This window comes from Flavobacterium sp., assembly GCF_017744675.1.
GTDB lineage: Bacteria > Bacteroidota > Bacteroidia > Flavobacteriales > Flavobacteriaceae > Flavobacterium.
In genome coordinates, this window is sequence record NZ_JAGIAV010000005.1 from 177992 (window position 1) to 235662 (window position 57671).

General features: G+C 33.9%; 47 protein-coding genes and 3 tRNA genes (1 of these 50 cut by a window edge). 33 read left to right on the top strand and 17 right to left on the bottom strand.

Annotated features, from left to right (window positions below; translation table 11 throughout):
* Nucleotides 1-33: 33 nt before the first annotated feature.
* Complete coding sequence (locus J7574_RS17805; RefSeq protein WP_290971677.1) at nucleotides 34-273, bottom strand: hypothetical protein; 240 nt, start codon at nucleotides 271-273, stop codon at nucleotides 34-36.
* Nucleotides 274-669: 396 nt separating this feature from the next.
* On the opposite strand from J7574_RS17805, the gene J7574_RS17810 reads away from it, so the two are divergent.
* The 3 genes from J7574_RS17810 to J7574_RS17820 all read left to right on the top strand — a co-directional run bounded on the left by J7574_RS17810 (nucleotide 670) and on the right by J7574_RS17820 (nucleotide 4113).
* The gene (locus tag J7574_RS17810) at nucleotides 670-2229 is read left to right on the top strand and encodes an NAD(P)/FAD-dependent oxidoreductase (RefSeq protein WP_290971680.1); all 1560 of its coding nucleotides are present in this window, start codon (nucleotides 670-672) and stop codon (nucleotides 2227-2229) included.
* 74 nt (nucleotides 2230-2303) lie between these two features.
* Nucleotides 2304-3005, top strand: coding sequence for an SMI1/KNR4 family protein (locus tag J7574_RS17815; protein WP_290971682.1), 702 nt, complete (start codon nucleotides 2304-2306; stop codon nucleotides 3003-3005).
* A gap of 22 nt (nucleotides 3006-3027) precedes the next feature.
* Nucleotides 3028-4113 carry a hypothetical protein gene (locus tag J7574_RS17820; RefSeq protein WP_290971685.1) on the top strand — a complete coding sequence of 362 codons (1086 nt, stop codon included), beginning with the start codon at nucleotides 3028-3030 and terminating at the stop codon, nucleotides 4111-4113.
* A 111-nt stretch (nucleotides 4114-4224) separates the two neighbouring features.
* Here the strand turns inward: J7574_RS17820 and J7574_RS17825 are convergent, their stop codons facing one another.
* From J7574_RS17825 to J7574_RS17835, 3 genes are all read right to left on the bottom strand, one after another.
* The gene (locus tag J7574_RS17825; RefSeq protein ID WP_290971687.1) at nucleotides 4225-5184 is read right to left on the bottom strand and encodes a quinone oxidoreductase; all 960 of its coding nucleotides are present in this window, start codon (nucleotides 5182-5184) and stop codon (nucleotides 4225-4227) included.
* A gap of 133 nt (nucleotides 5185-5317) precedes the next feature.
* Entirely contained in the window at nucleotides 5318-5701 is a 384-nt protein-coding gene (locus J7574_RS17830; protein WP_290971690.1) for a cupin domain-containing protein, read from the bottom strand.
* 543 nt (nucleotides 5702-6244) lie between these two features.
* Nucleotides 6245-7645 carry an aminopeptidase P N-terminal domain-containing protein gene (locus J7574_RS17835; RefSeq protein ID WP_290971692.1) on the bottom strand — a complete coding sequence of 467 codons (1401 nt, stop codon included), beginning with the start codon at nucleotides 7643-7645 and terminating at the stop codon, nucleotides 6245-6247.
* 261 nt (nucleotides 7646-7906) lie between these two features.
* Between J7574_RS17835 and J7574_RS17840 the strand changes: the two genes are divergently transcribed.
* Nucleotides 7907-8344, top strand: coding sequence for an META domain-containing protein (locus J7574_RS17840; protein WP_290971695.1), 438 nt, complete (start codon nucleotides 7907-7909; stop codon nucleotides 8342-8344).
* Between the two features lie 112 nt (nucleotides 8345-8456).
* Here J7574_RS17840 and J7574_RS17845 read toward each other — a convergent pair whose 3' ends face one another.
* The 5 genes from J7574_RS17845 to msrB all read right to left on the bottom strand — a co-directional run bounded on the left by J7574_RS17845 (nucleotide 8457) and on the right by msrB (nucleotide 12173).
* On the bottom strand, nucleotides 8457-9689 hold the full coding sequence (locus tag J7574_RS17845; RefSeq protein ID WP_290971698.1) for a DUF6596 domain-containing protein: 1233 nt from the start codon (nucleotides 9687-9689) through the stop codon (nucleotides 8457-8459).
* 63 nt (nucleotides 9690-9752) lie between these two features.
* On the bottom strand, nucleotides 9753-10088 hold the full coding sequence (locus J7574_RS17850; RefSeq protein ID WP_111364290.1) for a YciI family protein: 336 nt from the start codon (nucleotides 10086-10088) through the stop codon (nucleotides 9753-9755).
* 81 nt (nucleotides 10089-10169) lie between these two features.
* Nucleotides 10170-10622: a carboxymuconolactone decarboxylase family protein gene (locus tag J7574_RS17855; RefSeq protein ID WP_290971705.1), complete on the bottom strand. Its 453-nt coding sequence runs from the start codon at nucleotides 10620-10622 to the stop codon at nucleotides 10170-10172.
* A 383-nt stretch (nucleotides 10623-11005) separates the two neighbouring features.
* Nucleotides 11006-11611, bottom strand: coding sequence for a peptide-methionine (S)-S-oxide reductase MsrA (gene msrA, locus J7574_RS17860; protein ID WP_290971708.1), 606 nt, complete (start codon nucleotides 11609-11611; stop codon nucleotides 11006-11008).
* Nucleotides 11612-11618: 7 nt separating this feature from the next.
* Entirely contained in the window at nucleotides 11619-12173 is a 555-nt protein-coding gene (msrB, locus tag J7574_RS17865) for a peptide-methionine (R)-S-oxide reductase MsrB (protein ID WP_290971711.1), read from the bottom strand.
* 293 nt (nucleotides 12174-12466) lie between these two features.
* Between msrB and idi the strand changes: the two genes are divergently transcribed.
* From idi to J7574_RS17905, 8 genes are all read left to right on the top strand, one after another.
* Nucleotides 12467-12994, top strand: a complete 528-nt coding sequence (gene idi / locus J7574_RS17870; RefSeq protein WP_129749010.1) for an isopentenyl-diphosphate Delta-isomerase — start codon at nucleotides 12467-12469, stop codon at nucleotides 12992-12994.
* Between the two features lie 20 nt (nucleotides 12995-13014).
* Nucleotides 13015-13425 (top strand): 6-carboxytetrahydropterin synthase, encoded by a 411-nt coding sequence (locus J7574_RS17875; protein WP_248728184.1) that lies wholly within the window; start codon nucleotides 13015-13017, stop codon nucleotides 13423-13425.
* A 3-nt stretch (nucleotides 13426-13428) separates the two neighbouring features.
* Entirely contained in the window at nucleotides 13429-13887 is a 459-nt protein-coding gene (locus J7574_RS17880) for a peroxiredoxin (RefSeq protein ID WP_290971718.1), read from the top strand.
* Between the two features lie 57 nt (nucleotides 13888-13944).
* Nucleotides 13945-14913, top strand: a complete 969-nt coding sequence (locus J7574_RS17885; RefSeq protein WP_290971721.1) for a type I phosphomannose isomerase catalytic subunit — start codon at nucleotides 13945-13947, stop codon at nucleotides 14911-14913.
* A gap of 56 nt (nucleotides 14914-14969) precedes the next feature.
* A complete protein-coding gene (locus J7574_RS17890; RefSeq protein WP_111364281.1) occupies nucleotides 14970-15236 on the top strand; it encodes a hypothetical protein in 267 nt (88 codons plus the stop codon).
* A gap of 76 nt (nucleotides 15237-15312) precedes the next feature.
* Nucleotides 15313-15386, top strand: a tRNA-Thr gene (locus J7574_RS17895).
* A gap of 112 nt (nucleotides 15387-15498) precedes the next feature.
* Nucleotides 15499-15572, top strand: a tRNA-Thr gene (locus J7574_RS17900).
* A gap of 112 nt (nucleotides 15573-15684) precedes the next feature.
* Nucleotides 15685-15758, top strand: a tRNA-Thr gene (locus tag J7574_RS17905).
* A 357-nt stretch (nucleotides 15759-16115) separates the two neighbouring features.
* Here J7574_RS17905 and J7574_RS17910 read toward each other — a convergent pair.
* The 5 genes from J7574_RS17910 to htpG all read right to left on the bottom strand — a co-directional run bounded on the left by J7574_RS17910 (nucleotide 16116) and on the right by htpG (nucleotide 22981).
* Nucleotides 16116-17372 carry a hydroxymethylglutaryl-CoA reductase gene (locus J7574_RS17910; RefSeq protein ID WP_160782773.1) on the bottom strand — a complete coding sequence of 419 codons (1257 nt, stop codon included), beginning with the start codon at nucleotides 17370-17372 and terminating at the stop codon, nucleotides 16116-16118.
* Between the two features lie 416 nt (nucleotides 17373-17788).
* Nucleotides 17789-18553: a DUF4369 domain-containing protein gene (locus J7574_RS17915; protein WP_290971730.1), complete on the bottom strand. Its 765-nt coding sequence runs from the start codon at nucleotides 18551-18553 to the stop codon at nucleotides 17789-17791.
* 132 nt (nucleotides 18554-18685) lie between these two features.
* Entirely contained in the window at nucleotides 18686-19513 is an 828-nt protein-coding gene (locus J7574_RS17920; RefSeq protein WP_290971733.1) for a hypothetical protein, read from the bottom strand.
* Between the two features lie 148 nt (nucleotides 19514-19661).
* Nucleotides 19662-20927 (bottom strand): patatin-like phospholipase family protein, encoded by a 1266-nt coding sequence (locus J7574_RS17925; protein WP_290971736.1) that lies wholly within the window; start codon nucleotides 20925-20927, stop codon nucleotides 19662-19664.
* A gap of 170 nt (nucleotides 20928-21097) precedes the next feature.
* Nucleotides 21098-22981, bottom strand: a complete 1884-nt coding sequence (gene htpG, locus J7574_RS17930; RefSeq protein ID WP_290971740.1) for a molecular chaperone HtpG — start codon at nucleotides 22979-22981, stop codon at nucleotides 21098-21100.
* A gap of 204 nt (nucleotides 22982-23185) precedes the next feature.
* Here htpG and J7574_RS17935 point away from each other — a divergent pair, with 204 nt between their 5' ends.
* The 3 genes from J7574_RS17935 (at nucleotide 23186) to J7574_RS17945 (ending at nucleotide 25463) form a co-directional block, all read left to right on the top strand.
* Entirely contained in the window at nucleotides 23186-23692 is a 507-nt protein-coding gene (locus J7574_RS17935) for a lipocalin family protein (RefSeq protein WP_290971743.1), read from the top strand.
* Between the two features lie 19 nt (nucleotides 23693-23711).
* Nucleotides 23712-24407: an OmpA family protein gene (locus J7574_RS17940; protein ID WP_290971746.1), complete on the top strand. Its 696-nt coding sequence runs from the start codon at nucleotides 23712-23714 to the stop codon at nucleotides 24405-24407.
* 105 nt (nucleotides 24408-24512) lie between these two features.
* The gene (locus tag J7574_RS17945) at nucleotides 24513-25463 is read left to right on the top strand and encodes an ABC transporter ATP-binding protein (RefSeq protein WP_290971749.1); all 951 of its coding nucleotides are present in this window, start codon (nucleotides 24513-24515) and stop codon (nucleotides 25461-25463) included.
* Between the two features lie 113 nt (nucleotides 25464-25576).
* On the opposite strand, the gene J7574_RS17950 is transcribed toward J7574_RS17945, so the two are convergent.
* Nucleotides 25577-27988 carry a prolyl oligopeptidase family serine peptidase gene (locus tag J7574_RS17950; protein ID WP_290971752.1) on the bottom strand — a complete coding sequence of 804 codons (2412 nt, stop codon included), beginning with the start codon at nucleotides 27986-27988 and terminating at the stop codon, nucleotides 25577-25579.
* Nucleotides 27989-28251: 263 nt separating this feature from the next.
* On the opposite strand from J7574_RS17950, the gene J7574_RS17955 reads away from it, so the two are divergent.
* Together J7574_RS17955 and J7574_RS17960 are read left to right on the top strand one after the other, a co-directional pair.
* Complete coding sequence (locus J7574_RS17955) at nucleotides 28252-29259, top strand: 3-oxoacyl-ACP synthase III family protein (RefSeq protein ID WP_290971755.1); 1008 nt, start codon at nucleotides 28252-28254, stop codon at nucleotides 29257-29259.
* A 136-nt stretch (nucleotides 29260-29395) separates the two neighbouring features.
* Nucleotides 29396-30067, top strand: a complete 672-nt coding sequence (locus tag J7574_RS17960) for a copper homeostasis protein CutC (protein WP_290971758.1) — start codon at nucleotides 29396-29398, stop codon at nucleotides 30065-30067.
* 93 nt (nucleotides 30068-30160) lie between these two features.
* Here the strand turns inward: J7574_RS17960 and J7574_RS17965 are convergent, their stop codons facing one another.
* A complete protein-coding gene (locus J7574_RS17965) occupies nucleotides 30161-32578 on the bottom strand; it encodes a TonB-dependent receptor (protein ID WP_290971761.1) in 2418 nt (805 codons plus the stop codon).
* A gap of 334 nt (nucleotides 32579-32912) precedes the next feature.
* On the opposite strand from J7574_RS17965, the gene argS reads away from it, so the two are divergent.
* The 3 genes from argS to J7574_RS17980 all read left to right on the top strand — a co-directional run bounded on the left by argS (nucleotide 32913) and on the right by J7574_RS17980 (nucleotide 39763).
* A complete protein-coding gene (argS, locus tag J7574_RS17970; RefSeq protein ID WP_290971764.1) occupies nucleotides 32913-34691 on the top strand; it encodes an arginine--tRNA ligase in 1779 nt (592 codons plus the stop codon).
* 434 nt (nucleotides 34692-35125) lie between these two features.
* Nucleotides 35126-38317 (top strand): SusC/RagA family TonB-linked outer membrane protein, encoded by a 3192-nt coding sequence (locus J7574_RS17975; RefSeq protein ID WP_290971767.1) that lies wholly within the window; start codon nucleotides 35126-35128, stop codon nucleotides 38315-38317.
* A 75-nt stretch (nucleotides 38318-38392) separates the two neighbouring features.
* Nucleotides 38393-39763: a RagB/SusD family nutrient uptake outer membrane protein gene (locus J7574_RS17980; RefSeq protein WP_290971772.1), complete on the top strand. Its 1371-nt coding sequence runs from the start codon at nucleotides 38393-38395 to the stop codon at nucleotides 39761-39763.
* A gap of 70 nt (nucleotides 39764-39833) precedes the next feature.
* Here the strand turns inward: J7574_RS17980 and J7574_RS17985 are convergent, their stop codons facing one another.
* Nucleotides 39834-40736 (bottom strand): DUF6607 family protein, encoded by a 903-nt coding sequence (locus J7574_RS17985; protein WP_290971775.1) that lies wholly within the window; start codon nucleotides 40734-40736, stop codon nucleotides 39834-39836.
* Between the two features lie 104 nt (nucleotides 40737-40840).
* On the opposite strand from J7574_RS17985, the gene J7574_RS17990 reads away from it, so the two are divergent.
* From J7574_RS17990 to J7574_RS18050, 13 genes are all read left to right on the top strand, one after another.
* Entirely contained in the window at nucleotides 40841-42955 is a 2115-nt protein-coding gene (locus J7574_RS17990; RefSeq protein ID WP_290971778.1) for a TonB-dependent siderophore receptor, read from the top strand.
* 19 nt (nucleotides 42956-42974) lie between these two features.
* The gene (locus tag J7574_RS17995) at nucleotides 42975-44057 is read left to right on the top strand and encodes an HmuY family protein (RefSeq protein WP_290971781.1); all 1083 of its coding nucleotides are present in this window, start codon (nucleotides 42975-42977) and stop codon (nucleotides 44055-44057) included.
* Nucleotides 44058-44332: 275 nt separating this feature from the next.
* Nucleotides 44333-45811, top strand: coding sequence for an SGNH/GDSL hydrolase family protein (locus tag J7574_RS18000; protein ID WP_290971784.1), 1479 nt, complete (start codon nucleotides 44333-44335; stop codon nucleotides 45809-45811).
* Nucleotides 45808-47229, top strand: coding sequence for a GDSL-type esterase/lipase family protein (locus J7574_RS18005; RefSeq protein WP_290971787.1), 1422 nt, complete (start codon nucleotides 45808-45810; stop codon nucleotides 47227-47229). Before J7574_RS18000 ends, J7574_RS18005 begins: the two co-directional genes overlap by 4 nt.
* 1 nt (nucleotide 47230) lies before the next feature.
* Complete coding sequence (locus J7574_RS18010; protein ID WP_290971791.1) at nucleotides 47231-48913, top strand: MBOAT family protein; 1683 nt, start codon at nucleotides 47231-47233, stop codon at nucleotides 48911-48913.
* A gap of 294 nt (nucleotides 48914-49207) precedes the next feature.
* The gene (gene ffh / locus J7574_RS18015) at nucleotides 49208-50572 is read left to right on the top strand and encodes a signal recognition particle protein (protein WP_111363229.1); all 1365 of its coding nucleotides are present in this window, start codon (nucleotides 49208-49210) and stop codon (nucleotides 50570-50572) included.
* Nucleotides 50573-50716: 144 nt separating this feature from the next.
* A complete protein-coding gene (locus J7574_RS18020; RefSeq protein ID WP_290971798.1) occupies nucleotides 50717-51604 on the top strand; it encodes a bifunctional 5,10-methylenetetrahydrofolate dehydrogenase/5,10-methenyltetrahydrofolate cyclohydrolase in 888 nt (295 codons plus the stop codon).
* A gap of 406 nt (nucleotides 51605-52010) precedes the next feature.
* Nucleotides 52011-52937: a magnesium transporter CorA family protein gene (locus J7574_RS18025; RefSeq protein ID WP_290971801.1), complete on the top strand. Its 927-nt coding sequence runs from the start codon at nucleotides 52011-52013 to the stop codon at nucleotides 52935-52937.
* A 492-nt stretch (nucleotides 52938-53429) separates the two neighbouring features.
* Nucleotides 53430-54044 carry a hypothetical protein gene (locus tag J7574_RS18030; protein WP_290971806.1) on the top strand — a complete coding sequence of 205 codons (615 nt, stop codon included), beginning with the start codon at nucleotides 53430-53432 and terminating at the stop codon, nucleotides 54042-54044.
* A gap of 4 nt (nucleotides 54045-54048) precedes the next feature.
* Nucleotides 54049-54339 carry a transcriptional regulator gene (locus J7574_RS18035; RefSeq protein WP_290971809.1) on the top strand — a complete coding sequence of 97 codons (291 nt, stop codon included), beginning with the start codon at nucleotides 54049-54051 and terminating at the stop codon, nucleotides 54337-54339.
* Between the two features lie 59 nt (nucleotides 54340-54398).
* On the top strand, nucleotides 54399-55787 hold the full coding sequence (locus tag J7574_RS18040; RefSeq protein WP_290971811.1) for a DUF4173 domain-containing protein: 1389 nt from the start codon (nucleotides 54399-54401) through the stop codon (nucleotides 55785-55787).
* Between the two features lie 250 nt (nucleotides 55788-56037).
* A complete protein-coding gene (locus J7574_RS18045) occupies nucleotides 56038-56517 on the top strand; it encodes a hypothetical protein (RefSeq protein ID WP_290971814.1) in 480 nt (159 codons plus the stop codon).
* Nucleotides 56518-56598: 81 nt separating this feature from the next.
* Nucleotides 56599-57671, top strand: partial view of a tetratricopeptide repeat-containing sensor histidine kinase gene (locus J7574_RS18050; RefSeq protein WP_290971817.1) — the 5' portion only. 664 nt of this gene lie beyond the right edge of the window; the window shows 1073 of its 1737 coding nt (coding positions 1-1073); its start codon is at nucleotides 56599-56601; its stop codon lies off the right edge, out of view.

Genomic DNA, 57671 nt, shown 5'->3' on the forward strand with positions numbered 1-57671 from the left:
GTTTTGGAATTTGGAATTTAAAATATTGGAATTTTATTCAGCATAAATTTCCCCACGATGCGGTTTCAAAGCATCTCTTACTTGAATCATATTTTCGTCGGTTACAACCATAAAAGCGATGGCGTACATTTCGTCTATGATTTTGAATCCGGTAATATTTAAAGGCAATTTTTCGATTGCTATATATTCTTTTAAATGAATTTCGTGATGCTCAGCTGTTTTAGCTGAAGCTGGTCCGCGGAAATCCCAAATCAATTTTATTTTTCTAGACATTTTTTTTTAAAGTTTCAAAGTGACAGAGAGACAAAGGTACAAAGTCTTTCTTAAAGGTTCTGAGATTCTAAGATACTAAGGTTCTAAGTTTTTTCTGTAGAGGCGCACTGCAGTGCGTCTACGCAATGTGTTTCGCAATATATTAAACACATTGCAGGGCGTCTCTAATATGCTTTATGCTAAAAAAATCCCCGAAATCTCCAAAATCTGCGAGAGAAAAAACTTTGAGATTTTGTTTCATATCTTCTGTAGAGGCGCACCTGCAGTGCGCCTCTACGATATACTTTGCGCCAATCTGTGTGCAAATTTTGCAGGAAATATAAAATCTCATTTCAAAATAGTACTTTTGCATGTTCTTTTCATAGAAAGAAAAGCTAATAGAATAAAAACACAAAAATGCCTAAAGAACTTTTACTTCAAGTTACACCAGAAATTGCTGCAAACGAATCATTGCTAAAAGACCATTTGTCTAAGCAAATCAAAGTTTCTGCTCAAGAAATCCAGCATGTTTCGATTTTAAAACGCTCTATAGACGCGCGTCAGAAAGCGATTAAAATCAATTTGAAAGTTCTTATTTATTTGAAAGGCGAACCTTTTCAAGAAACTAAAATCGAGCTTCCTATATATAAAGATGTTTCCGATGCACAAGAAGTAATTGTGGTTGGAGCAGGCCCAGCGGGACTTTTTGCCGCTTTACAATTGATTGAATTAGGTTTAAAGCCAATCGTATTGGAACGGGGAAAAGATGTCCGAGGACGTCGTCGTGATTTAAAAGCAATCAACCGCGAACATATTGTAAACGAAGATTCGAATTATTGTTTTGGCGAAGGTGGAGCAGGAACGTACTCTGACGGAAAGTTGTACACGCGTTCTAAAAAACGTGGCGATGTAACTCGAATTTTAGAACTTTTAGTAGCTTTTGGAGCTTCAGAAGATATTTTGGTAGAAGCACATCCGCATATTGGAACCAATAAATTGCCTAAAATTATTGAAGATATTCGAAATAAAATTAGAGAATTTGGAGGTCAAGTTTTGTTCGAAACTCGAGTGAGCGATATTCTGGTAAAGAATAATGAAGTTGAAGGAATTGTAACTCAGAACGGAGATAAAATTCATGCCAATAAATTAATCTTGGCAACAGGACATTCAGCACGTGATATTTTTGAATTATTAGACAAAAAGAAAATTTTAATAGAAGCAAAACCTTTTGCTTTAGGAGTTCGTGCAGAACATTCGCAGGAATTAATAGATAGTATTCAGTACAGCTGTGATTTCCGTGGAGAGCATTTACCGCCAGCACCATATTCAATTGTAAAACAAGTTAACGGCCGAGGAATGTATTCGTTTTGTATGTGTCCGGGTGGTGTAATCGCGCCATGTGCGACAAGTCCGGGTGAAGTGGTTACAAACGGCTGGTCGCCATCTAAACGAGATCAGTCAACGGCAAATTCTGGAATTGTGGTCGAATTGAAATTGGAAGATTTTAAACCTTTTGCAAAATTTGGCGCTTTGGCTGGAATGGAATTTCAAAAAAGCATCGAACAAAAAGCTTGGCATTTGGCGGGAGAGACTCAAAAAGTTCCGGCTCAAAGAATGATAGATTTTACCAAAAGCAAAGTTTCAGCAGATATTCCGAAAACTTCTTATGTTCCTGGAACTACTTCGGTTGAATTGGGACAGGTTTTTCCAGGATTTTTGACTCAGATTATGCGTCAAGGTTTTCAAGATTTTGGAAAATCAATGCGTGGTTATTTAACTAACGGAGCCATTTTACATGCGCCAGAAAGCAGAACTTCATCACCAGTAAGAATTCCGAGAGATCCTATGACCTTAGAGCATTTGCAAATCAAAGGATTATACCCTTGCGGGGAAGGTGCAGGTTACGCTGGCGGAATTATTTCTGCAGCAATCGATGGTGAAAAATGTGCCTTAATGATTGCGGAATCCTTGAAATAATTGACTTCAGGTTTTTTGGTCTAGTAAAGATTGTTATCTTAGTATTCTGATTTTAATAGAATATTCCCCCAAAGATGACCATACAAGAAATCGAAAAAAAATACGGATTTGAATACCCTTTCTTATACAAACAACTAGATGCCGATGGTATGTTGGATGTTGGAGAATATGGTCCAAATTGGTATACAGATGTTTATCCTACTTTAAAAGACAATCCGCCTTTACTTTTGCATTCGTATGATTTTGAATCGCTGAATTTAAAATCTGTTGCCGAAGAAATAGAAGAACTTCAAGACCCAGAAGATTATCGTAACATTAATCCAGAATTTAAGTTTATTCCGTTTGCCAAAAGCGGCAGTGGCGATCATTATTGTTTTTTCTTAAACGAAGAAAATAATGGAGATGTGCCAATTGTCTACGTTTGGCACGACATGAATGAAGTGAATTATCTGGCAAAAAATCTACAGGATTTTATCTTCAAAGTTTTATTGATCGATATGTCGAAACAAGATACTTACAACGAACTCAGCGACCAAGAATTTAGAGACGATATCGAATTGGTTTTTAAATCGCACAAAAAATATTTGACCGATCGTCAAAATGCCATTCTTGAAGAGATTCTAAAACGAGAACTCATCGATTATGAAATAAACGTTTCACCAAAAATTGTAGAGTCGGCTAGAGGTTTGTTAACAGATTATGAGTTAGAATCTATTGTCAACGAAGTAATTCCTTTCGATAAAATGAATCAAAGTTTTAAATATTCAAACGATTAGTTTTTAATGCAAAATATTCTCTATGAACTTTTTCTCTAACTTGTTTGGGCGCAATAGTGATCCGAAATCCATAATTTCTTTTGATATCATAAATTCTATTTACTCCTATCTATATAGTGAGCAGTATAATCTTGAATTTAAAGTAAAAGGAATTCAGGAAGATGTTATTGTTAATTTATATAACTTTCCAACCTCTCTGGATCATGAAGAAGGAAATGCAGAAATAAAGAAAGCAGGTTTTAACAATCCTTATGAAGTTTTAAATGAGCTTTATAAAAAAATGGATATTGCCGCTCTTTCTGATGATGCGATTCAGGAAGGATTAGAATATGATTTTATTCACATTCAGTTTTATTCAGAACCGACTTCAGAGGAGAAGAAGTTCTTTAAGCGTTCTGTAAAAAACTTTGTCATCTTTTTTTGCTGTACTAATAGTTTAGAAACAAACGATTTTAAAATATTGTACTCCGGAAGACATTTCTTCGACTACACGCAAGGATTATTAGAAAGCGAGCTTTTAGATATAGACAATCCAAAGAATGAAAGCCAAGCAATAGGAATAAAAGATTTTAAATTGGTTTTGCAAGGCATCTGCCAGTATTTGGATATAGAAATTCCTGAAACGGTAGAACTTCCTTCGTCTGAAAATTTAGTAGAAACGGAAGAAGCTACTTTAGAAACTTTTGAAGAATTTGTAAAATTGGTTACTCGAGGCAATATTGAAGAGGAAGAACTCAAAAAGCAATCGAAAATTCTTCTCGAAAATTACCAAAAAGGAAGTACTGAATATCACGCCATTGTTTTTGGCCATTTTGATTTTTTCGAAAGTATTGATGCTTGGAACAGCGACTGGAAATTCGATCCTGAAGATGCAGAATATTTTATTTCTGAAATGATTGGTGAAGATTTGAATTTCGAATATCCCGAAGAAACCTATAGCCATGACTTGTTTCCGTACATACAAACAGCTTTAGAAAAACGAGGCTTTGAATTAATGAGCTACAATACAAATGGCGATAATTATTTGTTTTTTGTTGCCAATAAAGAAGATGTAGACAGAATTTTAGAATTATCAGAAATTACTAAAATTGAAATTGATCAATTGTAATATTTGCCACGAATTCACGAATTTATTTAAAAACTTTACGCATAGATTTTAAAAATAAAATTTGTGAATTGCTCCGCCTGTTCGCTATCGCTCGAGTCGTGGCGAAAAAAACTATGGGATCAAAATAATTTTTCCGGTGCTTTTTCTGCTTTCCAAGAAATCATGTGCCAGTTTTCCTTCTGATAATTTGAATGATGTTGGTTCAGAAAGTTTGATTTTTCCTTCAGTGATCCAGCTGAACAATTGAGTTGCTCTTTTAATTCTTTCTTCTTTAGAGTTTAAATAACTCCACAAATCTCCACCAGTCAAAGTTTTAGAGCCATCCATTAACATTCTTGGATCTACCGGTTCAGGATCGCCACCCGCCATTCCGAAGAAAACGACTTGACCGCATTCTTTAGTGACTTCAAAACTTTCTTTTAAAGTGCTTCCGATACTATCGTAAACAACATCAATACCATTTGGAAGAATTTTAAAAACTTGCGATTTCCAATCGTCATTATAAAGAAAAACATGATCAGCGCCTTGTTCAAATCCGATTTTTGCTTTTTCAGAAGATGAGGTTAAACCAATAACAGTTGCTCCCAAAAGTTTGCTAATTTGTGTTAGTATTTGTCCAACACCACCAGCGACTGCATGTATTAAAACAGTTTCTCCTTTTGCAGTTTTATGGCTGTCGGTGGCCAAATAATGAGCTGTTAAACCTTGCAATAAAACAGAAGCTGCGGTTTCAAAAGAAATGCTTTCAGACAACGGAATAATGTGATTGACATTTACGGCAACCAGTTCTGCATTGGCAAACGGAGCATCTGCAAAAGCCACGCGATCCCCAATTTTAAATTCTGGATGACTATTGGAATCAACCACAATTCCTGCGCCTTCATAACCGGCAATAAAAGGCGGATTTCCTTTTAAGTGATAATTCCCTTTACGTCGGTAAACATCGGCAAAATTTAGTCCAATGGCTTTCATCTCAACTAAAATCTCATCGTTTTTTAATTGTGGATTAGGGATTTCTATATATTCTAAAACATCTGATTCTCCAAAAGAAGAAAAGGTAAGTGCTTTCATTTTTAGTTTTTTTAATGTTTACAAAGAACGGAAAATATATTGGCTCCACTTTAAAGATAACCTCAAAAAAAAAGTAACAACTTGAGGTTGTTACTTTGAGTTAAATTAAAAGGTTGAGATACCTAATAATGGTTTATTTTTTAGTTGTAGGTTTTATTTCTGTTACAATCAAATTCACAGTTGTATCCCCTATATTTTTTGCCATATGTGTAACAGCAGGTATGTACATGGCATCTCCGGCTTTAATATCGATAGTAACGGGCGCTTTGCCTTTATCGGTTATTTCAATTTTTCCATCAGCCAATGCATAGATGGTGTGGTCAGGATGATGATGCCATGGAATTGTTTCTCCCGGAGTAATCTCAACTTGCATTATTCTTACCCTTTCATTCTCAAGAATTACTTTTTTATACGCGTTAGGCGCTGCTTTTAATGGGTCTTGTGCATAGATATTCATACTTAACATCAAAAGTAATAGTATGAATAGAGGCATTAAGTTGTTTTTAATTGTTTTCATTTCATTTCTTTTTTATTGGTTAAATTTTTCCAGAATTGTTTATTGCGTGTTCTTTTTGAGAACTTTGTCATAGTTGCGTTTTATGGAAAAGACAGAGTTCTCTTGTAGCGCATTTTTTTAATTAGTGCTAAGAGGCAGATTTCCTGACTCGAAAAATTACGGTTAGGATATTTAACTAGAAAAATTGGATTTCATTTTGCAGATGAGGTCCCTGGATTTAGGTACTGAAGATTCCCATGAAGCCTGCTTGAATCCGTCGTTTTTTTCGGCTTATCTTCACTAGTTTGGGAAATTGAAGTGCGATAAATAGCGTCTATTTTGGGACATCTAATTTACAAAAAAAAGAGATGTGAAATGTTTTAAAATTAAATTATTAGACCTGTTATTGTTTGAAGCGCATTTGTTTTTAATTATTTGTATTTGTGTTAATCCGAATATTCATGAAATTACATAATAAAACCATTAGTAAATACTTGTAATTACCAATGGTTTTATAACTGTTTTAGATTTTATTTTTAGGGTGCTTTTAAAACTTTTAAGGTTTTATATTTTCGGCAATTTCATATCGTTAAAAGTGCTTTTTTGTTTGGCTAAAGCTTCGATGTCCTGCCATTTTCTAGGAGAATCTGCCGAAAGGTTTTCGTATGAATCTTTTAGCATTAAAATATCATCTTCGATACGAACGCCAATATTCCACCACTTTTTATCGCATTTACTGTTTGGCGGAATGTAAATTCCAGGTTCAACTGTAAGAATCATGTTTTCTTTTAAAGTTCCCATGTAATTTCCTTTGTCGTGAACATCTAAACCAAGAAAATGCGAACAGCCATGCGGATAATAAATTCTGGAATCTTTAGGATCGGTAATAATTCCTAGTTTGAGCAATCCAGCAGTTATGACTTCTTTTGCTTTTTTGTTTAAATCCTGAATAGGAGTTCCTTCCTTACAGATTTTAAAAACTTCTTCCTGCGCCTCATAAACGATTTGATAAATCGCTTTCTGCTCTTCAGTAAATTTCCCGTTTGCAGGAACTGTTCTTGTAACGTCTGCAGAATAACCGTGGTATTCAGAACCAACATCCATCAGCAGTAACTGATTGTCGATTTTTGTAGCATTATTATCTCCATAGTGCAAAATACATCCGTTTGCTCCAGCTCCAACAATTGGAGGATAGCCTTCGTCCTCTGCACCATAATGTCTGTGAACGTAAGCATGAATTCCGTCAGCTTCATTTTCGCTCATATCAGGTCCAACTGCTTTCATCACTTCATTGTGAGCAACGCAAGAAAGTTTTACCGTTTTACGCATCAGAACGAGTTCTTCTGGGGTTTTTATTTCGCGAAGAGAATTGGTTATTTTGTCAAATAAAGTTGTGGAAGCTTCATTTGCTGTTGTAATTCCAGCTTTTGATTTAAACGATTTCAATAAAGCATATAAGTTATCCGGATTATTGCTTTCGGCAACATCTGTTGGAAATTTGTCGTAAATGACTTTTTCAAATTTTGAAAAATCAATATCAAATGCATTAAAATCTTTTCCATTATAAGCAGTTGTAAAACCTAATTTCGATTTAGCGCCTTCAATTCCTAAGCGTCTTCCTGTCCAAGTTTCGCGAGCTGCGTTTCTTTCTCTTACAAAAAGAACTTCGTTATATTTTTCTGCTCCTTGCGGTTCTTTAAAAAGCAATAAAATAGCATCTGGTTCTTTGTATCCTGCTAAATAATACATGTCGGGATTTGCGTGGTAATTGTAATTAATGTCTTTTGAAAAAACTTTTTCTGGATAAGAAAAAACAACGGCAACCGAGTTTGCAGGCATTAAAGCCCTAAAAGCCTCGCGTCGTCCTTTATGAAATTCTTTTCTGAGATAATCTGTTGGTAGGTTTTCTTGCGAATGAACAAAGGTTGCGGTCAATGCAAGGGCAAAAAATAGAAATTTTTTCATTTTTCGGGTTTTTTATTGATGATTTTTTGGCTTTTTGATTGATGCAAATTACAAAAAAAATAAAGCGATTGAATTGAAATTAAAATATTGAAAGATAAAACTTTAAATAAAATGCAGTAACTTAGATAAAGAAAATAATGATTTTTACTAAAATCTAAATTTTAAAAAACCGCTAACTGGGCATGAATATTGAGTAAAGAATTTTTAGAGAGTGATTTTAATCTTCAAAAAACAAATTATAAATCTTTAAAATACATTTTTATGAAAAAATACACATTTGCAGTCCTTTCCGTTTTAACGTTATTATTTGCATCATGCTCGGCATCAAAAACAGATAAAAGCGCTGGCGATCTATTTGGCACCACTTGGGAATTAGAATACATTTCGGGACCAAGAATTGCTTTTGAGGGATTATATCCGAATAAAAAACCACAAATTACCTTTGATCAGAAAGAGACAAAAGTTTTTGGAAATAATGGATGCAATGGTTACAGCGCACCCTATACTTTGAGTGGTAAAAAGTTGACTTTTGGAGAACCTGGTCCAACAACAATGATGTTTTGTGAAGGTGGAGGAGAACAGCAGTTTGTAAAACAAATGTCAAAAATTACAAGCTATAGCATCGATACAGATGGAAAGTTGATTTTGAATGAAGGCGATGTCGCAATGATGCGATTTAAAAAAGTAGCAAAACAATAATGTAAGCTAGTTCAACTTTGTCAAAGTTTTAAACTTTGACAAAGTGTACTCATAACAAAAGGGGAAATGAATAGTCATTTCCCCTTTTTGTTTTTTATGCTGAAGCAGCTATTTAATTTAACAGTTCGATATTTTTACTGATGATGTTTTTGTCGGCAGCAGTTTTGGCTAAACGAAGAGCCGTTTCAAAATGTTGTAAGGCTTTTTTGGAATCAATTTCAGAGTATAGATTCCCGAGCAGAGAATAATAAAAATGATTATCGGTTAAATTCAGTTTTTCGGCTTCTTTGATTGCTTCTTGCTTGCCTTTTACTTTAGATAGTGCATACGTTCTGTTTAAAGCCACAATGGAAGAATATTCTAAAATGATCAGGTTGTTGTAAAGCTCTAAAATGTTATCCCATTTCTCGATGGTTTCTTTTTTGATGGTGTGCCAATAGGCAATTCCAGCTTCAAGATGATATTTTGAAAGTATATTTCCAGTTGAGGATTGGCTTAAAAAATAAGTTCCTCGGTCTATTAATTCTTGATTCCAAAGCGACTGATCTTGATCTTCATATAAAATAATTTCGCCGTTTAAACCCGTTCGGGCATCAAATCTTGAAGAATGAAAACACATTAAGGCCATCAAAGCATTAGTCTGAGGCAGATTGGTGCTTTCGTTTTGAATTAATAAATAAGTAAGACGCATGGCTTCTGTGCAAAGATCTCTTCGTAAAGTGGTATTTTGCGAAATAGAGTAGTAGCCTTCAGAATAAAGCAGGTAAATGGTTTTAAGAACGGTTTGTATTCGGTCTTTTATTTCAGAATTGCTCGGATTTTGGATTTTGATATTCTCTTCTTTGAGTTTTTCTTTGGCACGATTAATTCTTTTATAAATGACTTCTTTATTAGATAAAAAAGCATCCGAAATCTCATTTATTCCAAAACCGCACAATAAATTTAAAGCAAGGGCGATTTGAGCTTCTTCAGAATTGCACGGATTGCAAACCGTAAATATCATCGCAAGCTGACTATCGGCAATATTCTGATCAGATAAATCAATATCGATTTCAGAATTGTTTAAAGGTGTATTATGTTTTATTTCGGCAACTATTTTGGTGTCAAAAATGTTGTTTCTTTTCAAGTAGTTTTTGGTTTTGTTTTTCGCTGCAGTATACAGCCAAGCAGTTGGGTTTTCTGGAATCCCTTTAATTGCCCAAGTTTCTGAAGCGGCCAAAAAAGTGTCGCTTACAATATCTTCGGCAATTTCGATATGCTGAATTCCAAATAAGCTGCAGAGAACTGAAACGATTTTTTGATATTCGGTTCTGAATAAATTAGGTAAAAGTTCTTTGTGCTCCATATTTTAAGAGAAAAATGCCTTCATAAAGATACAAAGGCATTTTTATTTCAGTTGGTTTATTATTTAAACGCCCATTCTAATTTCGACATTACCGCCAAAATTTAGAACCGGACATCCTTGTGCGATTTCGGCAGCTTCATCATAATCTTTGGCTTTAATGATTATTAAGCCGCCGATTGATTCTTTAATTTCAACAAATGGACCATCTGTAACTCCTTTAGAATTGACTAGTTTTCCTTGTCCGTCCCAACGCTGTAAAGGTCTCGCCAGTTTATCTTGAGCGGCGAGGCTGCCAAACCAGTTTTGCCATTGCTGCAGGTGCTGTTGGTATTCTTCTGGAGAAGGCTGTGCTTCTTTTGTTTTAAAATCTCTTCTGAAAATCAATAAAAACTCATTCATTTTTTAATGTTTTATAATTGAATAATTTTACTTGGAGTGGTATAAAGTTAATTGTTTTTACAAAATAAAATCAATTGCGATTTATCCAAATTGTCCAACTCGATAAGTTCCTGGAGTATTAGCAAAAGTAATATTAAGACGATTCCAAGCATTAATTGCGGCAACTGCAAGCGTAAGATCTATTAGTTCTTGTTGTGTAAATTCAGCTTTTGCAATTTCATAAATTTCGTCTGGAACATCGCAAGCATTTACGGCTTCTGCCAGAGCAAGAGCAACTCTTTCTCTTTTTGTATAATAAGGAGTTTCTTTCCACACGCTTAATCCAAATAAACGCTGTGGTGTTTCTCCAGCTGCTAAAGCTTCTTTTGAGTGCATGTCTAAACAATAACCGCAGTTGTTGATTTGAGATACTCTGAAATTTATTAATTCCATAAGAGATGGTTCGATTGTTCCTTTTTTCAAATAGCCACTGATTCCAAATAATGTACTGATTGCTTTTTGACCTTGTTCGAATAAATTTAATCTAGTTTCCATGATGTATATTTTTTAATTGTTTATACCCTAATAACAATCGAACTTTCAGAATTGGACAAAAAATGGAAAAAAAATTAAAATATTTTTCAAATTAGAAGAAAACGCCAGTGTTTATAAGGGTTTATGAAATAAAAAAAAAGCCATCTTTTTGAAGACAGCCTTCTTTGGTTGATAGAATATTTGTAAAATTGTCCTATTGGCAAACCCCAGCGGGGTAAAATATTTATAGAATTTCAATAAGACAAATAGAAAAAGCTCCAGAGGAGCGACATATTTTTTAAATTCTAATATATGTCGCTCCTCTGGAGCTTTGTATGGTAAAAAAATATTGTTGCTATAAATATTTCGCTTCTCCGAAGCTTACAATATTCAATTATTACTATTTATTTCTTTTTCAATTTATCTTTAAAAACCTTTTCAAATTTTTCTAGTTTAGGCTGAATCACCATTTTGCAATACGGCTGATTTTTGTTGTTGGCATAATAATTTTGATGATAATCTTCGGCTTTATAGAAAGCTTTAAATGGTTCGACTTTGGTCACAATCGGACTGTTGTAAACTTTAGCTTTGTTTAATTCTGCAATAATGCTTTGAGCCGCTTTTTTCTGTTCTTCATTTCTATAAAAAATAACAGAGCGATATTGCGTTCCAACATCAGCTCCCTGACGGTTTAAGGTCGTTGGATCATGAACGGTAAAAAACACTTTGAAGATTTCGTTAATGTCAGTAACCGTTTTATCGTATGTAATTTGAACTACTTCTGCGTGACCTGTTTCTCCCGTGCAAACTTCTTCGTAAGTTGGGTTGGCAACATTTCCGCCTGAAAATCCTGAAACCACAGATTTTACTCCATCCAGATTTTCGTAAACGGCTTCTACACACCAGTAGCATCCTCCGCCAAGCGTAATGGTTTCGAGATTAGATTTTTTATTTTGAGAAATGCCATGTAGCGAAAGTGCCAAAAGACATATTAAAAGTATATTTTTCATTTGTATATTATTTGTGATCTGGAATAAAATCAAGAGCAATCGAATTCATGCAATAGCGTTTTCCTGTAGGAGGAGGACCATCATCAAAAATATGGCCTAAATGTCCGCCGCAACGTCCGCAAAGCGCTTCCGTTCTTTCCATTCCTAGCGAATTATCTTCTTTAAAAACGATGCTTTTTTTATTTTCCTGTTCAAAGAAACTTGGCCACCCACAGCTGCTGGAGAACTTTGCAGTAGATCTAAAAAGGAAATTGCCGCAAGAGGCGCAGTAATACGTTCCTTTTTCGTCAGTATTCCAGTATTTTCCGGTAAAAGGTCTTTCGGTGTCTGCCTCACGCATTACAGCATAAACATCTTCGGGTAAAACCTTTTTCCATTCGGCATTGCTGACATTTAGTTTAGTTGTGTCGGTGTTGGAATAATAAGGATTTCCGGGTTTACTGATTTTATTTTCCATAACAGCAGTTTTGGCAGATTGTTTTTTATTGTTTTGTCCGCAGGCTTGTAAAATAAAAAGCGGCAGTAAAAAACAAAGGCTGAAAATTAGGTTTTTAGATTTCATAAGTTCTTGGATGCTTTAATCTGTATTTCAAAGATACGTCGAGATTTAGCTTCAAATTACAGGCAGAGTTATTATTGAGATTTTTTTAAGTGTGTTTTAACTTTTTATTAGTTACGTAAAATGAGACAATGTAGTTTTTATGTCTTAATTTTAACAGCTTTTAAATTTTAGCATAATTATTGGGTTGTAAATCAGAAAAATAGAAATTAGGTTGTGTGCCGAGCTTTTGACAATTTTAATTAGCATTTTTAAGCCATTTCTTTTTTCGTATTTTTGTTTGCTTAAGAAGCCTTATGACAGAAGAAAACGTAATACTAGTTAATCAAAACGATGAACAGATTGGCTTAATGCCAAAATTAGAAGCACATGAAAAAGCGCTTTTGCACCGTGCCTTTTCGGTTTTTATTTTAAATAGTAAAAACGAAATTATGCTCCAGCAGCGTGCTCATCATAAATACCATTCGCCTTTACTGTGGACCAATACTTGCTGTAGTCACCAGAGAGAAGGCGAGAGCAATATCGAAGCAGGAAGCCGAAGATTGTTTGAAGAAATGGGGTTTAAGGCTGAATTGAAAGAACTATTTCATTTTATCTATAAAGCACCTTTTGATAATGGTTTGACAGAGCATGAGCTAGACCATGTTATGATTGGTTATTATAATGAAGAACCAAACATAAACCCAGACGAAGTAGAAGACTGGAAATGGATGAGTATTGAAGATGTGAAAGCAGATATTGAAAAACAGCCCGAAATTTATACCGTATGGTTTAAGATAATTTTTGATGAATTTGATCATTATCTCGAAGACCATAAATTATAGCCAACTAACCAGAAGCATAAATGAGAGTAACCATATCAAGAAAAGCGCATTTTAATGCTGCACATCGACTGCATCGAAAGGATTGGTCATTTGAAAAAAACGATGCTGTTTTTGGAAAATGCAACAACCCGAACTTTCATGGTCATAATTATGGTTTAACAGTAAGTGTTACAGGAAAAATTGACCCCGAAACTGGTTTTGTTTTAGATGTGAAAGTATTAGCGGATATTATACGAGAAGAAGTAGAAATTCCGTTTGATCACAAGAATCTCAATCTGGACGTTCCAGAATTTGCAGATTTAAATCCAACTGCAGAAAATATTGCAGTTGTGATATGGAATAAAATTAGACAACGTATTCATACCGACTTCGATCTGGAAGTGGTATTGAACGAGACGGAACGAAATTTTGTAACTTATAAAGGAGAATAAAAAATGTCATTGAAAATAGGAGATATAGTTCCGAATTTTACTGCGAAAGACAACAATGGAGAACTTTTTGAAAGCCAAAGCGTTTTAGGAAGAAAGCCACTGGTAATTTATTTTTACCCAAAAGATAATACACCTGGCTGTACAACCGAAGCGTGCACCTTTCGGGATCAATATCAAGATTTTAAAGATTTGGGAGCTGAGGTAATTGGTATTAGCAGCGATAGTGTAAAGTCACATCATAAATTTGCTGCTAAACATAAATTACCTTTTATTTTGCTTTCAGATCAAGATAAGAGATTAAGAAAACTTTTTGGGGTGCGTAATAATCTGTTCGGACTTCTGCCAGGACGCGTTACCTATATAATAGATAGAAATGGTTTGCTGATTTCGATATTTGACAGCGCCAATGCGGCCAAACATATACCGAAAGCCTTAGAAATCGTACAAGAATTAGTATTATAAATGATCAAAATAGTATCAAACAAGAATTAATTAAACAAATATATTAGCCTAAAAAACATGAGCCAAAACTTATACCCTTTGCAATTTGAACCGATTTTAAAAGAAAGAATCTGGGGAGGAGAAAAACTGAAAACAATTCTAAACAAACCAATCGTTTCTAAAATTACTGGCGAAAGCTGGGAATTGTCTACTGTACCAGGCGATGTAAGTGTGGTTGCAAATGGCGTTTTAAAAGGAAAATCGTTAATGGATTTGATTGACGAAACACCAGATGCTATTTTAGGAACTAAAGTTTACGAAAGATTCGGGAAACAATTTCCGCTACTTTTTAAATACTTAGATGCGAGAGAAGATCTTTCGATTCAGGTTCACCCAAATGATAAATTAGCAAAAGAACGTCACAACTCATTCGGAAAGACTGAAATGTGGTACGTAATGCAAGCAGATCAAGACGCTAGAATTATTGTAGGGTTTAAAGAAGATTCTAGTAAAGAAGAATATTTAAAACATTTGCATGATAATACTCTAGTTTCTATTCTAGATGATGTGAAAGCAAAATCGGGAGATGTTTTCTTCTTAGAAACAGGAACAGTTCATGCAATTGGCGCGGGATTGGTAGTTGCAGAAATTCAACAAACTTCTGATATTACCTATAGATTATATGATTTTGATCGTGTTGATGCGCAAGGAAACAAAAGAGAATTGCACGTAGATCTTGCATTGGATGCCATTAACTATAATAAAGTTGATACCCAGAAAAAATACGAGACAAAAACAAATACTTCAAATACGGTTGTAGACTGTCCTTATTTTACAACTAATTTTCTTCCGTTAGAAGATAAATTAGAAGTTGCTAAAACAGGAGAAACTTTTACAGTTTATATGTGTATCGAAGGAGATTTTGAAATTGAGTATAACGGATTCAAACAAGCTTATAAAAAAGGAGACACTGTTTTGGTTCCAGCTGCAATAAATGCATTTAATTTGAACGGAAAAGCTTCAATTTTAGAAATTTACATTTCTTAGCATTAAATTTAAAGATTATATGTATTTTTGCAAACGCAAATTAAAATAAAAAGAAAATGGCAAACGTTAAGAATTTAAAGAAAGACATCAACTTCGTATTAGGAGATATTATTGAGGCAGTTTACTTGTTTGAGATGTCAACAACAGGAAATCCTACTCCAGAAACGAATGCTTTGGTCGATGAAGCTATTGCTGCATTCGATACTTTGATTACAAAAGTGAACGCAAAGAACGTTGAAAATAAAAAAGCACACTTCAAGCAAATTAATGTTGAATTAGAACAAGCTGCTAATCAATTGATTGAAAAAATCAACGCATTATAAGCAAAAAAAAGTGTAAAAAAGTGCAAATTTATTTTGGGAAAACGAAAAACCGCTTTATATTTGCACCCGTAATGACGCCGATGTAGCTCAGCTGGCTAGAGCAGCTGATTTGTAATCAGCAGGTCGTGGGTTCGAGTCCCTCTATCGGCTCAAAAAACGGAAACCATCACAGAAATGTGGTGGTTTTTTTAATTATAGAGAGAGGTGCGAAATTTTTTTTGGATTATTAAAAAACATTTCTATCTTTGCACTCGCAAAATAGGCCGATGTAGCTCAGCTGGCTAGAGCAGCTGATTTGTAATCAGCAGGTCGTGGGTTCGAGTCCCTCTATCGGCTCAAAAAACGGAAACCATCACAGAAATGTGGTGGTTTTTTTAATTATAGAGAGAGGTGCGAAATTTTTTTTGGATTATTAAAAAACATTTCTATCTTTGCACTCGCAAAATAGGCCGATGTAGCTCAGCTGGCTAGAGCAGCTGATTTGTAATCAGCAGGTCGTGGGTTCGAGTCCCTCTATCGGCTCAAAAACCATCACAGAAATGTGGTGGTTTTTTTTTTGTTCCAAAAATAAATAAATTCCAATTTTTGAAATTCCAAATTCCAAATCTTGAGAAATTCCAATATTTAAAATTCCAAATTCCAATTTTTTTCGCCCACTCGCTATCGCTCGGGTACAAATTCCAAATCTAAAATTCCAAATCTAAAATTCCAAATTCCAAATTGCTTCGCCGTTAGCTATCGCTGGGCTGCAAGTTCTAAACTCAAACCTTTGTCAAAGTTTAAAACTTTGACAAAGGTTTGAGAGGTAATAAAAATTCCAAATTCCAGTTCGTGTTAAGAATTGGAATTTGGATTTTAAATAATTGGAATTTAAAAAAATTATCTTCCCCATTTTTGGTGTGCTGATGTAAATTGTCCTGAAGACATTGCTGCCAAAATAGAGAGTTCGCCTGTTAGACATAATGCAATTGCTATTTCGGCAAATTTACCGCTCTTTCCTACTCCGTAACAGCCTAAAAGCTCAAGACATTCTCTTTGGGTTGGAAAAGACGTTCCTCCGCCAACAGTCCCCACGATCATGTTGGGCATTGTGATGGCATAATAAATATCACCGTCTTCTGTAATTTCCATTCTGGTAAATGAAAGAGCAGCTTCACCCGTACAGGCTACATCTTGTCCGCAAGCAATAAATAAAGCAGCAAGCGCATTCGATGGATGCATTCCGCTGCCTACTACGCCTGCTTTTTGGGCTCCTGTAACACATGCTTTCCATTGTTCGAACAATAACTCCGGAGTGGTCTTTAAAACCGATTTAACGACCTCTTTTTTTATTTCGATTTCTGCAGTAAGTTTTTTTCCGCGAACTCGAGTGTTCAAGGGGCTTATTTTTTTATCTCCAGAAAAATTACCTTCAATAGTCCAAAACACAGGTTTTATGGGGCAGTTTTCTATAATGTACTGACATATTCTATCTGAGCAAATAGTAACCATATTTTGTCCTGACGCATCACCAGTAGAAAATTCAAATTTTAAGATCAGAATATTTCCTTCTATGTTGATGCCGATATCATTTAAAATAGCGTAATTGCTGCTTTGTCGTGTTAGTATAGAAAAGGTTTCGGTATGGTCTAAAACCCATGAGACAAATTTGCCTAATTCGATTACGGTTTTAAATTTAAAAGTTGGGGTTCTTTGTACGCCTTCTTGAAGCGTAATTACAGTTATTGGTCCAGATTCTCTACAGGCTTTTGCGCCTCTATTGTAAGAGGCAAGCAATGCGCCTTCGGTTGTAGCGAGAGGAACATAGAAAGGTCCTTGGGCAACGCTTCCGTTTATTACCAATGGGCCAATAATTCCGGTAGGAATCTGGCTCATTCCGATGTAATTTTCGATATTGCCTTTTAAGCTTTCATTGTTGGTGAAAACTTTTTCTCCAGACAGAAAATCTAAATCTAAATTTAATTGGCTGCGAATAAAATTGAGACGCAATTTTTGACCATTTAATGTATAAGGATCTTGATCAGGAATTTTTTCTGCTTGAGAGTGTTTTGGATTATAAGATTCTAATTTGTGAAAAACGGACGAATCTATGTAATCATACTTAGGTCGACTGATGTTGCTGGTTAAATTTTCCATAAATGTAGTTTTTTAATTTGAAGCTAAGTTATTACAAATTAAATTTATATTTATGTAAATTCTGACAATTTAACTTTTAATTATTTGATTGTCAATTATTTATGATAATAAAAATGGATGCCAAAAAAAAAGGCATAAAAAAATCCTGTTCTTTTAAAAAACAGGATTTTTGAGAAGATCAAAAAGTGTTAATTTTAGTGTGTAACTTGTTGATTTTTATTTTATTAAGGTGTTGTGTCTGTCATTTTTATAATTTCGGCAGTGCGTTTTTTTGTAGGCGATGTTTTTTTTGGAGTCATTGATTTTGAATTGCCTCAAGAATTGCATTTTGAATTTTAAAGTAAGTAAACCTACTGTATTTGATAAACAAAAAATGCCCTGAAAAATTCAGGGCATTTTTGTTGTTATACAACGAATTACTTTTGTGTTTCGGTTGCTGCAGCTTCAGTGTTAGCGGCTGGAGTTTTTTGTTCTTCTTTTTTAATATCAGCTACATATTTTGTCAGTTTCTTTCCATAAAGCGATTGGGCAACTTTTGGAGTCATCGATTTTTGAATCGTATCAAGAAACTTTAAGTTGATGTCGTAAATCTCTGCTAAAGCAATGTAAGGCGCTACCTCGTGGTCTTTATTGTTGATGGCAAAGTTTGTAGCGTATAGATATTTTCTTTTGATGTTTGACTGTTGTTTTGCATCAATACTGTCAATTGCTTTTTGATCTTTTCTTTTTAGCGCTTTAAATTTTGATTCTACCATTGAAAGGTTTTCATCTCTAAAACGAGAGTTTATTTTTTGATATTCTTCGTATAATTCCTGATTTTTAGATCCAGTGATTTTTGCGCCAGCGATGAAGTTGTCTAAATTGGTGTCAATATTAATATTTCCTGGTTCGGCAAAGAATAAAATATTATTGTCTAAAGAGTTTGTTACGCCTCGATCTAAATATAGGTATAGCATTTCTGGAGATTCTAATTTAATGTCTCTTTCAAAAGCCGAATTTCCGTCAATTTTAATGCTGTCAATGGCAACAAGAGAAGTGTCAACAATTCTTTGGATATATAAAGTTCCGGTTTTTAACCCTTTAATGTTTCCTGTGATGTGTAGGTTGTCAGCAGCTGTTTCTTTTTTGCTGCAAGATGCTAATACTGCAAGTGTAACAAAAGCAATTAATGTTTTTTTCATTGGTTTTTGAGATTTTGGTGCAAAATAAAGAAAATAGTTTAAATGTAAAGAGACAGGCGTTTTATTTTTAGAAAAAAAATAAATCCCAATCTATTTCTAAATTGGGATTTTAAAGCAGTGTAGAAAAAGGTGTTACATTGATAAATTGAATGAAGTCCCGTTTTCGTGAGTATAAGTATAAAGTGCGTCACAGTCATTGTTTCCGTAATCGATAACGCCGTTTAAAATGCCTCCTTGTACTTTTAATTGTCCTTTAGAGATAAATAAACAAGAATATTTTTTAATTAAGGATTGTTGTACAGTCAAAGTAAGTGTTACGCCATTTGACGATGTTACGGTATGTGTGCCTTCTGTAATTTCGTAAACATTGTCAGATAGAACTAAAGGCGTATCTACACCTGCAGTTTGTTTGGTAGTATAAGTTCCAGAATTGGTGTAAACAGCTCCTTGTAAATCTGTCAATTTACCATTAGTAACTTTTCTAGTCCATTGTGGTACGGTAGGAGTAGTTGTAGTATTGACATATTCAATAGTTCCTTCTAATTTGATTCCGCTTATAGAATAATCAATTCTTTCAATGGTCATTTTGCTTCCAGTTTCAGTGATTGGTCCAGAAAGCGTTATTTTTAGTTTTCCTTTTCTTGTAAGGTTTCCGTCTTGGCACCCAGTTGTTCCGAAATCAGCTAAAAAAACTTTAGGATAATTTCCTGCATTTGTTGTAACTGTAATTGTTGCGCAAACTCCAGGAGCGGTTTCGGCAGTTTTTCCAGTAGTTGAGGTGTTGGTGCCAATTGAAAGACCAGTGTTAAGATCCATTTCGTTTGAAGTGTCTACTGCAACTGAAGCTCCAATGCTGGTTAGATTTGTTGATGCTGTTTCATCGTGATTGTCGCTTGAACAAGAAACATAAATAAGTGCTGTTGCACAAAGAGTTGTTAATAAAACGATAGTTTTTTTCATAGTGGTATTTGTTTTGGATTAGATTAATAAGGCAATCAAATGTAATAAAAAAACGAATTACAATTAAAAAATCCTGTAATGGTTAATTTACAGGATCAATAACGCTTTTTAGAAGAAAAAATTATCATAAGTAATTTTAGAAATAACTTTAAACAGATTTGTAATAATCGCTTTTTGCCTTTCTAATTTTTTTGTATTCTTCCCAATTGAAACGATTTAGAAAATCGGCTGCATTTTGAGCGCCTCTTATAAAAAGGTCGATTTTTGCATCGTCGGTAAGGTTGAAGTTTAACCAGTTATGGCTTCCAGTATCAATATATCCGATTAGGTTTTTAAAATCTGGATTCTTTTGCAAAAATTCAGAGTCATAACCGTATCGGGCAGTGTCGAACATCGAGCTTATTAGGTTGGAGAATTTTTCATTCTTGTTAATTTCGTTTTTATCATAACCCAGTTTAATTCCGAAAGTTGGAGAAGCAGGCACATTAAGGTTTTCGTGAAAAATATCGATTGGAAAATTGGAAATAATACCGCCATCCATAAACATAACTTCAGATGGCACTGATGTTCGGAGGCATGTTGCATCATTCCATTTATTCCAAGCCTCAATTCCGCTTGGGATATTTTTTATTTTAAAAGGGGTGAAAAATAACGGAATCGACATCGAAGCGCGCACAAAATCGGCTGGATTCTGTACATCTGGATTAGAATAAAATAAATCAATCATTTTCGGAAATATGATTTTGCTTTCTGTGGTAATATCTGCCGTAATTATTGCCATTTGACTCCAATGATCTACTCTTGTATATTCTGCTTTGTCTCCTTGATTTGGTAGATTTATTCGATATAATTTGTTTTCGTCTGAGACTCCTTTTGCTCTTAATGCTTTCAAATCGGCATAATTTTTTATTCCTTTTTGCGAAAGCAGATTGGTCATCCATTGATGAAAATTGTTTCCCGGATTTAATCCCAAATCATCTTTAAAGTTATCCACCACCTGACAGCCTTTCATTATTAATTTCAAATTTCCAGCATCACTTAATAAGGCATCGATAAATTCACGTGCGTCATGATCGCCATCAACAAAATCATATAAGTTTTTATTGCATAAACAATCTAGAATCCATTCTGACTTTTCCATATCGCAAGTTCCTGCAGCTGCCATAAGCATTGTGTTAATGCTTCCTGCTGAGGTTCCTGCCAGGCTTAAAAAACGAATTCCCATTTTTTCTAAAACATATACATAACCGACTAGAGCGATTCCGAGAACGCCGCCTCCTTCTTGTACGAGATCAACATACTGGCAATTATTATTGTCTATAATGTCAGAGTATTTTTTGTCTTTAATCTGTTCTTTTAAATCTTTTATAATTGCTAGAACTGCTCCATTTTCGGTAAATTTCTTTTTATCCATGATTTCTAGAATTTTAGATTTGTTTTTGTAATTTATTGGTTTTTAAAGTTATAGAATCATGTTTTGCGAGAAAAGGGGAGATTAGCCCTTTTTTGAAGGGTAATTTTTAGGACAAAAAAAATCCTGCAAACTTAATTTGCAGGATTTCTAAATATTTATTTTGAAATGAATTATTTAATCATTTCGAAACTTCTCTTAACAAACGCAGTAAGCGCTTCACCTTTTAATAGGTTTTGAGATAATTTAGCTAAATCTAAAGCTTGTTTAACTAAGTGTTCTTGGTGCGTTTTGTCTTCTGTATTTAAAATGCTTGAAGCCAAATCAGAATTGGTATTTACAACCAAATTGTACATTTCTGGCATATTACCCATTCCGAACATTCCTCCGCCACCAGTTTGGCTCATTTCCTTCATTCTACGCATAAATTCTGGCTGCGTGATAATGAAAGGAGCTGCTTGAGAATCCATCGCTTCCAATTGAACGCTATACGCTTTTGGAATATAAGCTTCTAAAGAAGTTTTAAGGGCTGCTTTTTCGTCATCAGATAACTTAGAAATAGCATTTTCTTCTTTTTTGATTAAGTTGTCAATGTGATCAGAGTCAACACGTACAAAAGTTAATCCGCTGTTATCGTTTTCAATTTTCTGAATTAAGTGTGAAATAATCGGAGAATCTAAAAGCAATACTTCGTATCCTTTATCTTTTGCAGCTTGAATATAAGAGTGTTGAGCATCTTTGTTTCCGGCATAAAGAACTACCAATTTACCATCTTTATCCGTCTGGTTTTCTTTTAGTTTTTCTTTTAATTCGTCTAAAGTAAAGTACGTGTCGTCTACCGTTGGGTATAAAACAAATGCACCTGCTTTTTCGTAGAATTTCTCTTCAGAAAGCATTCCGTATTCTAAAACGATTTTGATATCGTTCCATTTTGCTTCAAAATCAGCACGGTTTTCGTTAAATAAAGCTTTTAATTTATCAGCTACTTTACGAGTAATGTAGTTTGAAATTTTCTTAACCGCTCCGTCAGCCTGTAAACCAGAACGAGAAACGTTTAACGGAATATCTGGCGAATCGATCACTCCTTTTAGCATAGTTAAGAATTCAGGAACAATTCCTTCTACGTTGTCAGTAACGTAAACTTGGTTTTGGTACAACTGAATTTTATCTTTCTGGATCTGCATGTCTGTACCCAATTTAGGGAAATACAAAATACCAGTTAAGTTAAACGGATAATCTACATTTAAATGAATGTTGAATAACGGCTCTTCAAATTGCATTGGATACAATTCTCTGTAGAAGTTTTTGTAATCCTCATCAGATAATTCAGAAGGCTGTTTTGTCCAAGCTGGATTTGGATTGTTAATGATATTGTCAGTTTCAACAGTTTCATTTACATAATCTTCTGGAGCATCTTCTGGTTTAGGAAGTGTTTCAGTTCTTGTTCCGAATTTAATCGGAATAGGCATGAATTTGTTGTATTTGTTTAATAAGCCAGCAATTTTAGAATCTTCTAAGAACTCAAGAGAATCTTCTGCAATGTGAAGAATAATTTCAGTTCCGCGTGAAGTTTTGTCAGCAGGCTCTAAAGTAAACTCAGGACTTCCGTCGCATGTCCAATGTGCTGCAGGCTCATCTTTGTACGATTTTGTAATAATTTCAACTTTTTCAGCTACCATAAATGCAGAGTAGAAACCAAGACCAAAATGTCCGATGATTCCAGAATCTTTTGCAGAATCTTTGTATTTGTCCAAAAATTCCTCAGCACCAGAAAAAGCTACCTGATTGATGTATTTTTCAACTTCATCAGCCGTCATACCCAAACCTTGATCGATAATGTGGATTTTTTTGCCTTCTTTGTCCACTTTAACTTCAATAATTGGGTTTCCGTATTCTACTTTAGCTTCACCAATGCTAATTAGATGTTTTAATTTTAAAGTAGCATCAGTACCGTTAGAAACAAGCTCACGCAAGAAAATTTCGTGGTCACTGTACAAGAACTTTTTAATTAATGGAAAAATGTTTTCTACCGAAACATTAATTTTACCTGTTGCCATATTTTTTAATTTTTTGATTTAATTTGATGATTTTCATTCATTCAAATAGAATACCAATTGTTTTTTGGGTGACAAAATGTCGGAAATGTTAATTTTGAAAGAAAATAAATAGATTCTAAAACGAAAAATATCTTAATGAATCGTATATTTGTGGTACAATAATTGTTAAAAAGGCAAGTTATTAATCTAAAAAAATTGTACAAAATGAAGAAGAGTATTTTTATATGCTTGATTGCCGCTATGTTTTTTGCATGCAAATCAGCTTCGTCAACAACAGCTTCATCATCTGAAGCAACAACGCTTTCAACAAAACTTGACAAATCGACTCAAGTAGCGTTAAAAGGAAATTGGGTGCTTACCAATGTGTCTTATCCGGGGTCGGATTACATCAAAGTAAATTCATTTGATTTAGCCGATTCTAAATGTTTTATTGGAAGTACTTGGAGCTTTATTTCAAATAATAATAAAGGAAATATGGCTTTAACTTCTCCAAGTTGTACTGGATTTTCTTCGCCAATTGTATGGAGTATCAATAGCCAAGGTTTGTTTGTGTTAAAAATTCTTAACGCAGGAGAAAAAGCAAAAAAAGTAAGAGATGGTTATTTGCTTAAAGTTGCTGGCGTAACTGAAAGCTCGTTTCAGTTAATTGATAACATCAACGTTGGGGGTCAGGTAAAAGATGTAGTTTACCAATTCCAAAGAGCTAATTAATTATTTAAAGATATAGAAAATGAGAAAGATAACAGTTTTAGGTCTAAGCAGTTTAATGGTTATAGCAAGTTTTTTTACGAGCTGTGATTCTGTAAAAAACGCAAATAATACACAAAAAGGAGCCGGAATTGGAGCAGTTGCAGGTGGTGTAATTGGTGGTATTTTAGGAAATAATATTGGTCGAGGCGGAAACGCTGCTTTAGGGGCTGCAATTGGTGCTGCCGTAGGTGGTGGAACTGGAGCTTTGATCGGAAATAAAATGGACAAACAAGCTCGTGAAATTGATCAGGCTTTACCAGGTGCTTCTGTTGAAAGAGTTGGAGAGGGAATTCACTTGACATTAAACGAAAATGCAGTGCGTTTTGATACGAACAAATCTACTTTAACAACTCAAGCAAAAGCGAACCTAGATAAATTAGTTCCAGTATTTACTGAGTACGGAGATACAGATATTCAAATTTTTGGTTACACAGATAATACAGGAAAACCAGAATATAACTTAACGCTTTCTGGACAAAGAGCGGCTTCTGTGCAAGCTTATTTAGTTTCAAAAGGATTAAAATCTAGCCGTTTCAAAACTTCAGGTTTAGGAATTGCAGATCCAATTGCAACAAATGACACTCCAGAAGGAAGAGCTCAAAACCGTCGTGTTGAATTTTCAATTACAGCAAACGACAAAATGGTTAACGATGCTAAAAAGGAAGCTGGAAAATAATTTCTTATAAAATAAAAGGTAGAAAAAGCTGTTTCATAATTGAAGCAGCTTTTTTTTGACTTTAGAAATTAAACATTGTAAATTTGACGTCTCATATTACAACTCATGCTCGACATACAAAATATATCTTTTTCATACACCGAAAGCCCCGTTATAAAAAACATCTCTTTTTCTATTGAAAAAGGTCAGAATATTGCCATAATTGGTGAGAGTGGCTGCGGAAAAAGTACGCTGCTCAAGCTTATATACGGACTATACGATCTGGACGAGGGAAGCATTTTTTATGGTGACAAGCCAGTATTAGGACCAAAGTTTAATTTGATTCCTGGAATGCCTTATATGAAATATCTGGCGCAGGATTTTGATTTATCGCCTTATGAAACTGTTGCTGAAAACGTGGGGAAGTTTCTATCAAATGGTTTTGCAAACATGAAGAAACTTCGTGTTCAGGAATTGTTGGAAATGGTAGAAATGGATCAGTTTGCTCATGTTAAGACCAAATTCTTGAGTGGTGGACAACAGCAGAGAGTGGCTTTAGTAAGAGTTTTAGCTCTAGAACCAGAAGTAATTCTGTTAGATGAACCATTTAGCCAAATTGATGCTTTTAGAAAAAATGCGTTGCGTCGTAATTTGTTCCGCTATCTTAAACAAAAAGGAATTACCTGTATTATTGCAACACATGATAGTACAGATGCTTTGTCTTTTGCAGATCAGGCAATCGTGATGAGAAATGGCGAAGTATTGGTAAAAGATGATCCTGCAAAAATATACGAAGACCCAAAAGTTAAATACGTGGCTTCTTTGTTTGGAGAAGTAAATGAAATTCCGACTCATTTATTATTGTCTTATCCAGACGAAACACACAAAACGCTAGTTTATCCGCATCAGTTTAAAATGGTTTCAGAATCACGGCTGATGGTGAAAATTAGGAGAACTTATTTCAGAGGAAGCCATTATCTAATTGAAACCGTTTATAAGAGGCAATTGATTTTCTTTGAAAGCGAAATAGATTTACCGCTTGAACAAGAAGTGTTTTTGGCTTTAAATTATTTATAAATTAGTTAATGTGTCAGTTAGATAATTAGATAATTTTTTTCTTTAACCATGATAAAATAAACCCGACAGGTTTCAAAAACCTGTCGGGTTTTATCTTTAAAATCAAGAGGAATTTAATTCTTTAAATATTTCTCTAAAAACTGATCTTGTTCCCAAAGCAAATGAAGAATGTTTTCTTTAGCGACATAACTATGTGATTCTTTTGGTAGAATAACCATTCTTGCTGGTGCTCCTAAACCTTTTAAGGCTTGAAAATAACGCTCTGTCTGCAAAGTGAAAGTTCCAGGATTGTTATCGGCTTCTCCGTGAACTAATAAAATCGGAGTTTTCATTTTTTCCGCATTCATAAATGGTGACATTGCATTGTAAACTTCCGGTGCTTCCCAGTAATTTCTTTGCTCAGATTGGAATCCGAAAGGAGTTAAAGTTCTGTTGTAAGCGCCGCTTCTAGCAATTCCGCACGCAAAAAGATCTGAATGCGTTAATAAATTTGCTGTCATAAATGCTCCATACGAGTGTCCTCCAACGGCCACTTTTTTACGATTAATATATCCTAAAGCGTCAACGGCATCAATTGCCGCTGCTGCATTATCAACTAACTGCGAAATAAAGTTGTCGTTTGGTTCTGTTGTTCCTTCGCCAATAATTGGAAAAGCGGCATCGTCTAAAACCACATATCCTTTTGTAACCCAATAGACAAATGATCCATAGTAAGGAAATGTAAATTCGTTTGAGTTTTGGGTTGATTGAGAAGCGCTATTTCTATCTTTATATTCTGCTGGATAAGCCCAGATCAATAGCGGCAATTTTTCTTTTTTAGTTTTATCATAACCTGCAGGAAGATATAAAGTTCCTGAAAGTTCCAATCCGTCTTTGCGTTTGTATTTGATAACTTCTTTGCTTACATTTTTAATGCTCTCAAAAGGATTTTTGAAGTCAGTAACTTGTGTTAAGCTGTTTTGTTTTTTGATATTTCTGAAATAGTAATTTGGGTATTCTGATTTAGACTGGATTTGAACCAGAATTTTTCCGTTTTTAAAATCTTCGATTTCTAAAATATCTTCTTTTTTATCCTTATAAGGAGAAGTATAAATGCGTTTAGATTTTAAAGTTTCCAAATTGAATTCATCTACAAAAGGAAATTGCCCTTCTTTTGTATAACCTTCTCCAATTCTGAAAAGATTATTTTTTTCGATGGCTAAAACATATTTATTATAGGCATTTTTTTTGGTTTCAAAAACTCCAGGATCCGAATACACATCTTGCGAATTTCTATCAGTAATCAGTTTTGGCTGTTGGCTTGGGTTAGATGGATTGATCAAAAATGTTTTGGTATTCCTAGTATCGTACCATTCTTCTGAAAGAACCGCTAAATTTTCATTTCCCCAAGTAATATCACTAAAACGCTGTGCTGTTTTTGCCAATGATGTAGCTTCTTTATCAAAAGGCGCGTCCCAAAGAAAAACTTCATCTCTAAAATCTACTTTTTTAGCAGGATCTCCTTCGTCTAAAGCCACTACATAAGATAATGTTGCAGGTTTATCGTTTCTCCAAGCCATTTCTCTTTTTCCTTTTCGAACAGCCATGAAACCTTTTGGCATAATTTCGTTCAAAGGAACCTCGTTTACAGTTTTAATTTCTCTTCCGCTTAAATCATAAACAATGGTTTTAGAAGGAAATCTGTTTAAAGGAACGACATAAGAAAACGGTTTTTGAATGGTAGTCAGCATAATGTAATTACCGTCTGGCGAGATTTTTTCTCCAGCAAACATCGCTCCGTCTTTGTATAAGACCGCATCACCATTTAGTTTTACTTTGTATAATTCAGAAGTTATGCAGTTTTCAAAATTAGCTTCGTCGTTTTTGTTTTTCAGCATATCAGGATAAGTTCTGTTTTGAGATTTTTCTCCTGAAGTGTTTGAAATAATTGGACCAGTAGGCAGATCTTTTTTAGAGTCTAAAAGAGCAGGTCTGTTTTTAGGGAGCATTTTAACTAAGATAGTTTCACTGTCCAAAAACCAGTTAAACGGATTTCCAAGATTCGCATTTACTCTAGCCTCTGTAAGTTTTGTTGCCTGTGCTGTTGCCACATCCAAAACCCAAAGTTCTACACCAGAATTTGTGGTGTGAGAGAATAGGATTTTTTTATCGTTTGGCGACCATAGAATGTTTGTTATTTTTGGATTATCAGGCAGGCCCTTAACTTGAATTTCTTCCTTTCCGCTTATTTTTCTCAGTTTAAGATTGGTAAGATAGGTTACAGTGCTCGAAATATTAGTAACAGGATTAATTCGTAAACCTGCCAAACGAACCTCGTCTTGATTGAGATCATCCAGTGTTTTATAAGTGTTGCGATACATCAAGAGCATGTTTTCTTTTTTGGTATCCATAGATACTGTAGGAGCTCTTTGGTAATCTGCCAAATCTAAAATAGATTTTGAAGGTTTTTGATAAGTCAGATTCTCTTGGGCAAAAGAGAAAAAGCTTACGTTTAAAAATAAAAACAGCGTAACCTTTAATTTCATAATTTGAATTTTATGGGTTTGTAAATTGGTATTCAAAATGTTTGTCTAAGATACTTTTGTCTTGTTACATTTTGTAGCTGATTTTTAATTTTTTTCAATGTTTATGTCCGAAAACTGCCTTTTCGGGAAGTAAATGATGATAAGTTGCTTTAGAATTAAACTATATTAAATTGCTAATAACGAAAAAAATAGTATTTTGTGTACGTATATTTTAAAGTATGCGTAAATTTGCAATCCAATTTTTTAATAAATAATAATAGATTATGTATCATTCAAAAATAGCTGGTTTAGGATATTATGTTCCTTCAAATGTGGTGACTAACGATGATTTGTCTAAGATAATGGACACCAATGATGAATGGATTCAGGAAAGAACCGGAATTCAGGAAAGAAGACACATTATCCGTGGAGAAGACACTACGACTTCAATGGGGGTGAAAGCAGCTAAAATTGCAATCGAGCGTTCTGGTATAGCCAAAGAAGATATTGATTTTGTAGTTTTTGCTACATTAAGTCCAGATTATTATTTTCCAGGTCCAGGAGTTTTGGTTCAAAGAGATTTAGGATTAAGAACAGTTGGTGCACTAGATGTTAGAAATCAATGTTCAGGATTTGTTTATGCACTTTCTGTTGCAGATCAATATATTAAAACTGGAATGTATAAAAATATTTTGGTTATTGGTTCTGAGGTTCACTCGACTGGATTGGATATGACCACTCGCGGGCGTGGAGTTTCTGTAATCTTTGGAGATGGAGCAGGAGCAGCAGTTTTAAGCCGTGAAGAAGATTTGGCAAAAGGAATTTTATCTACTCATTTGCATTCTGAAGGCGAACATGCAGAAGAATTGGCTTTGCAAGCACCAGGAATGGGAGCGCGTTGGGTAACCGATATTATTGCAGATAATGACCCTAACGACGAGAGCTATTATCCTTATATGAACGGACAGTTTGTGTTTAAAAATGCGGTAGTGCGTTTTGCCGAGGTTATCAATGAAGGATTGGAAGCAAATGGTCTTCAGGTTTCAGATATTGATATGTTAATTCCGCATCAAGCAAACTTGAGAATCTCGCAATTCATTCAGAATAAATTCAAATTAACAGACGATCAAGTTCATAACAATATTCAAAAATACGGAAACACGACAGCAGCGTCTATTCCGATTGCTTTGACTGAAGCTTGGGAGCAAGGAAAAATCAAATCTGGAGATACTGTAGTTTTAGCAGCCTTCGGTAGCGGATTTACTTGGGCAAGTGCTATTATTAAATGGTAAAATAATCATCTTACATTATATTTTTTTTAACCTGCTTTCTTTACTGGGAGCAGGTTTTTTTTATAAATTGCGGCGTAGGACTGACAGGTTTTAAAAAACTGTCAGGTCTCGGTGAATAAAATTTATTTCAATCAAAATGAAAAAAAATCAACTCGAAATAGCTTGTTTTAATTATGAATCGGCATTAATTGCTCAGGCAAACGGTGCAGACAGGATTGAATTATGCGAAAACATGACATTAGGAGGAACTACGCCAAACTCCATTCTAGTAGTAAAAGTTCGTGAAAGTCTTGATATAAAAATGCATGTCATCATTAGACCTCGCGGTGGCGATTTTGTCTATTCTGATGAAGAGCTTACAGAAATGAAACAAGATATTAAGCAGTATAAAAAATTGGGTGTAGACGGTTTTGTGTTTGGAATCTTAAAGGAAAACGGAAAAATAAGTAAAAAACAAAATAAAGAATTAGTCCATCTAGCGCATCCGCTGCCGTGTACATTTCATCGTGCCTTCGATGTGGTTAAAAATCCTGAAAAGTCTTTGGAATCTGTAATTGATTGCGGTTTCAAAACCATTCTAACTTCTGGTCAGGGAATAAATGTAGAAGAAGGAATTCACGCTTTAGCAAGACTTCAAGAATTGGCTGGAGATAGAATAGAAATTATGCCAGGAGGCGGTTTGCGATCTTCGAACATTAAATTGCTTCAAGAAAAATTAGATTTAACTTTCTATCATTCCTCAGCAATAACAGATAATTCTGAAACGGCAAATCCTGAAGAAGTAAAAGAATTAAAAAACTTTTTATAATTCATTAAGAGAAAATAAAAAAAGCCTGGAGTTGGCATACTCCAGGCTTTTCTTTTCTACAAGAACTATTAAAATCTACTAACTAAAGTGGGATTAAAACATTCCGCCACCACCTTTATTAGTGTTATCTTCTCTTTGTTTACGCTGTAGGTTTTTGATTTTTCCACCTCCAAAGCTGTAAGTTAAGCCTAAGTAAACTGTTCTGCTTTCCCAAGAAAACTGACCTGTTTGTGGGTAAGGATAAATTCCATCAAAAGCATATTTCATTGTTTTGAAAACGTCATTAAAACGTACGCTAATATTCATTTTGTTATCTAGCAAAGTATAGCGAGAACCAATATCTATTTTATACATTTCATGTCTGTTTTGCTGAACGTCTTCAACAGGGCCTCTGTAAAAACCAAACAATAAGAAACTTAAACGTTTTGTAGGTTTAAAGTTTGAATTCATACGAGCATTAAATGCTGTAGTGGTTACACTGCGGTCGTGAGGTACACTTGTGCTTGTTGCAGGGTCAAATTCAAATACAACACCTTGTTGTTTAATGCTTGAAAAGTCAATAGAGGGTTGGATATCCCACCATTTTGTAAGCTTGTAATTCAACGAAACATCAAAACCATACGCGCTGTTGTGATCGTAGTTTGTATAACTCAAAATTTGTTTGTATCCAGAAGGATCATTTGGATCTGGACTTAAAGTTCTGCTTATTTGATCGTTAATGCTTCTTACATAAACACCAGCAGTAACACTTCCTTTTTCAAGAGTTTTAGTATAATTTACTTCAACAGAGTTGGTAAACTGAGGTCTTAGTTCAGGATTTCCGTATGAAGTTACCAATGGAGTTGAGAACTCACGAATAGGTTTTGTCTGCTCAATACTCGGACGGTCAACACGACGGCTGTAACTAAACTGCAATGTGTTTTTCTCATTTAAATTATAGGTGAAATAAGCAGATGGGTATAAAGTGATATAATCATCATTAAACTTATCCTGACCATGGTTTAAATTAGCCTCAACTTTATAGCTCTCAAAACGAGTTCCTAATTGGTAGCTGAATTTTTTGAACTTTTGTCCAAAAGTTACATAAGCTGAATAAATATCAGTATCGTAAGTATAATTTGAAATTCTTTCATCAACAGGAACTAGAGGATTACCTGTGTTGTAATCGTTGTTTGTTCTTGTAATTCTAGCCTCGGCACCAGCTTCTAGCGTTGTTTTATCGTTTAACGGATTTACATAATCAACGTTTAGAGTCGTTAATTTTCTTTTATCGCCAATTTGATCATTGTAAATTACACTATTTGAAGTATTGGTTGGGCTTGTTGTTTTGGTGTCAAAACTTGCGTCTTGATTTGCCTTAGTGTCACTATAGTTACCTTCAAAATCTAAAGTATGTCCTTCTTTTTCGAAAATGTGCTTGTAAGCCAAATTGTAAGTTCCAGTTTTTGTTGGTCCTTTGTAAAGAGAATTTTGGTAAATGTTTAAAATATTTGGATCACCATTATTGTAATCAATATTGGTAATTACATTTCCGTTTCCAGTTGATTTGTTCTGATTGGTGTAGAATGACAAAGTGTTTTTGTCATTAATTAAATAGTCCATTCCTAACTTATACAAGTAGTTATCATTTTCGTTAGAAATTTTCAAATTCTGTTCTACGTCTTGATCCAATCTTAGAATTCTACCTTTGTTGTAATACGTTCCAAAATTTTGTCCTCCGTTTCCAAAGAAGTTTACTTTTCCAGTTTTATAATTCAAATCAAGTGACTGATTGTATTTTGCAGTTTCTCCAAAAGTAATACCTCCACTATAGCTTCCGTTGAAACCAGTGTTTGCACTTTTATGCAATACAATATTGATGATTCCAGACATTCCTTCTGGATTGTATTTTGCACTTGGGTTTGTAATCAACTCAATTTTTTTGATCGAAGTTGATGGGATTTGTTTCAATAATTGAGCTGGGTCAATGTTAGATGGACGTCCGTCGATTAATACACGAACATTGTCATTTCCGCGAAGCGAAAGTTTTCCGTCTTGATCTACATTTACAGATGGAATATTGCTCATAATATCAGATGCAGAAGCTCCAGCAGTTGTTAAATCTTTACCAACAGTAATTACTTTACGGTCAATTTTTTGTTCAATTGTTGAACGTTCAGCAACAATATTTACACCTTTTAACTGAGTTGCTTCTTCTTCAAGAGCAACATTTACAGTTGCTGTTTTTCTGTTTTCGCTTAAAAGTGCAGAACCAATATATTTTTTGAATCCGATATATTGAATTTCGATTGTATAGCTTTTTAAAGCGATGTTTTTAAATGAAAAGTCTCCGTTGTCATCTGTATTTACGCCAGAAACTACTTTTCCATTTTCTTTAAGCGAAACTGTAGCATAAGAAATCGGTGCATTGTTTGACTTTTCTGTAATTTTTCCAGAAATACTTCCAGTATTCTGGGCCTGTGCAGTTGCGATTATACCTAATAACGCAAACAGAAAGAATTTTAATTTCATGATTTTTTTACTGATTATTTTTGATTTGATTGATGATGATTTTTGTTTTTGTTAGTTTTTCTTTTTTTTGTTTTTCTTTGCTTTAAAAAAATTTAAAGTCACTAAGTAAGACTCTTTTGCATTGGATATGTTACAAGAAATTGCAGAAAAAAACATATTTTTTTTCTCGTTGTCTGTCTTGTAAGAGTTTACACTTTTGATTTTTTGATAATTTTAACATTTGAAAACGCATCTTTTTTATCAAATTGAAACTCTTTTCTTGAATTTAATATGTTTTTGATTTTCTCTAATTGATGAATAAGCAGTATCTTTGCTCACTTTAAAATAAGTTTACATGTCATTACCACAAATTCTTACACCTTCTATACAAAAAGCAATACAAGCATTATTTGATGTTACTGTTGATAAAATCGAGTTTCAAACTACTAGAAAAGAGTTTGAAGGCGATATTACAATGGTGATATTCCCTTTATTGAAAGTGATTAAAAGTAATCCAGCCGAATTGGGAAATAAAATCGGAAATTATCTAGTAGAAAATGTTTCTGAAGTGGCTCGCTTTAATGTAGTATCTGGTTTCTTGAATATTGTTATTTCAGACAGTTATTATGTAAATTTCTTTAACGGAATAAAAGACCAAAAACAATTCGGATTTGTAGTTGCAAATCCAGATGAAAAAGCCGTAATGGTAGAATATTCTTCTCCAAACACTAATAAACCTCTACACTTAGGACACGTTCGTAACAACTTGTTAGGATATTCTGTTGCAGAGATTTTAAAGGCGTCAGGCAAAAAAGTATACAAAACCCAAATTATCAACGATCGTGGAATTCACATCTGCAAGTCGATGCTGGCTTGGGAGAAATTCGGAAATGGAGAAACTCCAGAAACTTCGGGATTAAAAGGAGATAAACTAGTTGGTAAATATTATGTAGAGTTTGATAAAGCATACAAAAATGAAATTAACGGTTTAATCGAAACAGGTAAAACAGAAGAAGAAGCAAAAAAGCAAGCGCCAATTATTGTAGAAGCGCAAGATATGCTTAAGAAATGGGAAGCAGGCGATGAAAAAGTGATTGCACTTTGGAAGAAAATGAACGAATGGGTTTATGAAGGTTTTGCGACAACTTATACCAATCTTGGAGTTGATTTTGATAAATATTACTACGAAAGCAACACCTATCTATTAGGTAAAGATGTTGTTCAAGTAGGTTTAGATAAAGGCGTTTTCGAAAAAGATCCAGACGGTTCTGTTTGGATTGATTTGACAGACGAGGGCCTAGACCGTAAAATTGTTTTGCGTTCTGATGGTACAGCGGTTTATATGACACAAGATATCGGAACTGCAATTCAGCGTGTAAAAGATATGCCAGATGTTGGCGGAATGGTTTACACCGTTGGAAATGAGCAAGACTACCACTTTAAAGTGTTGTTCCTAATTTTGCAAAAATTAGGTTTCGATTGGGCTTCAAGTCTATATCACTTATCATACGGAATGGTAGATTTGCCTTCTGGTAAAATGAAAAGCCGTGAAGGAACTGTTGTAGATGCTGATGATTTGATGCAAGATATGACCGATACAGCAAAACAGATTTCGGAAGATTTAGGAAAATTGGACAGCTATTCTGACGAAGAAAAGGCGAAACTTTACAAAACAATCGGTTTAGGAGCTTTGAAATATTACATTTTAAAAGTAGATCCTAAAAAACGTATTTTATTTAATCCAGAAGAATCTGTAGATTTTGCTGGAAATACAGGTCCGTTTATTCAGTATACTTATGCGAGAATTCAATCCATAATCCGTAAAGCCGATTTTGATTTTTCTGCTAAAATTGAAATTGAAGAGATGCACGAAAAAGAAAAAGAATTGGTAAAGCAAATCGAACTTTTTCCAGAAGTAATTCAGAATGCGGCTCAAAATCATAGCCCAGCTTTAATTGCCAATTATACTTACGATTTAGTAAAAGAATACAACTCATTTTATCAGTCAGTACATATATTAGGAGAAGTAGATTTGACTAAAAAAATATTTAGAGTGCAACTATCTCAAAAGGTTGCCGAAGTTATTAAATCTGCATTCCACTTATTAGGAATTGAAGTTCCAGAGAGAATGTAAAATTTAGTTAAATACAAAATACGCAAAAGCCAGTAGTTTAAACTATTGGCTTTTTTTATTGCTTTTTTGGCTTAGTGGGCACGATTTGTAATTTAATTCTTGGTTAATTTGCTTTGCGAATTCGAAATAACATCAGTTTTTAAAATACTTCCTTATATTCATTTTTAACTATTTTGAATTAGTACCCATTTAGTGAAAATGATAAAAGGATAAAAAACCGTCTTCAATAAGACGGTTTCTTTTTTAACTCCATTTCTGCTATACTTTTCTCAAAAGGCATTCGAAATTTATTCCTAGCATAATATATTATTCTTATAGCACAATGAAAATTGTAGTATTAATATTATATTTAACTGTGTTAAAAGTAGTTTAGTTCTTGTTAAAATTATTTAAATTTTTTAAGTTCGCGCTCTCTAATTAAAAAACAAAAAATAATGAAACAAAAATTAAAAGGATTTATGATGCTTTTTTTTGTTCTGATTTTGCAATCGACGATTGCTCAGGAGAAAAAAATTACAGGAGTAGTTTCAGACGCAAATGGGCCAATTCCTGGAGTAAATGTAATGGTAAAGGATACTAAAAATGGTGTACAATCAGATGTTGATGGAAAGTATACAATAAAGGCTAAAACAGGAGATATTTTGATATTTTCCTATATGGGGTTTAAAGATGTTAATTTAACTGTTGGATCAAGTTCTGTTCTGAATGTAAAAATGCAGGAAGGTGGAAAAGAATTGGACGAAGTTGTGGTTGTAGCTTATGGAACACAAAAGAAACAAGAAATAACAGGAGCTGTTTCTAAAATTGATTCTAAAATGTTAGAAACTTCTCAGGCATCTAATGCGGTACAATCATTAACAGGGAAAGTTGCCGGAGTACAAATCAGTGCAAATTCGGGGCAGCCTGGAGATGCTCCTCAAGTAAGATTTAGGGGTATTGGTTCTATTTCATCTTCAAATGCTCCTCTTTATGTAGTTGATGGAATAACATTTAACGGGGATATAAACTCTATATCAACGCAAGATATTGAATCAATTAGTTTTTTAAAGGATGCATCTTCTAATGCGTTATATGGAAGTAGGGGAGCAAACGGGGTAATTATTATTACTACTAAAAAAGGAAAGAAAGGACAATTAACAATTACTTATGAAACTAAGCTTGGAGTTAATTCAAGAGCTGTTCCTGAATATAATATGATTACTGATCCAGGCGAATATTATAAAGCAGCATATAATAGAATTAAAAACGGATTAATTTATCAAGGTCAGACATCGATAAATGCTTCAAATATTGCTGCCCAAAATTTGATAAAAGGGGATACTTATTCTCTAGGTTATAATAATTATAATGTAGCTGACAATCAGGTTGTAAATCCAAAAACAGGAGAAATTAATGCTGATGCAAAACTATTGTATCACGACGATTGGTCGAAGGCATTATTTAGACCTGCTTTTAGACAAGAGCAATATTTGAGTATATCAAACGCTACAGATAACCTTAGTTCTTATTTGTCTATTGGTTATTTATCAGATGGTGGCTATACTATTAATTCAAATTTTGAGCGTGTAACATTAAGAGCTAATTTAGATTACAATGTTTCTAGTAAAGTGAAAATAGGAACAAACCTAAATTATGCGCATTCAAATCAAAATGCTCCAATTTCTAAAACCTCATCTTCAACTTATAGTAATTTATTTAGTTGGGCTCGCAATATAGCTCCAATCTACACTATTTGGCAAAGAGATCGAAATGGTAATATGATTTATAATGAAGATGGTACTAAATCTTATGATTTTAATCAAGAAGGAGATAGACCATATGGATCAAATTTGAACCCATATGCAACAACATTATTGAATACAAAATTAAATGAAGAGAATAAGTTTGGAGCCAGAGCATATGTTTCTGTTGATTTCTTAAAAGATTTTAATTTTAGATATAATATTGGGTATGATTTACTATCTGGTTATTATTTAACAAGTACAACTGGTGAGGGGGGTGATGATATGGGAGTAAATGGTAGAATAGGAACAGCTACTAAAAATGAATACACATTAACTAATCAGCAATTAGTATCTTGGAAGAAGACTTTTGGTGAGCACGCAATTGATTTGCTGGTTGGACATGAATCATCTGACTTCACTTCAAAAATGTTAGCAGGTCAAAAAAGCAATATTGTTATATCTGATTTGCCAATTATTAGTAATGCAACCAAATATGGCTATTTAGATGGCTATAATGATTTGTATAAAGTTGAAGGTTATTTTTCTAGGTTAAATTATAACTATAAAAATAAATACTTTGTAAACGGTAGTTTTAGAAGAGACGGTTCATCAGTATTTGCTCCAGAAAATAGATGGGGTAATTTCTATGGTTTTGGAGCCGCATGGTCTGTGAGTAAGGAGTCATTCTTTCCTAAAACAAAATGGATTACAGATTTTAGAATAAAAGGGAGCTATGGAGAGCAAGGTAATGACAATATAAACTATCCGGTTACTTCACAAATTAGTCATCGCAGTTACTTTGGTAGTTTAAGGAACTATTATGCTTACGAAACTCAATACGAAGTAGTCCCGGACTCTGAAGGTAATGCTAGTATTTTAAATGTTTTTGAAGCAGATAAAAGTGTTAAATGGGAAAAATCTAAAAATCTAAATGTAGGATTTGATATTACCTTATTTGATAGAATTTCTATTGAAGCTGAATATTTTGAAAGAAACGTTAGTGATTTGATATATAATTTTCCTATCGCTTTGTCTACAGGAACAGCATTTGTTTCTAAAAACATTGGAGACATGGGGAATAAGGGAATAGAAATAAATTTAGGAATCGATGTTATTAAAAATAAAAATATTGACTTCAATATTTGGAGTAATGCAACAAATTATAAAAATAAGATAACATCTTTACCAAAAGCATTTACCGATGGAATCTATCGTTTTGAAGTTGGAGCTCCTGCTTATTCATACTTTTTAAGAGAATTTGCTGGAGTAGATAAGACTAACGGAAATGCACTATGGTATAAAGATGAGAAAGATGTTAATGGGAAGTTGACAGGGAACAGAATAACTACTAATGTCTTTGGAGATGCTAATACATATTTGAGTAAAAAAGACGCTAATCCAGATGTATATGGCGGGTTTGGGGCCTTGTTTAGATATAAGGATATTACTTTTAAAGCTGGTTTCGCATATCAATTTGGGGGGTATATGTATGATGGACTTTATCAATCCGCAATGTATTCAGGATCGGATAATATAGGACAAAATTATCACAAAGATGTAACAAAAGCATGGACGATTGATAATCCTACTTCAAACGTACCAAGAGTTGATCATATATCAATCTATCAAATGGGAAATTCAGATTATTTCTTAATAAAATCTGATTATATAAGTCTTCAAGATGTTTCGATAGGATATAATTATAATGACACATGGCTTAGGGATTTAGGTATCCAATCTACAAAATTTACTTTGATGGGATCAAATTTAGCATTATGGTCTAAGAGAACAGGAATGGATCCAAGACTTAATAGATTAGGCGAAAGAGTAAATAATGGACAATCTCTTAACGTGTATGGTGTGATGAGAAGTGTTTCATTTGGTTTAACAGTAAATTTTTAAAACATGAAAAAGATAATAATAGCAATTGTATTTTTATTGACTCTTGTAAGTTGTGATAAAGAGTTTCTTGATACAGTGCCGGAATCAACAATAAATAAAGAACAATTAGCAACTTCTGCATCGGCAAATCAAGCTATTGTAAGTGGAATTTATTCCGCATTAAGATCTTATGGATTAGCAATTGGAAGTAATCATGAAGATTATGGTCACAAATCGGTACTGGCTGCAATGGATATGATGTCTAATGATATGCTAATGACGAAATCTAGCTGGTATCAATCGTTTTATACTTACATTGGTAGACAACAAACAAATTCAAGATCTAGATTAGTATGGAATACTTACTATCCTCAGATTAAGTCAGCAAATATTGTTCTAGGTGGTATTCCGTCAAATACCACAGATGGAAATTTAAAGGCAATTCGCGGCCAGGCTTTGGCTTTAAGAGGTTACTTCTATTTTATGTTGGCACGTACTTATGGGCCTACCTACATAGATAATGAAAACAAATTATGTGTTCCTTTATATGTAGAACCTACATTAGAAGGCAAGGCAAGATCTACCGTGAGCGAGGTTTATAGTTTAATTGAAAGAGATTTGAAAGAATCTATCGAATTATTAGCATCCTTTAAACGTTTGAATAATGATTCTGTAGATCAGTCAGTTGCGGAGGCTTTTTTAGCAGATGTATATTTGGAGATTGGTAACTACAAGGATGCAGCGGCTATGGCTCATGCTGCAAGACAAAAGTATACTTTACTTAATGAGGCAGAGTGGATGAATGGTTTTTATATTACAAAATCTAATGAAACTATGTGGGGAGCAACATTAAACTCTTCAATTAGTACTTTTGTTGCAAATTTCTTTGGACATTTTGATAATACAAATGCATCAGGATATGCGGGAGGAATGGGAATTTATAAAAATATAGACAAAAGTTTATATAATAGTATTTCGGATACTGATTTTAGAAAAAAAGCTTTTGTATCGCCAGCAGGAAATTTAACTTATCCGTCTCTACCAACTTATGCTAATATAAAATTTAGAGATCCAACTATAGATTCAGGCAGTTATATTTATTTGAGATCTTCTGAAATGTATTATATAGAAGCAGAAGCGCTTGCAAGATTAGGAAATGAAACTTCAGCAAAACAGATATTGTATGAAATAACAATAACAAGAGATCCTGCATATATACTTTCTACAAATTCAGGTTCAGCATTAATTAATGAAATCGTTCTTCAAAAAAGAATAGAATTATGGGGAGAAGGCTGCGCTTGGTATGACATGAAGCGCTTAGGTGTTGGTCTTACAAGAGATTATCCAGGCTCAAATCATCCTGCTTTCGGGAAATTTAATATTCCCGTTGGCGATAATAGATTTATATTTCAAATTCCTCAAGCTGAAATTGATGCAAATCCTTTAATCATACAAAACGAATTGTAATATTTATATTCTAAGCAAAAAGCCTGAAGTCTCAAAACTTCAGGCTTTTTTACAACAACTAACTTCTAAATTACTTAACAAATTTGTCAATGATTTTATCTGTTTCTGCTTTTGCCGTATCTGGTTTTAAATCAAATAATAAAGAGTACAGCGCTTTTCTATCTACTTTAGCTTCTAAATTTAAGTCTTGATGCCTGTCAAAAAGAGTTTGCCATTTGTCGCGAACGTTTTTCCATAATGCATTGTTTGCCGCCCACCATTTTTGAGCTGCAATACATTTGCTGTCGGCAACTTTATTGTAAACATCAAATCCTTTTTCTTGGGCAAGCAATACATCTTTTCCGGCATCGTCACGAACCAACTTGTCGTTGTCTTGCTCATGATTCCATCCAGTAGCAGTGATTTCGTGAATGTTTCTTCTTTTCAAAACATTATAATCGTTACGTTTTGTCTGCTCTCTTCTTGGCAGCGGAGCATCGGCAACGTTTGCCCAATAATCCTGTCCGTCAACGTGAACCCATGTTGAAGAACCTTCATATCTAGGACTATCATCTACCTGATATACTTTTTGAGTCCATTGCCCTTTAACCGTTTTTTTGTCTAGTTTTTTGTATTTCCACGAGTTGCCTTTATCAAAAGTGTATAAGTCTGTGTTTTCATATAGCCAATCTTGTCTCCAATGTTTAATGATCATATCGTCGCTTACAATCAATAAGTGCTGCATTACGATTTTGTTTGGAGTATCCTCTAATAATTCTACCCATTCTAGAGCCGATTCGTGTTTAGTTTCAGAAGGTTTATAAGTAAGAGAATCTTTTGGATAAGAGAAAGTTTCTGTAAAATTAAACTTCACTTCGTAACAACCACACATTGATTTAATTGACTTAATGTCTTGTTGTTTTTTGTCCTGACTAAAACCAAGACTGCATGTTAAAGCCAAAGCGGCCGACATAAAAAGGCTTTTTGAAATCATAACTTATTGTTTGTTTTTAAAATTTGAGCAAATATATAAAATTTATTTAGAACAATTAAAAATAGTTATATATTTGCATGGATTATTAAGACTGAATAAAAATAATGAAATTTAAAATTAACCTTTTTACTGGGCTTCTTTTTTGTACATATTCTTTTGCACAGCAAAAAGATACTATTAAATCAGCTGAAAAATTGTCAGAAGTTGTGGTGACGGGACAGTTTGAGCCACAATCTATAAAAAAATCTGTTTTTAATGTTAGAGTGATTTCGAATAAAGATATTCAGAATCTAGCAGCAAATAATTTATCTGATGTGTTAAATCAATACCTAAATATTACCGTTAGGCCAAGTGGAACAAGTGGGCGTTCGACTGTTTCGATGTTTGGACTGGATTCGCAATATTTTAAAATTTTGGTTGATAATGTTCCTTTGGTAAATGAGGCAGGGTTAGGAAATAATACAGATTTGTCGCAAATCAATTTAAATGATATTGAAAGAATTGAAATTGTAGAGGGGTCAATGGGAGTAGTTTATGGCGCTAATGCCGTAAGTGGCGTATTAAATATTATTACAAAAAAAAAATCTACATATAAATGGAATGTAACTGCGTTTGTTCAGGAGGAAACGGTAAAAGATGAATATGCTCTTTTTGATAAGGGAAGACATATACAATCAATCAGAGCGGCTCATACGTTTAATGAACATTGGTTTGCAAGTGTTGGTTTAAACCGAAATGATTTTCAAGGTTTTTTAGATGATAAAAATGGAAAAGATTATTTTGAAAATGATCAGACAAGAGGATACAGATGGCTTCCGAAAGAACAGCTTAATGGGAATGCTTTAATCTCTTATAGCAAAAATAACTTTCGAATATTTTACAAGTTTGAATATTTAGATGAAGATGTTGACTATTATAACACCACAGTGCAATCAGGATATAATTCTACTTTAGGATCTTACCGATATGCTAATGATAAAAGGTATTTGAGCAATAGATATTTTCATAATTTGAATGCATCGGGAAAAATATTTGCTAGACTGAATTATAATGTTTCGCTTTCTCATCAAAAGCAAGAAAGAAATGTTGAAGATTTTTGGCATTATCTCTACACAAAAACGGAAGCAAACAGTACAACCGTTAAAGATCAGTCTATGGAGGTTCTTTATTCTACTGGTACGGTGAGTAATTTTTTTGATAGCAAGAAAGTTGATTTACAGATTGGGTACGAATTTGTAAATAATCAAGGATATGCTTTGGTTCAGGAAGGAAATAATATTTATTCTCCAGTTCGAAAAACATTAGAGAATTATGATTTTTTTGTTTCGTCGGAGATTATGGCAACATCGAGATTTTCTATTAGACCTGGACTCCGTTTTTCTGTTCAGTCTCAGTTTGAAAATCAATATGCATCTTCTCTTGGTTTAAGATATTTATATGACAATGGATTAGAACTTCGCGGTTCTTATGGCACTTCTTTTAGAACTCCAACTTTTGAAGAACTTTATACCAAACAAATTTTTGATGGGCATTTCTTTACAGGAAACGAAAATTTAGTTCCCGAGACAAGTACTTCTTATGAAGCAAGTCTTAAAAAATCAGCAAATTTAAGTTCTGGTTTGAAGATTGCCGGTACGCTGGCAGGAAGTTTTCTAAATGTAGATGATAGAATTGATATGGCTTTAGTAAGATTCAATCCAGACACGGGGAATCCAGAATATCAATACATCAATATTAGTAAGTATAGGATGTGGAATTTTTCTGCAATGAATCAATTTACTATAGACAATCTAAATTTTAATATAGGCGCTGCACTAATTGGAGTTTCAAGAAAAATCGAAAATCAAGTTTTTTCCTCCGATGACAAATTTTTGTATTCTTTCAATATTAACAGTAGCGTTTCTTATCAGCTTCCAAAATGGGGAACTACTTTATCTGCCTATTATAAATTTAATGGAAAAACACAACAGTTTATAGAAGGAAGTTCGTCTTATGTTTTATCAGATATAGATCCAAGCCATTGGCTAGATGCTTCAATTCGTCAGGGGTTTTTCAAAAACCAGTTAGAAGCAACTATTGGAGCGAGAAACATATGTAATGTTACAAATGTTAAGCAAACTAATACAGGACAAAGTGCAGGGCATGCAGGATCGTCAGAGCTGATGTTGGCTTACGGTCGTTCTTATTTCATCAAGTTGACATATAACCTTAATCTTTAATAATAAATAAATACTACCCATGAAAAAAACATTTTTAGTTTTATCTTTTTCATTGCTAACGCTTGTGTCTTGTTCAAGCGACGACGATACTAAAGCCGTAGAAGTTCCTTCAGTAGGAGCTACAATTAATGCTTCAGTTGGAGGACCAAATCAGCCAAATCAATTATATTTAGATTTAAGTACAGGAGAATCTAAGGCTGTTAACAGAGCAACTTGGGATTTCGGATTTTCTACAGGCTCAGACTTTAGAGTAATCATCAACGGTTCTCTTAAGATGGCTGTAAAAAAATTACAAACTTCTGATATTACTTTAGCACAAGAGATTGATGCAGAAGTAACTGTAGGTGCAGGAACAACAGCAGCATCAAACGGCTTTGTGGATAACCCGACAGGAGTTTTAGCGGGTGCTGGAGCAGGAATCGGAACTGCAATTGCTGAAATTTCTGCAACAGACGCTGATAACAAAGTATATTTAGTGAATTTAGGATACGCAGTATCTACTTCAAAACCAGCAGCTGGTTCTGTTAGCGTTGATGGTGAAGCTAGAGGATGGAAAAAAGTAAGGATCTTAAGAAATGGTGCTGGGTACAAAATTCAATATGCAGACTTAGCTTCTAAAACTTTTACTGAGGCAACAATTGCTAAAGATGCTGTTTACAACTTTACATTTTTCTCATTAATAACAGGAAACACAGTATCTGTTGAGCCACAAAAAGCAAAATGGGATTTGAATTTTACAACATTTACAAATTACTTAAATGCAGGAAGTGAAGTAACTTACGGGTACTCTGATTTTATTGTAACAAATATGAAAGGCGGAACACAAGCTTACCAAGTATTAACGGCTGATAAAAGTTACGAGGCATTTTCTAAAACTGATATTATTGAGACAAATTTTACCGTTTCTGCAACAGACCAAAGAATTATTGGGGCAAACTGGAGAAGCGGTGGAGGGCCAAGTACATTGCCAAGTATTAGAACAGATCGTTTTTATGTAATAAAAGATGTGGCAGGAAACTATTACAAAGTAAAATTCCTTGCTATGACAAATGATGCAGGAGAAAGAGGTCATGCAACTTTGCAATATGCTATATTGAAATAAATTCACATATTAAAAATCTAAGAAATACGGGTTTTCATTCTAAGATTGGGATAGCACCAAAAATCTAGTTAATCATTAGCTTTGTTTTTTTTTATTTTTTTTTGATTAAAGAGGTTAGAAATTCTAGCCTCTTTTTTTTGTTCTACTTTCTTGTTAAAATGAAATAGAAACAAAATGTTATTCTATCTTTGCACAAATTTTTTCTGCAAGAAGTTAACCATTATTGAATTGGTTTAATTTTTGAATGCAGTTCTTCATATTTTTATAATTATTAAGTGAATACAAAATCTTATTTTTTTCAGTCTTTTGCAATCGTAGCTTTAGCGCTAGTTGCTTTTATTGGGTTTAAACAAATCCTTCCGGACAAAATATTTTCTGAGAGTAAGTTAGATTCTAAAAATATATTGATAGACAGTTTGCTTTTGGAATCTGTTGCTGAAGATTCGCTATCACTAGACAAAGACAGTATTGCGAAAAGTGAAGAAGCAATGAACGGACAGAAAATTGTTTTTGATCAAACCGAAGGAATCGAGTTTCCTGCTGAAACATTCGAAAACTACAAAGGATATCAATACCTGATTTCTTTCTACGAGAAATTGTATCAGCTAGAGAAAAATCCGCAGAACCAAGTTCGAATTGCTTATTACGGAGATTCTATGACCGATGGAGATCTGATCGTACAGGATGTTCGTGCCAATTATCAGGAACGTTTTGGAGGAAATGGAGTTGGTTTTGTACCTATAACTTCAGAATCTGCGGCTTCAAGAGGTTCTGTAAAATCAAGTTATTCTAAAAACTGGAAAACGCAGTCTTATTTAAATGTAAAAAGACCTACAAGCCCTTTTGGAGTTAACGGACATGTATTTTTTGCAAATGACAAGTCCAATTCAACTTGGGTTCAATACGAAGCTGGATTGAACAAATATTGTACTTCTTTGGATAATGCAACATTATTTTATGGACGTTCGTCTAAAACAGGAAAAGTGAACTTCATTATCGGAAAAGATACGATTAAGAAAAGCCTTTCTCCGAATAGTTTAGTAAACACGCTAAAAGTTTCATCAGGAAGCTTAAAAGCTTTCAAGGCAAACTTCGTTCAAGCAGATTCTATTCCGATTTACGGATTTAATTTTGATAACGGATCAGGAGTTCACGTAGATAACTTTTCGCAAAGAGGAAATTCTGGACTTCCAATTTCGATGTTTAATGCAGATGTAATGAGAGCTTTTAATAATAGTCTGAAATACGATTTGATTATTCTGCATTACGGAACCAATGTTTTAAATTACGGCACCAAAAATTATTCTTGGTACGAGAAAGGAATGACCAAGACGGTAAATAAAATAAAAGAATCTTTCCCAGGAGTTTCAGTCCTAATTGTTTCGACTGCCGATAAATCAACCAAATATGATTTGGAAATGAAAACCGATTCTGCTGTTGTTCCTTTAGTGAAAGCGCAAAAACATTACGCATTAGAAACACAAGCAGGATTTGTGAATTTATATACCTTGATGGGAGGAGATGGTTCTATGATTAAATGGGTAGATGAAACTCCGGCAAAAGCCAACAAAGATTACACGCATTTTAACCAGCGCGGAGCAAAAGCGATTGGTAATTTGCTTTACCAACAATTGAATAAAGGATACGAAGAATATAAAGTGCTCAGACAGAAAAGAGATGCTGAGGGAACTAAGCCAAAACCAGTAAGAAGAGCCAAACCCGATTCCGTTTCAGTAACAAAAGACAGTGTATGATAAACAAACTTATTCTTTTCTTTTGTTGTCTTTTTTTTGCAACAAATGAAGAAACTCCCAAAACAGACGTACATCCAACACCAAAAAGTATGATTCACAAAGCAGATACTGCAGCAATTGAGGCTCCTTCTGACGGTCAGATTTATAATGCAAAAGCATTAGCCGATTTCTTTCAGAAGTTGGAACAAAATGAAGATAAGAAGAATCAAAAAATCAATATTGTACATATTGGAGATTCGCATATTCAAGGAGATTTGATGACCAATGAGATCAGAAAAAATCTGCAGCAAAAATTTGGTAATGCAGGACGTGGTTTAGTGTTTCCGTATCAATTGGCCAAAACAAACGGATCGTACAACGAGCGTTTTAAATCGAATAGGACGTGGGAAAGTTATAGAAATATTCACCCAGTTAAGAATTGTCCGATTGGATTAAGCGGAATTGGACTTTGGAGAGATTCTGGCGGATTTGTGATGGAGATGAATGTAAAAGATCCAGCGTATAAATTCAACACCATAAAAATTATTACGCCTCAGAATCAGAATATGTTTGATTTGGCAATTTCGTCTAAAATCAATTCGATCCAGACAACAGAGCCTAAAGTTATTACACATAAGATTAAAAAAGGGGAAGTGCTTGGATCCATTGCAGACAAATACAATGTTTCGGTTGCAGAAATTAAAAGAGACAATCATTTAAAATCTAATAATATCCGAGCGGGAAGAACGTTAAAAATTGCCACAAAGGAAACGAGGCAAAAGACCATTTCAATGTCTGAGTTTGTTCCGTTAGCAATAGAATCAGATTCGTATTCGCACTATTATAATTCGCAAAATGCTTTGAGCCGAATTTTCTTGATTCCAAATAAAGAAGCAAAAGAATACGAGTTAAACGGAATTGTTTTAGAAAAAGATGCTCCAGGATTAATTTACAGTAGTATTGGAGTAAACGGAGCTAAATATTCAGATTATAATAAATACCCATTATTCTTTGATCAGCTAAAATCGTTGCATCCAGATTTACTGGTTTTCTCTCTAGGAACAAATGAAAGTTACGAGCACTTAGATGTTAGTAATTATATCAAAGAATTAAGAGAGTTTATCAGCAATATCAGAGCCCAGAAAATAGTTGCGCCAATCATTGTAATGACTCCGCCGCCTTCGTTGCTAAGAAGAAAACCGAATAATTATATTGATGATTATGCAAGACAAATTATCGATATAGCCCAAAAAGATGGTTTTGCCGTTTGGGATTTATATGACGAGTTTGGCGGAATGAGCGGCATCAGACAATTAAAAATACAAGGATTAATAGGGCCAGACTGGGTTCATTATTCAAAAAAAGGATACGAGAAACAAGGAAATTTGTTTACTCAAGCGTTTTTAAGATCATACGATAATTTTAAATCAAAGAAGTAAGTTGACAACAATAGAGAGCATTAATAATTGGTTTATTCAAAACTTTGGTGCAATTACAATAGAACAAGTTAAGAGTTGGTTTGTTTACGATCCCGACGAAAAACTTTTATTCAATACCGGTTTATTCTTAGGATTATTTCTGGTTTTCTATTTTGTGTATGGTTTTTTACGCAAAACATTTTATTTGAGGTTAACGTATGTTATTCTCTTTTCGCTTTTCTTTTACTATAAGTCAAGCGGAATTTACTTTCTACTTTTATTGCTTTCCTCTGTTGTAGATTATGGTTTGAGCCAGATTATTTATAGAGAAAGCAGAGATGGCGTTAAGAAATTATATTTGATTATAAGTGTCATTTTGAACTTAGCGCTTTTAGGCTATTTCAAATACATGAACTTCTTGATTGCGACTTACAATGATATGTTTCATGGTAATTTTGCACTTCATAATGTTTTTCTTCCTGTTGGAATTTCGTTCTATACTTTCCAATCCATGAGTTATATTATTGAGATTTATAGAGAAGAAATCAAACCAACGAAAAACTATATTGAATATTTATTTTTCGTTTCATTTTTCCCGCAGTTAGTGGCTGGGCCAATTGTACGTGCGAAAGATTTCTTGCCTCAGATTTATCAAAAATTAAACCTTACGAAACAAGATGTAAATAATGCATTGTTTTTAATTATTGGAGGTTTAATCAAGAAAACGGTAATCTCAAACTACATATCTGTAAACTTTGTTGATCGTGTTTTTGATACGCCAATGAGTTATACTTCGTTTGAAAACTTAATGGCTTCTTACGGATATGCCATTCAGATTTATTGCGATTTCTCTGGATATTCAGACATGGCAATTGGTATTGCATTATTGCTTGGATTTAAACTGCCAGTCAACTTTAGAACTCCGTACAAATCAACTTCAATTACCGATTTCTGGAGAAGATGGCACATTTCGCTGTCGACGTGGCTGAAAGACTTTTTATACATTTCGATTGGAGGAAACCGTGAAGGATCTTTCGCAGGATATTTATTTCCAAGTTTATTCTTCTTCGGATTATTGCTTTGGGGAATGTCTTGTTATAACGAAAGTATAATTCCGCTTATCATTGCAGGAAGCAGTATTTTAGTTTTTGCTTTGTCATTTTTACTTTCAAGCAAAATAAAACAAACCTTAGTAACCAATTTCAACTTGTTTACCACAATGCTTTTAGGAGGTTTGTGGCACGGAGCGGGAGCGCAATTTATTGTTTGGGGAGCGCTTCACGGATTAGCTTTGGCTGTTCATAAAATATTTATGGAATTTTTTCCTTCGAAAAAAGATAAAAGTCCAAATTTCTTGTGGAGATTTTTCTCCATCCTAATCACATTCCATTTTGTGGTTTTCTGTTGGATTTTCTTCCGAGCAAGAGATTTCGAAACAGCTTTACAAGTAATCAATAATATTGGTCAATTAACCTTCGAACCAGAACTTTGGAAAACAATTGTTCTAGGTTACAAAAATGTATTCGGATTAATGTTATTTGGTTACGTTTGGCATTTCTTACCAGAATCGTTCACAAACGGAATGAAATCTGTTTTTGACAAAACGCCTTTACTAATAAAAGCCATAATCTTAGGATTCGTTTATTGGATTGTCTACGCAACTGCAGTCGCAGGTTCACAACCTTTCATTTACTTCCAGTTCTAAGCTAAACTTATTAATCTCGCAAAGTCGCGAAGTCGCAAAGTTTTTCATATTCTTTGCGACTTCGCGACTTTGCGAGCAAAATGACATAGCGAACTTTGCGAGCAAGAAAATAATTTCCAAAATCTGCGCAATCTGCGAGAGAAAAAATACCAGTTAAGTAATTCGAGAAATTAGTGCAATTAGCGGCAAAAAAAACTTTGTGCCTTAGCGACTTCGTGGCAAAAAACCACTCAAATAAAAATTGCCTGAAATATCTAATTAGATTATCTTTGCACTTCATATAAAGAAAATGATATGTTTGATAATTTAAGCGATAAGTTAGATAAAGCGTTCCATATATTAAAAGGACACGGTAAAATTACAGAAGTAAACGTTGCCGATACTTTAAAAGAAGTTCGTCGTGCGTTACTTGATGCCGATGTTAACTTTAAAATTGCGAAAGATTTTACAGCAAGAGTAAAAGACAAAGCAATTGGTCAGGATGTATTAACAACATTACAGCCAGGACAATTATTGGTTAAGTTAGTAAAAGACGAACTTACCGAGTTAATGGGTGGAGATGTAGCTGGAGTTAACCTTTCAGGAAATCCAACAGTCATTTTGATGTCTGGACTTCAAGGTTCTGGTAAAACAACTTTTTCTGGGAAATTAGCAAACTTCTTAAAAACAAAGAAAAACAAGAAACCATTACTTGTAGCGTGTGATATCTACCGTCCAGCGGCGATCAATCAGTTGCATGTTGTGGGAGATCAAATAGGTGTTGAGGTTTACTCAGAACCAGAAAATAAAAATCCTGTAGAAATTGCTCAAAACGCAATTAAACACGCTAAAGCAAACGGATTCAATGTTGTGATCGTCGATACAGCAGGACGTTTGGCAGTAGATCAGGAAATGATGGACGAAATTGCACGTGTACACAAAGCAATTCAGCCGCAAGAAACATTGTTCGTTGTCGACTCTATGACAGGACAAGATGCTGTAAATACAGCAAAAGCTTTCAACGATATCTTGAATTTTGATGGAGTTATCTTAACAAAATTAGATGGTGATACTCGTGGTGGAGCAGCGCTTTCAATCAAATCGATTGTAAACAAACCAATTAAATTTGTTGGTACTGGAGAGAAAATGGAAGCAATTGATGTTTTCTATCCAGAACGTATGGCTGAGCGTATTTTAGGAATGGGAGACGTTGTGTCTCTTGTTGAAAGAGCTCAAGAACAATTTGACGAAGAAGAAGCAAGAAAACTTCAAAAGAAAATCGCTAAAAACGAATTCGGTTTTGATGACTTCTTAACGCAGATTCAACAAGTAAAGAAAATGGGTAACATGAAAGATCTTGTTGGAATGATTCCAGGAGCTTCAAAAGCCATGAAAGATGTTGAAATCGAAGACGACGCTTTCAAACATATCGAAGCGATTATCTATTCGATGACACCAGCAGAAAGAAGTAAACCAGCCATAATCGACGTAAAAAGAAAAGCCAGAATCGCAAAAGGTTCGGGAACTAAAGTCGAGCAAGTAAATCAGCTGATGAAACAGTTTGACCAAATGAGCAAGATGATGAAGATGATGCAAGGCCCAGGCGGAAAAAATCTGATGAAAATGATGGGAGGTATGAAAGGGATGCCGGGTGGTATGCCAGGAGGAATGCCGAGATAATAAAATTAAAAGTTTCAAGTTTCAAGTTTCAGGTTATGAAACAGAAGTTTGAAACTTTTTTCTATAGATAAATTGAGTTTCGTTTTCAACTTGGAACATGAAACGTGAAACAAAACAAACTTTAAATTAGAAACAACACAACAAATGCAACTACTAGACGGTAAAAAAACATCTAACGACATTAAAAACGAAATTGCACTCGAAGTTCAATCTATAAAAGCAGCCGGAGGAAAAGTGCCTCATTTGGCAGCGGTTTTGGTTGGTAACAATGGAGCAAGTTTAACTTACGTAGGAAGTAAAGTAAGATCTTGCCAAGAAATTGGTTTCGATTCCACTTTAGTTGCTTTGCCAGAAACAATTACAGAAGACGAACTTTTAGCAAAAATCAAAGAATTGAACGAAGATGATAACCTTGACGGATACATCGTTCAATTGCCTTTGCCAAAACATATCGATGAGCAAAAAATCTTATTGGCAATCGATCCTGACAAAGACGTAGACGGATTTCACCCAACTAACTTTGGTAGAATGGCTCTTGAAATGGAAAGTTTTATTCCAGCAACACCATTCGGAATTATGGAATTGTTAGAGCGTTACAAAGTAGAAACTGCAGGAAAACATACAGTAGTTATCGGAAGAAGCCACATCGTAGGACGTCCGATGAGTATTTTAATGAGCCGTAAAGGAAATCCTGGAGACTCAACAGTTACTTTAACTCACAGCAGAACTAAAGATTTAGCAGAATTCACTAAAAATGCTGATATTATTATTACAGCTTTAGGAGTTCCAGAATTCTTAAAAGCAGATATGGTAAAAGAAGGAGTAACCGTTATCGACGTTGGAATTACACGTGTAGATGATGCTTCAAATGCAAAAGGATATGTAATCAAAGGTGACGTTGATTTTGACGGAGTAAGCAAAAAAGCCTCATTCATTACACCAGTTCCAGGTGGAGTAGGGCCAATGACAATTGCAATGTTGCTTAAGAATACACTTTTAGCAAGAAAAATGAGAAGCGCAAGAAATCAATAATTGTGCATCACAATATATGGAAAGCCTGTTCAATCGAACAGGCTTTTTTTTATGCTTTTAGTTTGAATTTTTCTACCACATAGAAACATAGATTTAAGCCTATAAAAAGAATACATAAGAGAAACAAATTTCTTTCACATAGTTTAAGTTCTAACTATGGTTATTTAAAAAAAGCGAAGCGCCTTTGCACAGTTGCAATAACTATGCTTCTATGTGTTTAAAATCTGTGCAAAGTGCCATTTTAATATATAATTAATAGTTTAAAGTTTCGGTTCTTAAAAATAAAAGATACTTTTGCACCACTTAAAAAACACTTCTCCAAATGGACGATTATTATTATTCGTTAGTATTTAATTAAAGCAGCTTTTGAATTTCAAAATGCTGCGATAAAACCCTGTATTTTGAAATGAAAGCCTTTTACACAAACAACAACGGATTGATAGAAATCCAAAAATGGACTTCAAATTGCTGGATTCACATCGAATCTCCAACAGAAACAGACAAGAATTACTTACTAGAAGAGCTTCAAATTCCCGAAGCATTCTACAATGATATTGAGGATATCGACGAAAGACCTCGTATCGAAATCGAAGACGGTTGGACACTGATTATTATGCGTATTCCGATAAAAAGCGGAGATGTCAAAATTCCTTTTCACACCGTTCCTCTCGGAATCATTTTTAAAGATGATATATGCGTTACCATTAGTTTTTATGAAACCGAAATTATTGCCGATTTTGTATCCTATTCACAACGCAAAAACATTGAAATCGAAGATAATTTCAATCTAGTGCTACGATTGCTTTTGTCATCAAGCGTTTGGTATTTGAAATACCTAAAACAAATCAATCAGAAAATAAAACTGGCAGAAGATAATTTAGAGAAATCGATCAAAAACGAAGAATTGCAAGCGCTGCTTCAAATCGAAAAATGCTTTGTATTCTTCATCACTTCGCTAAAAGCAAATGACGTTTTATTTCAAAGAATTAAAAATCTAAAAGCACACAAAGCGAGTTACGATCCGGAATTATTAGAAGATGTCGAAATCGAATTAAATCAGGCGCAAGATACAGCCAATATTTACAACAACATCTTGACTGGAATGATGGACGCCTACGCCTCCGTAATCTCCAATAATATGAATAATATTATGAAACAGATGACATCGATTTCCATCATTTTAATGATCCCGACATTAATTGCCAGTTTGTACGGAATGAACGTACCAAACGGCTTAGAAGAAAGCAAATACGGAATCTGGATCCTGCTTTTAATTTCAGTAATACTTTCCTCTTTCGGCGTATTTTTATTCAAACGCAGAAGATGGTTCTAAAATAAAGCCAAATACTCAAAAGCCTGTTCGTTAAGAATGGGCTTTTTAGTTTTATAATTTGGGCGTGACCATCTCGTTGCAAAAGGGCTAATATGCTTTGTGGTTATACGCCCTTTTGCAACGAGACGGTCGGGCTATCCGCGCTACTTCGGTAGCATGCTCCTATCCCTCACGCGATTGCATGAAGAGACCTAACAGGTTTTTAAAACCTGTTAGGTCTTATATTGGATATCTTTTAAAAAATCTAGTCCCTACGGGACAAAAATCGGTAGGTAAATATTTCTTCTACCAATATTAATCTCTCCGAGATAACTCCGCTAGGAGTTAAATATCGGTAGCCCAAAATTATTAATGCCCGCATAAAATATCCCGTAGGGATTATACATTTAAAGGGGCAGAGTACAGATTAAGATATAAAGCAATTATTTTTTCACGTTTTTTATTTGCCAATCCAAAATAAATAATAACTTTGTAGTGCAAAGTACTTTAATTATGAATCAAAAGCACCAAGAAGATTTAGCACATATTCGTTCCATGATGGAGCGCTCTTCAAGATTTATATCATTAAGCGGACTTTCGGGAGTTTTCGCGGGTCTTTCGGCTTTAATTGGCGGAATCTATGTTTACCAGCTTTTCAAAGCAAACGGAATGGATTATCTAAACGATGAACATAGATTATATTCTACCAATCTGGTTTCAGAATTATTCTGGATCGGAATCACCATTTTAGTATTTGCATTTGCTTTCGGAATCTTTTTCACCATTAGAAAAAGCCGAAAATACAATCTGCCTATTTGGACATCGGCAACAAAAAAGATGCTGTTCAATTTGGCTGTTCCGCTGGTAGCCGGTGGAGTATTTTGCTTGGCAATGATGTATCATGGTTATTTTGGTTTGGTTGCACCCTCAACATTAATATTTTACGGATTGGCGGTTATCAACGCAGAAAAATATACATTTTCAGATATTAAATATCTAGGTTTTTCGGAACTGATTTTAGGATGTATTGCACTTTTTAATATAGGATATGGTTTGATTTTCTGGATTTTAGGATTCGGAATCCTGCACATCGTATACGGATTAGTGATGTTCAAAAAATACAAATAACCCAATGGGAATTATTGATAAACTAAATAAAGATTTTGAAAGCCGTGTCAGACTGGGTATTATGTCCGTTCTGATGGTTAACGACTGGGTAGATTTTACCGAGATGAAAGCGCTTTTAAACATCACCGACGGTAATTTAGCGAGTCATTCCTCTGCGCTTGAAAAAGCAGGTTATATCGAAGTGAAAAAAGAATTTGTGGGCAAAAAGCCAAGAACCTCTTATCAGGTAACCGATTTAGGTCGCGCTGCCTTTAAAGAACACTTATCGTACCTTGAAAAATTAATGAAATCCTAATAACACTATTTTTTTATCTAAAAACTTTGAATTACAAAGTACTTTTAAATTTATCAATCATGAAAAAACATCAAATTATTTTAGCTTGCACAGCGGTTTTTATACTGCTTTTTTACAACGAATCTGTCGGAATCAATATTTCTATTTTCGGCGTTTTCTTAACGCTCCTGATTAGTTTTTACAGTCAGGAAAAGTTTGTCGAGAGATCCCATTTAGTTCTGGTAATGACCTCGATTTTGTCTTGTTTTGCCTTTGCTTGGTACGGAGATGCAGCTTCTTTTTTTGCTTTAGCCTTGTCAATCCTATTTTTACAATTTAAAATTCAGAGTGGAAAACTCAAAACAATTCAGGTTTTTCCATTAATAATCTTAAACGGATTTACTTCTATAGGGAGAATATTTATGTTTCAGCAATGGCTTCCAGAGCGAAAAATTCACAACGATTTTGCTAAAAAGCTAGTTGCCTTTGTGCTTATTCCGATTATCTTTCTTGGATTGTTTTTTATTGTGTATTCTTTCGGAAGCGATCATTTCTCTTCATTATTTACAGATTACGAACTGGATATTGATCTGCCGCAATTAATCGGGATCAGTATTTTAGGATTTTATATTTCCTTCAGTTTTTGGAATTATTGGGTTCCAGAAGTTTGTTATGAGTACAATCCGAAATTAAGCAACGATTTCAGCAATATTTCTGAGGTAAAAAACCAAAGCACTTTTTCGTTTTTAGATTTAGATTTCGAAAGAAAAAGCGGTGTAATCACTTTGTTTCTGCTAAATATCATGCTCTTGGTTTTTATTGCGACTTACAATTACGAGCAGTTTTTTGAAGTAGTAGAGAAAACAAATCTAAGCGCCGACACACACGAACGAGTAAACGCTGTAATTTTTTCGATCTTAATGGCAGTTGGAGTAATTATGTTTTACTTTAAAGGCGGTTTCAATTTTGATGAAGATGCTTCTTCTCTAAAAAAACTGGCAAAAGTCTGGTTAGTTTTAAACGTAGTTTTAATCATAAGCGCCATAATCAAAAATTCAGAATATGTTTCTTTTTATGGTCTTACTTATAAAAGGCTAGGAGTATACGCCTTTTTAATTTTGGCTATTATAGGATTAGTTATTTCATTTCAGAAAATAAACAAACAGAAAACAAATGCTTTTCTATTCAATCAAATGATTTGGTATTTCTACGGAACGATTATTCTATGCAGTTACATAAATTGGGGAAGCTTGATTACCAATTACAATATTTCGGTAAACAAAGGAGTAGAACCCATTTTCTTGAGCGGATTAAATTTTAATGACGAAGCTCGAAGAGAATATTTTAAAAAGAACAATTTAGACGGAAAATATACAGAATCAGTAAGAGAAGAAATGATTTCAAATTATCAAGAAGCTAACTTTTTGTCTAAAGCATTGTATTATGAATTTTTAGACAAAGAAGAATAAAGTATTTGTAGGTTGCATTTTAAAATCTCGTCAGAAATGATGGGATTTTTTTTGTAATTTTTTTGGCAACATCATTTTTATGTTATTTGTCTGATTTTTAGGTTATTTGTCGTATAAGATTGTTCAGTTATTAAGAAAATATGTATATATTTGATTTGTAAAAAATGATTGCTTTTTTATTGATTCAATCGATTAATAGCAATTTTTTATCCCAAAACAATTTTATTAATGTCCTTAAACAAATAAAATCATGGAAAAAATTACTTTAAATTCCCCCAAGAATAATACTCTACCCTATGATCCTCCAGGTGTAGACATAACGACTAAAGATGAAGCTCATGCTATTGGTCATGTCTCATTTAAAGAAAAGAAATCAGTAGAGGTTCTTTCGCCTTATGTGGAAGCTTATTATGATGCAAATAAGAATGTACTTTCTGTAAATGCAGTAGTCTACGTTGACCAGACAAAGGTTGTAAACGAAGTATTAGATTATAGTATATTTCAAAATACTTTTATTGATCTTGATGGAAATCCTCAATTGCAATTTTTTATAGTATATAATATGCCCGAAGAATTATCAGGAGAGCTAGTTATCTATGAAATAATTTTCACGGCAAATGCTGAGCATTTTATTGGAGGACTTTCAAATATTAAACAAATACAGACTTTTCTTTGGGATGTAGATCCTGTTGCTTCTAGAGGAACAGTAACTAATGTGCAGTCAGGTTAATTCCTAATCAAAAAAGTGCTGTAATTCAATTTACAGCACTTCTAAATTTTATCAGTTTAATATACAAAGTATAAAAGTGTAATGATAAAAAGAGTATTTATTACTTCGCTATTATTGTTTTCCTTATTTGTTTTTTCGCAAAAACACACCCAGCAAGAGAATTTGATGAGCACGGCAATTCAAGCAAAGGCTCAGAAATTTAAAGAAAATACTAATTTCTACAAAGCGCAGAACTTCTTTCTTCAAAATAATTGGGATTCTACTTTGGTTTATTCGATGAAAGAAATAAACGAATCTCGAAATAAAGAAATCCTAGATTATTGCCATTATTTTAGGGCAATAAGCTTTAAAGAAAAGAAGCTACTAGATGAATCTAAAAAAGAACTAAATCAAATATCAAGCGGTTTTCCGTTTTCATACAAAGTTAAAATGAAGCTGGGCGAAATCGCCTTAAGCAAAAATAATTTTAAACTCGCTTTACATTATTTTCATGAAACTGAAAAGTTAACCAACAAACAGCTTTATGATATAAAATATAGCACCGTTCTGCATAATATAGGCTTATGTTATCTGCATCTTGAAAACTATAATAAAGCGGAAGAATATTTGTTTAAAAGTGCAAAACGGCAAGAAATAGAAAAAGACACGTTGCTTTTAATTGGCTCTTATATGGATATTGCAACCTTGTATTATCAACAATATAAAGATAATCAGGCGATTCCTTATTTTGAAAAAGCATATCGTCTTTCGCATAATACAAAAGCACTAGAGTTAAAGCAAAATGCAACTTTAAATATGGCTGTAGTTGAGGAAAATAGGAAAAATTTTCCGCTAGCATTGAACTATAGAAAAGAATATGAAAAATGGAAAGATTCGTTAAACGATCAAAATAAAGTTTGGGCAATTGCAGATCTTGAAAAAAAGTTCGCAATCAAACAAAAACAAAAAGAAGTTGATATTCTAGCAGCCGAAAACAAAATCAAAGCGGCAGAGCGAAATGGATTTTTAGCTTCTTCTGTTTTGCTGTTAATTTTATTTGGAACAGGAATTTATTTTTACAGACAAAAAATTAAAAATAATAGAATTATTTTAAAACAGAAAAACGAACTGGATGAGCTAAATGCTACAAAAGATAAATTGTTTTCTATTGTTAG

What these genes read in the sequence shown, in the direction of transcription:
- J7574_RS17805 (WP_290971677.1), bottom strand. Translation starts at nt 273, where the DNA reads ATGTCTAGAAAAATAAAATTGATTTGGGATTTCCGCGGACCAGCTTCA.
- J7574_RS17810 (WP_290971680.1), top strand. Translation starts at nt 670, where the DNA reads ATGCCTAAAGAACTTTTACTTCAAGTTACACCAGAAATTGCTGCAAAC.
- J7574_RS17815 (WP_290971682.1), top strand. Translation starts at nt 2,304, where the DNA reads ATGACCATACAAGAAATCGAAAAAAAATACGGATTTGAATACCCTTTC.
- J7574_RS17820 (WP_290971685.1), top strand. Translation starts at nt 3,028, where the DNA reads ATGAACTTTTTCTCTAACTTGTTTGGGCGCAATAGTGATCCGAAATCC.
- J7574_RS17825 (WP_290971687.1), bottom strand. Translation starts at nt 5,184, where the DNA reads ATGAAAGCACTTACCTTTTCTTCTTTTGGAGAATCAGATGTTTTAGAA.
- J7574_RS17830 (WP_290971690.1), bottom strand. Translation starts at nt 5,701, where the DNA reads ATGAAAACAATTAAAAACAACTTAATGCCTCTATTCATACTATTACTT.
- J7574_RS17835 (WP_290971692.1), bottom strand. Translation starts at nt 7,645, where the DNA reads ATGAAAAAATTTCTATTTTTTGCCCTTGCATTGACCGCAACCTTTGTT.
- J7574_RS17840 (WP_290971695.1), top strand. Translation starts at nt 7,907, where the DNA reads ATGAAAAAATACACATTTGCAGTCCTTTCCGTTTTAACGTTATTATTT.
- J7574_RS17845 (WP_290971698.1), bottom strand. Translation starts at nt 9,689, where the DNA reads ATGGAGCACAAAGAACTTTTACCTAATTTATTCAGAACCGAATATCAA.
- J7574_RS17850 (WP_111364290.1), bottom strand. Translation starts at nt 10,088, where the DNA reads ATGAATGAGTTTTTATTGATTTTCAGAAGAGATTTTAAAACAAAAGAA.
- J7574_RS17855 (WP_290971705.1), bottom strand. Translation starts at nt 10,622, where the DNA reads ATGGAAACTAGATTAAATTTATTCGAACAAGGTCAAAAAGCAATCAGT.
- msrA (WP_290971708.1), bottom strand. Translation starts at nt 11,611, where the DNA reads ATGAAAAATATACTTTTAATATGTCTTTTGGCACTTTCGCTACATGGC.
- msrB (WP_290971711.1), bottom strand. Translation starts at nt 12,173, where the DNA reads ATGAAATCTAAAAACCTAATTTTCAGCCTTTGTTTTTTACTGCCGCTT.
- idi (WP_129749010.1), top strand. Translation starts at nt 12,467, where the DNA reads ATGACAGAAGAAAACGTAATACTAGTTAATCAAAACGATGAACAGATT.
- J7574_RS17875 (WP_248728184.1), top strand. Translation starts at nt 13,015, where the DNA reads ATGAGAGTAACCATATCAAGAAAAGCGCATTTTAATGCTGCACATCGA.
- J7574_RS17880 (WP_290971718.1), top strand. Translation starts at nt 13,429, where the DNA reads ATGTCATTGAAAATAGGAGATATAGTTCCGAATTTTACTGCGAAAGAC.
- J7574_RS17885 (WP_290971721.1), top strand. Translation starts at nt 13,945, where the DNA reads ATGAGCCAAAACTTATACCCTTTGCAATTTGAACCGATTTTAAAAGAA.
- J7574_RS17890 (WP_111364281.1), top strand. Translation starts at nt 14,970, where the DNA reads ATGGCAAACGTTAAGAATTTAAAGAAAGACATCAACTTCGTATTAGGA.
- J7574_RS17910 (WP_160782773.1), bottom strand. Translation starts at nt 17,372, where the DNA reads ATGGAAAATTTAACCAGCAACATCAGTCGACCTAAGTATGATTACATA.
- J7574_RS17915 (WP_290971730.1), bottom strand. Translation starts at nt 18,553, where the DNA reads ATGAAAAAAACATTAATTGCTTTTGTTACACTTGCAGTATTAGCATCT.
- J7574_RS17920 (WP_290971733.1), bottom strand. Translation starts at nt 19,513, where the DNA reads ATGAAAAAAACTATCGTTTTATTAACAACTCTTTGTGCAACAGCACTT.
- J7574_RS17925 (WP_290971736.1), bottom strand. Translation starts at nt 20,927, where the DNA reads ATGGATAAAAAGAAATTTACCGAAAATGGAGCAGTTCTAGCAATTATA.
- htpG (WP_290971740.1), bottom strand. Translation starts at nt 22,981, where the DNA reads ATGGCAACAGGTAAAATTAATGTTTCGGTAGAAAACATTTTTCCATTA.
- J7574_RS17935 (WP_290971743.1), top strand. Translation starts at nt 23,186, where the DNA reads ATGAAGAAGAGTATTTTTATATGCTTGATTGCCGCTATGTTTTTTGCA.
- J7574_RS17940 (WP_290971746.1), top strand. Translation starts at nt 23,712, where the DNA reads ATGAGAAAGATAACAGTTTTAGGTCTAAGCAGTTTAATGGTTATAGCA.
- J7574_RS17945 (WP_290971749.1), top strand. Translation starts at nt 24,513, where the DNA reads ATGCTCGACATACAAAATATATCTTTTTCATACACCGAAAGCCCCGTT.
- J7574_RS17950 (WP_290971752.1), bottom strand. Translation starts at nt 27,988, where the DNA reads ATGAAATTAAAGGTTACGCTGTTTTTATTTTTAAACGTAAGCTTTTTC.
- J7574_RS17955 (WP_290971755.1), top strand. Translation starts at nt 28,252, where the DNA reads ATGTATCATTCAAAAATAGCTGGTTTAGGATATTATGTTCCTTCAAAT.
- J7574_RS17960 (WP_290971758.1), top strand. Translation starts at nt 29,396, where the DNA reads ATGAAAAAAAATCAACTCGAAATAGCTTGTTTTAATTATGAATCGGCA.
- J7574_RS17965 (WP_290971761.1), bottom strand. Translation starts at nt 32,578, where the DNA reads ATGAAATTAAAATTCTTTCTGTTTGCGTTATTAGGTATAATCGCAACT.
- argS (WP_290971764.1), top strand. Translation starts at nt 32,913, where the DNA reads ATGTCATTACCACAAATTCTTACACCTTCTATACAAAAAGCAATACAA.
- J7574_RS17975 (WP_290971767.1), top strand. Translation starts at nt 35,126, where the DNA reads ATGAAACAAAAATTAAAAGGATTTATGATGCTTTTTTTTGTTCTGATT.
- J7574_RS17985 (WP_290971775.1), bottom strand. Translation starts at nt 40,736, where the DNA reads ATGATTTCAAAAAGCCTTTTTATGTCGGCCGCTTTGGCTTTAACATGC.
- J7574_RS17990 (WP_290971778.1), top strand. Translation starts at nt 40,841, where the DNA reads ATGAAATTTAAAATTAACCTTTTTACTGGGCTTCTTTTTTGTACATAT.
- J7574_RS17995 (WP_290971781.1), top strand. Translation starts at nt 42,975, where the DNA reads ATGAAAAAAACATTTTTAGTTTTATCTTTTTCATTGCTAACGCTTGTG.
- J7574_RS18005 (WP_290971787.1), top strand. Translation starts at nt 45,808, where the DNA reads ATGATAAACAAACTTATTCTTTTCTTTTGTTGTCTTTTTTTTGCAACA.
- ffh (WP_111363229.1), top strand. Translation starts at nt 49,208, where the DNA reads ATGTTTGATAATTTAAGCGATAAGTTAGATAAAGCGTTCCATATATTA.
- J7574_RS18020 (WP_290971798.1), top strand. Translation starts at nt 50,717, where the DNA reads ATGCAACTACTAGACGGTAAAAAAACATCTAACGACATTAAAAACGAA.
- J7574_RS18025 (WP_290971801.1), top strand. Translation starts at nt 52,011, where the DNA reads ATGAAAGCCTTTTACACAAACAACAACGGATTGATAGAAATCCAAAAA.
- J7574_RS18030 (WP_290971806.1), top strand. Translation starts at nt 53,430, where the DNA reads ATGAATCAAAAGCACCAAGAAGATTTAGCACATATTCGTTCCATGATG.
- J7574_RS18035 (WP_290971809.1), top strand. Translation starts at nt 54,049, where the DNA reads ATGGGAATTATTGATAAACTAAATAAAGATTTTGAAAGCCGTGTCAGA.
- J7574_RS18040 (WP_290971811.1), top strand. Translation starts at nt 54,399, where the DNA reads ATGAAAAAACATCAAATTATTTTAGCTTGCACAGCGGTTTTTATACTG.
- J7574_RS18045 (WP_290971814.1), top strand. Translation starts at nt 56,038, where the DNA reads ATGGAAAAAATTACTTTAAATTCCCCCAAGAATAATACTCTACCCTAT.